This is a genomic window from Pseudomonas sp. 39004 (genome assembly GCF_028682155.1).
Lineage (GTDB): Bacteria > Pseudomonadota > Gammaproteobacteria > Pseudomonadales > Pseudomonadaceae > Aquipseudomonas > Aquipseudomonas capeferrum.
In genome coordinates this window covers 1-42,937 of sequence record NZ_JANIAG010000026.1, presented here as the reverse complement: position 1 = coordinate 42,937, position 42,937 = coordinate 1, and the positions used below count along the sequence as shown (strand labels likewise).

At 64.4% G+C, this 42,937-nt stretch carries 38 protein-coding genes and 1 pseudogene; 32 read left to right on the top strand and 7 right to left on the bottom strand.

What is annotated here, in order from left to right:
* The 3 genes and pseudogenes from NP534_RS07175 to NP534_RS07165 form a co-directional block, all read left to right on the top strand.
* A partial coding sequence (locus tag NP534_RS07175) for a class I adenylate-forming enzyme family protein (protein WP_274098279.1) occupies window positions 1–881 on the top strand: 881 nt, incomplete at its 5' end.
* An 88-nt stretch (window positions 882–969) separates the two neighbouring features.
* The gene (locus NP534_RS07170; protein WP_274098278.1) at window positions 970–2,349 is read left to right on the top strand and encodes a DUF1329 domain-containing protein; all 1,380 of its coding nucleotides are present in this window, start codon (window positions 970–972) and stop codon (window positions 2,347–2,349) included.
* Between the two features lie 49 nt (window positions 2,350–2,398).
* Window positions 2,399–2,639 (top strand): annotated as a pseudogene (locus tag NP534_RS07165) (IS5/IS1182 family transposase); the annotation flags it as partial.
* A gap of 225 nt (window positions 2,640–2,864) precedes the next feature.
* Here the strand turns inward: NP534_RS07165 and NP534_RS07160 are convergent.
* The 3 genes from NP534_RS07160 to NP534_RS07150 form a co-directional block, all read right to left on the bottom strand.
* On the bottom strand, window positions 2,865–4,994 hold the full coding sequence (locus NP534_RS07160; protein ID WP_274098277.1) for an oxidoreductase: 2,130 nt from the start codon (window positions 4,992–4,994) through the stop codon (window positions 2,865–2,867).
* Window positions 4,995–5,061: 67 nt separating this feature from the next.
* Window positions 5,062–5,892, bottom strand: a complete 831-nt coding sequence (locus NP534_RS07155) for an alpha/beta fold hydrolase (RefSeq protein ID WP_274098276.1) — start codon at window positions 5,890–5,892, stop codon at window positions 5,062–5,064.
* Window positions 5,893–5,909: 17 nt separating this feature from the next.
* A complete protein-coding gene (locus NP534_RS07150; RefSeq protein ID WP_186664340.1) occupies window positions 5,910–7,244 on the bottom strand; it encodes a spinster family MFS transporter in 1,335 nt (444 codons plus the stop codon).
* A 227-nt stretch (window positions 7,245–7,471) separates the two neighbouring features.
* Here NP534_RS07150 and NP534_RS07145 point away from each other — a divergent pair, with 227 nt between their 5' ends.
* The 29 genes from NP534_RS07145 (at window position 7,472) to NP534_RS07005 (ending at window position 39,291) form a co-directional block, all read left to right on the top strand.
* Window positions 7,472–8,206 carry an SDR family NAD(P)-dependent oxidoreductase gene (locus NP534_RS07145; RefSeq protein WP_274098275.1) on the top strand — a complete coding sequence of 245 codons (735 nt, stop codon included), beginning with the start codon at window positions 7,472–7,474 and terminating at the stop codon, window positions 8,204–8,206.
* 14 nt (window positions 8,207–8,220) lie between these two features.
* Window positions 8,221–8,994 (top strand): SDR family NAD(P)-dependent oxidoreductase, encoded by a 774-nt coding sequence (locus NP534_RS07140; protein WP_274098274.1) that lies wholly within the window; start codon window positions 8,221–8,223, stop codon window positions 8,992–8,994.
* Window positions 8,995–8,999: 5 nt separating this feature from the next.
* Window positions 9,000–9,629 carry a nuclear transport factor 2 family protein gene (locus NP534_RS07135; RefSeq protein WP_274098280.1) on the top strand — a complete coding sequence of 210 codons (630 nt, stop codon included), beginning with the start codon at window positions 9,000–9,002 and terminating at the stop codon, window positions 9,627–9,629.
* Between the two features lie 9 nt (window positions 9,630–9,638).
* On the top strand, window positions 9,639–10,700 hold the full coding sequence (locus NP534_RS07130; RefSeq protein ID WP_274098273.1) for an alkene reductase: 1,062 nt from the start codon (window positions 9,639–9,641) through the stop codon (window positions 10,698–10,700).
* 36 nt (window positions 10,701–10,736) lie between these two features.
* Window positions 10,737–12,599, top strand: coding sequence for a long-chain-acyl-CoA synthetase (locus NP534_RS07125; protein WP_274098272.1), 1,863 nt, complete (start codon window positions 10,737–10,739; stop codon window positions 12,597–12,599).
* Entirely contained in the window at window positions 12,592–13,680 is a 1,089-nt protein-coding gene (locus NP534_RS07120; protein WP_274098271.1) for an MBL fold metallo-hydrolase, read from the top strand. The genes NP534_RS07125 and NP534_RS07120 overlap by 8 nt, the downstream gene beginning before the upstream one ends.
* Window positions 13,681–13,752: 72 nt before the next feature.
* On the top strand, window positions 13,753–15,429 hold the full coding sequence (locus NP534_RS07115; RefSeq protein ID WP_434519709.1) for a DUF1302 domain-containing protein: 1,677 nt from the start codon (window positions 13,753–13,755) through the stop codon (window positions 15,427–15,429).
* 188 nt (window positions 15,430–15,617) lie between these two features.
* Complete coding sequence (locus NP534_RS07110) at window positions 15,618–16,829, top strand: thiolase family protein (RefSeq protein ID WP_274098269.1); 1,212 nt, start codon at window positions 15,618–15,620, stop codon at window positions 16,827–16,829.
* Window positions 16,830–16,834: 5 nt separating this feature from the next.
* Window positions 16,835–17,782: a bifunctional OB-fold nucleic acid binding domain-containing protein/MaoC family dehydratase gene (locus NP534_RS07105; RefSeq protein ID WP_274098268.1), complete on the top strand. Its 948-nt coding sequence runs from the start codon at window positions 16,835–16,837 to the stop codon at window positions 17,780–17,782.
* A gap of 167 nt (window positions 17,783–17,949) precedes the next feature.
* A complete protein-coding gene (locus tag NP534_RS07100) occupies window positions 17,950–18,855 on the top strand; it encodes a VOC family protein (RefSeq protein ID WP_274098267.1) in 906 nt (301 codons plus the stop codon).
* Complete coding sequence (locus NP534_RS07095; RefSeq protein WP_274098266.1) at window positions 18,852–19,727, top strand: CoA transferase subunit A; 876 nt, start codon at window positions 18,852–18,854, stop codon at window positions 19,725–19,727. The genes NP534_RS07100 and NP534_RS07095 overlap by 4 nt, the downstream gene beginning before the upstream one ends.
* An 11-nt stretch (window positions 19,728–19,738) precedes the next feature.
* Window positions 19,739–20,536: a CoA-transferase subunit beta gene (locus tag NP534_RS07090; RefSeq protein WP_274098265.1), complete on the top strand. Its 798-nt coding sequence runs from the start codon at window positions 19,739–19,741 to the stop codon at window positions 20,534–20,536.
* Window positions 20,537–20,551: 15 nt separating this feature from the next.
* Window positions 20,552–21,463 (top strand): enoyl-CoA hydratase, encoded by a 912-nt coding sequence (locus tag NP534_RS07085; RefSeq protein WP_274098264.1) that lies wholly within the window; start codon window positions 20,552–20,554, stop codon window positions 21,461–21,463.
* A complete protein-coding gene (locus NP534_RS07080) occupies window positions 21,460–22,569 on the top strand; it encodes an NAD(P)H-dependent flavin oxidoreductase (protein ID WP_274098263.1) in 1,110 nt (369 codons plus the stop codon). The genes NP534_RS07085 and NP534_RS07080 overlap by 4 nt, the downstream gene beginning before the upstream one ends.
* An 18-nt stretch (window positions 22,570–22,587) precedes the next feature.
* Window positions 22,588–23,340: an enoyl-CoA hydratase family protein gene (locus NP534_RS07075; protein WP_274098262.1), complete on the top strand. Its 753-nt coding sequence runs from the start codon at window positions 22,588–22,590 to the stop codon at window positions 23,338–23,340.
* A 9-nt stretch (window positions 23,341–23,349) separates the two neighbouring features.
* Window positions 23,350–24,510 carry an acyl-CoA dehydrogenase family protein gene (locus NP534_RS07070; protein ID WP_186664308.1) on the top strand — a complete coding sequence of 387 codons (1,161 nt, stop codon included), beginning with the start codon at window positions 23,350–23,352 and terminating at the stop codon, window positions 24,508–24,510.
* A gap of 9 nt (window positions 24,511–24,519) precedes the next feature.
* Entirely contained in the window at window positions 24,520–25,578 is a 1,059-nt protein-coding gene (locus NP534_RS07065; protein WP_274098261.1) for an acyl-CoA dehydrogenase family protein, read from the top strand.
* A gap of 3 nt (window positions 25,579–25,581) precedes the next feature.
* Entirely contained in the window at window positions 25,582–26,733 is a 1,152-nt protein-coding gene (locus NP534_RS07060; RefSeq protein WP_274098260.1) for an acetyl-CoA C-acetyltransferase, read from the top strand.
* A 32-nt stretch (window positions 26,734–26,765) separates the two neighbouring features.
* Entirely contained in the window at window positions 26,766–27,644 is an 879-nt protein-coding gene (locus tag NP534_RS07055; RefSeq protein ID WP_274098259.1) for an SDR family oxidoreductase, read from the top strand.
* 159 nt (window positions 27,645–27,803) lie between these two features.
* Window positions 27,804–28,589 carry an SDR family oxidoreductase gene (locus tag NP534_RS07050; protein ID WP_274098258.1) on the top strand — a complete coding sequence of 262 codons (786 nt, stop codon included), beginning with the start codon at window positions 27,804–27,806 and terminating at the stop codon, window positions 28,587–28,589.
* Between the two features lie 9 nt (window positions 28,590–28,598).
* On the top strand, window positions 28,599–29,069 hold the full coding sequence (locus NP534_RS07045; RefSeq protein WP_274098257.1) for a MaoC family dehydratase: 471 nt from the start codon (window positions 28,599–28,601) through the stop codon (window positions 29,067–29,069).
* An 8-nt stretch (window positions 29,070–29,077) separates the two neighbouring features.
* Window positions 29,078–30,286, top strand: a complete 1,209-nt coding sequence (locus NP534_RS07040) for an acetyl-CoA C-acyltransferase (RefSeq protein ID WP_186664295.1) — start codon at window positions 29,078–29,080, stop codon at window positions 30,284–30,286.
* Between the two features lie 209 nt (window positions 30,287–30,495).
* The gene (locus NP534_RS07035; RefSeq protein WP_258713733.1) at window positions 30,496–31,494 is read left to right on the top strand and encodes a WD40/YVTN/BNR-like repeat-containing protein; all 999 of its coding nucleotides are present in this window, start codon (window positions 30,496–30,498) and stop codon (window positions 31,492–31,494) included.
* On the top strand, window positions 31,481–33,871 hold the full coding sequence (locus tag NP534_RS07030; protein WP_274098256.1) for an efflux RND transporter permease subunit: 2,391 nt from the start codon (window positions 31,481–31,483) through the stop codon (window positions 33,869–33,871). Before NP534_RS07035 ends, NP534_RS07030 begins: the two co-directional genes overlap by 14 nt.
* Window positions 33,872–33,919: 48 nt before the next feature.
* Window positions 33,920–35,170: a helix-turn-helix transcriptional regulator gene (locus tag NP534_RS07025; RefSeq protein WP_274098255.1), complete on the top strand. Its 1,251-nt coding sequence runs from the start codon at window positions 33,920–33,922 to the stop codon at window positions 35,168–35,170.
* A gap of 133 nt (window positions 35,171–35,303) precedes the next feature.
* A complete protein-coding gene (locus tag NP534_RS07020; RefSeq protein WP_274098254.1) occupies window positions 35,304–36,068 on the top strand; it encodes an SDR family oxidoreductase in 765 nt (254 codons plus the stop codon).
* 23 nt (window positions 36,069–36,091) lie between these two features.
* A complete protein-coding gene (locus NP534_RS07015; RefSeq protein ID WP_274098253.1) occupies window positions 36,092–36,925 on the top strand; it encodes an SDR family NAD(P)-dependent oxidoreductase in 834 nt (277 codons plus the stop codon).
* Window positions 36,926–37,050: 125 nt separating this feature from the next.
* Window positions 37,051–38,088 (top strand): Rieske 2Fe-2S domain-containing protein, encoded by a 1,038-nt coding sequence (locus tag NP534_RS07010; protein ID WP_186664283.1) that lies wholly within the window; start codon window positions 37,051–37,053, stop codon window positions 38,086–38,088.
* A gap of 24 nt (window positions 38,089–38,112) precedes the next feature.
* On the top strand, window positions 38,113–39,291 hold the full coding sequence (locus tag NP534_RS07005; RefSeq protein WP_274098252.1) for an MFS transporter: 1,179 nt from the start codon (window positions 38,113–38,115) through the stop codon (window positions 39,289–39,291).
* 10 nt (window positions 39,292–39,301) lie between these two features.
* On the opposite strand, the gene NP534_RS07000 is transcribed toward NP534_RS07005, so the two are convergent.
* The 4 genes from NP534_RS07000 to NP534_RS06985 are packed head-to-tail and all read right to left on the bottom strand — an operon-like array spanning window position 39,302 to window position 42,747.
* A complete protein-coding gene (locus NP534_RS07000; RefSeq protein WP_033698495.1) occupies window positions 39,302–39,856 on the bottom strand; it encodes a PqiC family protein in 555 nt (184 codons plus the stop codon).
* Window positions 39,857–39,873: 17 nt separating this feature from the next.
* On the bottom strand, window positions 39,874–41,529 hold the full coding sequence (locus tag NP534_RS06995; protein WP_274098251.1) for a PqiB family protein: 1,656 nt from the start codon (window positions 41,527–41,529) through the stop codon (window positions 39,874–39,876).
* Entirely contained in the window at window positions 41,510–42,154 is a 645-nt protein-coding gene (locus NP534_RS06990; protein WP_274098250.1) for a paraquat-inducible protein A, read from the bottom strand. The genes NP534_RS06995 and NP534_RS06990 overlap by 20 nt, the downstream gene beginning before the upstream one ends.
* Window positions 42,151–42,747: a paraquat-inducible protein A gene (locus NP534_RS06985; protein ID WP_033700120.1), complete on the bottom strand. Its 597-nt coding sequence runs from the start codon at window positions 42,745–42,747 to the stop codon at window positions 42,151–42,153. Before NP534_RS06985 ends, NP534_RS06990 begins: the two co-directional genes overlap by 4 nt.
* Window positions 42,748–42,937 lie beyond the last annotated feature (190 nt).

The following is a 42,937-nucleotide window of genomic DNA, read 5'->3' as shown; positions in this document are numbered from 1 at the left end:
CGCAGTTCTTGTTGGCGCTGCGCAGTGGCCGGCGCTTGTTGCTGATGTACAAGTGGGACGTGGACAAAGCCTTCGATCTGATCCGCGACGAGCGTTGCACCCAGTTCAATGGCGCGCCGGTGATGATGCAGCAGTTGCTCGGCTCGCCGCGCTTTGACAGCCGTGACAGCGACAGCTTGTACGGCCTTGGCCTGGGCGGTGCGGCGGCGTCCGGCCGGCTGCTGTCGCACATCACCAAGCGCAAGCCCCTGGCCATCAGCGGCAGTGGCTACGGCCTGACCGAAAGCAATGGCATCTGCGCGGCGGTGGGCGGCGATCAGTTCGTCTACAAACCTGACTCGGTCGGCTGGCCGCTGCCGATCGTCGATGTGTGCATCGGCCCCCACCCGACGTCGCCGCTGCCGCCGGGCCAGACGGGGCTGATCTGGTTGCGCTCGCCGACCTTGATGACGGCCTACTGGCAGTTGCCGCAGACCAGCGCCGAGACGCTGCAGGACGGCTGGCTGGACACCGGCGATATTGGCCATCTGGACGAGGAGGGCTTCCTGTTCATCACCGACCGGGCCAAGGACATGATCAACCGCGCCGGCGAGATGATTTCTGCCAGTGAAGTGGAGTCCTGTATCTGCGAGATGCCTGGGGTGCTTGAAGCGGCCGCCTTTGCGGTAGCCGACGAGGCCTTGGGTGAGCGCCTGGCGCTGGTCGTGCGCAGCGAGCTGCAGCCACCGCCCTCCAGCGAGCAGGTGTGTGCTTTCATCGGCCAGCGCCTGGCAGCCTACAAAGTCCCGGCAGAGGTCCATACGGCATACACCCCGTTGCCGCGTAATGCGTCGGGCAAACTGGTCAAGGCGCAGGTCAGGCAATTAGTGGTCGGCGCGTGACTGTGTAGTCTTTCCGGACGATGTTCTCCCCAGCAGATCAGGAACAATGGAGTACCCCAGTAGTCCTGGTCTGCGAAGGAGCCACCCGATGAAAATAACAAAAGGCGTGATGTTCGTAGCTTCATTGGCCGTCAATGTCGGCCTGCAAGGCAACGCACTTGCGCAAGTTTCGCCCGAAGAAGCGGCGAAGCTCGGCAAGGAACTCACCTGTGTCGGTGCAGAAAAAGCCGGCAACGCCGAAGGTACCATCCCGCCCTACACCGGTAAGTACCTGGGAGAAGTGCCGGGCTGGAACCATGTGAAATTCTCCGGTGATCAACCGGTGGACCCCTACGCGAACGAGCAGCCGATCCTGGTGATCACGGCGCAGAACATGAGCCAGTACGAAAGCCACCTGACCGAAGGGCAGAAGGCATTGCTCAAGCGTTACCCGACGACCTACAAGATGAACATCTACCCAGGCCATCGCGACTTCCGCTACCCGGACTACGTCTGCGAGCGGGTCAAGTACAACGCCTTGAATGCCAAGCTGGTCGACGACGGCATGGGCATCGAAGGCCTCGGCCAGGTGCCGTTCCCGATCCCCAGGAACGGTCTGGAGCTGCTGTGGAATCACCAACTTCCGGCGCGTGCCTATACCGAAGAAAAGATCAGCGACCTGGCGTCGGTACTGCCCAACGGCAGCATCGGCTGGGGGCGTGCCCATGCGCGAAACATGTCGCAGGCCAACTCACCGACGGTCGAGCCCAAGACCGAGGACTCGGTCCAGGCGATGAGCTGGAACACCACCTTGAAGCCTGCCCGGGACAATGGTGTGGTAAGCATCTCGCATGAGCCCTACAACTTCCTCGCCAACCCGCGCCAGGCCTGGAGCTACAGCCCTTCGACGCGGCGCGTGCGGCAGTTGCCCGGGTACGGTTACGACCAACCGATGATCGGTACCAACGGCACCATGACCGTGGATGAAGACCGCCTGTACAACGGCTCGCCCGAACGCTACAACTGGAAGCTGATCGGCAAGCGCGAGATCTACGTACCCGCCAACGCGTACAAGCCCAACGCCGGCGATGTGAAATACGCAAGCTTGCTGACCCCTAACCACCCCAACCCGGACTACATGCGCTATGAGTTGCGTCGGGTGTGGGTGCTGGAGGCAACCTTGAAAGAAGGCTATCGCCATGTGTATGGCAAGCGCGTGCTGTTCATCGACGAGGACACCTGGAACTCGGTGCTTTCGGACAACTACGACAGCCGTGGCGCATTGTGGAAGCATGCGATGGTCAACTACTACTACCACCCGGACATGAGCGCCTGGCAAGCGGGTTCGCAGTTCTTCATGGACCTGAACTCGGGCCAGTACACCGGCTACGGCATGACCAACGAAGCGAAGAAGGGACCGGTCCTCAACGAAGCCAAGTTCACCCCCGACATGTACACCGCTGATGCGGCGCGGGCGATGGGGCGTTAACGAGGCCTGTATTGGTTACATCGGGGCCGCTTTGCGGCCCTTTCGCGTCCTGCACCTCAAGCTCAATCATCAAGGTTTGATCGACATGCAAAAACGTGATGATGGCTCAACCGCAGTACGTGTAACCCGAGCCTCCAAATTCCACATGCTCTGCGACGCCAACGGGACACCGTTGCGCTTCCTACTCTCTGGCGGTCAAGCCAGACATCAATTACGCCCAGCCGCTGCTGGACGAAGTCAGCATCCCGTCAACCCAACGTGGCCGCCCGCGCAAACGCTGTAAATGGCTGTCTTGGGTTTGGAGGTGGGGCGGAAACCGAGCGCCGCCCGCGCGGCGCTCGATCTGATAGGCGCCGAAAATGCCAAGCCAGGCACCTGGTGGCCCCGAATACAAGCTCCAGGCATTCACAACCCCCCTGAAAAAGCCGAGGACACCCTGGCCTCCATCGCCCGTGCGGCACGGGCCTCGGGCATGTAATTTTCATTGGCACTTCTGAAACACCACACTAACGAGATCAAGCTTCGCGCCCCGCCCGGTGACCCGCCGCAATCGCCCCTTCGATATAACCCAAGTTCTGACAGTCACCAATACTGACGACCTTGAAACCGGCACGGCCCAGGGCATCGCTCAAGGTGGTATCCGGCATTGCACCGCTCGCCAGTACCACTGAATCGCCGCGCACCTCGCCCGCTTCACCCTCGGCCGTTTGATAGCGCACGCGGTTGCCTTCAATCGCCGTGACGGTAATCCCCGCCAACAGTTGCCCGCCATGTTCACGAATGCCATGCAGTACCCGCCAACGGCGCACGATGGCCAGTTCCCGGCCGAGGTGGCTCGAACTTTCCAGCACGCACACCTGGCGCCCACGCTCGATGAGGAACTCCGCCAGCTCCAGCCCCACCAGCCCACCGCCGATGATAGTCACGCGCTTGCCCAGGGGCATCCAGACATGCGAAAGCTTTTGCATGGCTTCGGTGCTGTCGGTAACGCCGATCAGGCTGCCGGCCTTCATCATGGCGCGCTGGGCCAGCGACAGTTTGCGTTTGGCGATGGCCTCGGCGCGATCTCCGGTCATCAAGCGGCGCAGCTCATCGCCACTCCACACATGGTCCTGGTCGGCGCCGGGTATGTCAGGGGCTGCGCGCTGGGCGCCGGTGGCGACGATCACCTGGTCGACCGCAAGTTCACGCAGCAGCGCTGCATCCACCGCGGTGCCAAGGCGCACCTCGATGGGCAGTTGGCGGACCTGGTGCTGCAGGTTGTCGAGCAGGCGGCCGTTTTCCGGGTAGGCGAGGGCGGCAAAGAACAAGGTACCGCCGAGGCGCTCGCCACGTTCCAGCAAGGTCACTCGGTGCCCGCGCAAGGCGGCGACACGTGCGGCTTCCAGTCCGGCCGGGCCGGCGCCGACCACCGCCACGTGCTGCGCCGTGGTGGCTGGGCTGATCACCCGCTCGGCCTCGTGACCGGTTTGCGGGTTGACCGCGCACTTCACACGTTCATTGATGAAGATCTGGCTGACACACACATAGCAATAGATGCACGGGCGGACAGCCTGCAGCTGGCCAGCGGCGAGCTTGTTGGGCAACTCGGGGTCGGCCAGCAGCTTGCGGCCCATGGCGATGTAGTCGCATTGGCCGGTGGCAATGGCCTGTTCGCCGACCTCCGGCTCGATGCGCCCCACCGCGATCACCGGCACATTCACACACTGCTTGATGGCTGCTGTCCACTCCAGAAACCCCGCGGGTTTCTGCACCAGCGGCGCTTGCGTGAAGGCGACGCCACTGGTGGTGGCGGCATACGCCGACACGCTGATGGCGTCCGCCCCCGCGGCCTCGGCCAGCTTCGCCACCGCCTGCGCGTCAGCCAAGGTGATACCGCCAGGGGTGTGCATTTCTTCGGCATCCAGGCGCAGCCACACACCAAAGCCGGGCCCGACTCGGGCGCGCACGGCGGCCAGCACTTGCAGCAGCAAGCGTGCGCGGTTTTCCAACACACCGCCGTACTGGTCTTCGCGGCGGTTGTAATACGGCGACAGGAACCCGGCGAGGATGTAGTTGTGCGCGGCATGCAGCTCGACGCCATCGAAACCCGCCCGCTGTGCCCGCTCGGCTGCGGCGGCGAACCATTCGACCATCTGCGCGATGTCGTCCTGGTCCATCACGCGCATTTCGATACCGCCCTTGCGCCCGCGCACGGCGCTGACAAACGAGGCCAGCTCTTCCGGGGTCAGGGCCTGCATCATGTCGGAGCTGCTGGCAGGGGGCAGCGAAGGCACCCACAACGGCCGGCCTGCAGCCATGTCGCGTATGGCGTTCTTGCCCGCGTGCTGCAGTTGCATGGCAATTTTTGCGCCGTGCTTGTGCACGCGTTCGGCCAGGCGCTCAAGGCCTGGGATGAACGCATCGGAAGAGACGCCGACCTGGTACGGTTCGGCAGTGCCGGCCGGAAACGCGATGGCACACACGCCCATGATGAGCAAGCCCGCGCCACCGGCGGCGCGGGCTTCATAGTAGGCCTGGATGCGTTCGCCGCAGTGGCCGTCGGCCTCGGCATAGTTGGAGCCCATGGGCGCCATGATCAGGCGGTTACGCAACTGCAACGGGCCTATGCGCCCAGGTGCAAGCAAGTGGGACAAGTTTGTCATTGTTATTCAGCCCTTGGAGGTAACGAGCGTGTGCGGCAGCGACCAGGCTGTCGCTGCCGCACAGGGCTCATGCGTGGCGAAGGAAGTCCAGGCACTCGCGGTTGAACAACTCACGGTGTTCGACCTGAACCCAGTGGCCGCATCGGTTGAGCACAATAAAGCGGGCGTTGGGGGCGTTGTCGAGCACTTTCATGGCACCGCCCACCGGGTTGAAGTTGTCGTTGGTGCCCCAGAAACCGAGGATCGGCACCTGCAACTCTTCAAGGCGCTCGGTCATGTTCGGCACCATCATGGTCGAGAACAGGCAGCGCGGCTGATGCGCCGCTACCGCCACACGCTCGGCTAGCAGGCTGTCGGGCAGCTGTGAGGCATCGAACAGTTGCAGGCTCATGATCTGGCGCATTTTGTCGATGTCCAGCGGGCCTGCATTGAACAGCTCGACCATGCGCTGGATGCCGATCTTCTTGAAGTAGGTTTCACGCTCTTCGACACCGCCCGGTGCCATCAGGATCAGCTTGTCGAGCAGCGCGGGCTCGGCCAGGCCCAGGCCGATGGCAATGGCGCCGCCCAGGGAATTGCCGAGCAGGGTGCAGCGCTGGATGTCGAGGGCCTTGAGCAGGCCGGACACCGCACTGACAAAGAAGTCCAGGTCGTACTGGATGTTATCGGGTTTGTCCGAGCGCCCGAAGCCTGGCAGGTCGATGACCAGGTTGCGAAAGCCGGCGGCCACGAAGTCGGGGTAGTTGCCTTTGAAGTTGCTGTAGCCACTGGCGCCTGGCCCACTGCCGTGCAACCACAGCACCACGGGGCCACTGCCTTCGTCGAGGTAGTGCAGGCGCAGGCCGTTGTCCAGGGTGACGAAGTGGCCTACGGGCAGCGGTAGGTCTTGTTCTGACATCTTCTGTTCTCCATTCATCAGGCGGTTACTGCGGTTTCAGGGGCGGCGGGCTGGGCTGCCGATTGCACCATGCGAGCGCGGTAGCGCGGCAGGGCCATGCCCAGGAATACGGTGGAAAGCATCAGCATCGATATCGACGTCGCCAGCGCATAGCGCAAGGCTTCAGTGCCCAGGGCCGGGGCGAACCAGTCGCTGAGCACGCCGATCAGCAGCGGGCCGACGCCAACCCCGAGCAAGGTCATGGCCATGACGAATATCGACGTGGCCTGGGCCAGGCGCGCTGCCGGGAACAGGTGGGTGACCGCGCCCAGGCACGGGGTTGCCCACCAGGTGCCGAAGAAGGCAAAGCCTGCATAGAACAGGAACGCAGTAGGGACCGGCGTGTTGCCCAGGTGAAACAGAATGCCGGTAGGCCAAAGGAAATACGCCAGGCCGAACGGGATGCTGACCAGGGTGGCCAGCAACGGCACACCGATTTGCCAGCCCGCGTCGCGGCGGGCCATGCGGTCAGAGATGATGCCGCAGGCCAAGGTGCCGAAGGTGGCACCTGTGCCGCCCACCACGCCGACCAGGAACCCGGCATCCTGCAAGTTCAAACCGTGGGAGCGGATCAGAAAGCTGGGGCTCCAGGTACCGATCGCGTAACCGGCAATCGCGCTGGAAGCACCGGTCAGCAGCAGCCAGACAAACGAGGGGGTTTCCATCAGTTTGGCCACGGTGGTGGCCCAGCCTTCCTGAATCACTTCGACCTTCAGTTGCGCCTGGCTCGCGATTTTTGGCGCGCGCACCGTCAGCCACAGCAGCAGCCCGAGCAGAATGCCCGGTACGCCGATGATCAGAAACGCCGAACGCCAGCCGTAGTGCTGGGCGATCCAGCCGCCGAAACCCAGGCCGAAGATTGCCCCGAAACTGGAGCCGAGCATCAGGATGGACAGCGCGGTAGAGCGGTTTTTCGCCGGGTACAACTGCGAGATCATCGCCACCGAAGGTGCAGTGCCCCCCGCTTCGCCCACCGCTACGCCGATGCGCGCCAGTACCAGCAGCCAGAAACTGGTGGCCAGGCCGCAGGCCATGGTCATCACGCTCCAGGCGATGCAACAGGCGGCAATCACCGGTTTTGGCCCGATGCGGTCGGACAGCCGCCCCAGCGGGAACCCGAACAGGGTGTAGAACACCGCGAAGGTCACGCCCGAGAGCAGGCCGATGCCGGTATCGGAGATGCCGAATTCGGCCTTGACCGGTTCGATCAGGATCGCCATCAGCTGCCGGTCGATGTAGTTGAAGATGTAAATCACGGCCAGCACGAACAGTGCGTAGTGGCTGCGCCAGGTGACGCGGATCGATGAGTTCACAACGGATGCTCCCGGTCTTGTTCTAGTGAGCAGGAGCCTCGCACTTATTGCAGCCGCCTGCATCGTCCGTTCAGACCAGCCGCGTGCCCTGCGCTGGGCAAACGACGCTGCGTAGTCTTATCGGACGATGTTGGGGTGTTGGCCAGCGTTGATGATTTGTCCCGTGCTCGACCGCCCGGCCTACCGTGCCGGCGATCGAGGTAGCCAAGGCATGCGGGAGATCAACGATGAAGTTAGCGAACAAAGTGGCCCTGATCACCGGTGCCGGGCAAGGCATGGGCCGGGCGATCGCCCAGCGCTTTGCCCAGGCCGGCGCTTGGGTGGTGGCGGCCGACATCAACCTGCAGGCTGTCCGGCAAACGGTCGAAGGCCTGGGCGAGAACGCCCTGGCATTGGCCTGCAATGTCGCCGACAGCGCCTCGGTGGTGGCTGCCATGGCGGCAATCGAAGCGCGCTTCGGGCGGCTGGACATTCTGGTCAACAACGCCGGTGTGGGCTCGGTCGACACCCTGGTCGACACCCCGGATGAGCATTGGCAGCGGGTCATCGGCGTCAATCTCACGGGCACCTTCTTGTGCAGCCGCGAAGGCGTGCGCCTGATGCACAAGCACGCCACCCAGGGCGCGCTGATCAATATTTCCAGTACGGCGGCCATGACCGGTGAAGGCCCGGGCCATTACTGCGCGGCCAAAGCCGGTGTGATGGGGCTGACCCGCAGCATGGCGCGGGAGCTGGCGGCCAGTGGCATTCGCGTCAACACCTTGGTCCCTGGGCCTACCAACACGCCAATGATGGCCGACATCCCCGAGCAGTGGCTGCAGGACATGCTCAAGGCCATCCCCCTCGGACGCATGGGCGAGACCGATGAAATTGCCCGGGCGGCGGTGTTTCTGGCCAGCGCGGACGCCAGCTTCATTACCGGTCAGAACCTCGCCGTCAACGGCGGCATGGCCTTCATTTGAACCGGGAGCAGAGCATGAGCAGACGACTGCAAGGCAAGGTGGCATTCATTACCGGCGCGGGTTCAGGGATCGGTGCTGCCACCGCCACGCGCATGGCTGAGGAAGGCGCCAAGGTAGTGCTGTGCGGGCGCACCCTGGCGCCCCTGGAAGCGGTGGCCAGTGCCATTCGCGAGGCCGGCGGCCAGGCCGAATCGGCTGTGGCCGACGTCAGCGATGAACAGGCCTTTGTCGGCGCCATCGAGGCCGCTGCCAAGCGCCATGGGCGCCTGGACATTCTGGTCAACAATGCCATGGCCTACACCTGGGGCCCGATCGAGGCCACCACCCGCGCTGACTGGCACGCCAACTTCAGCACCACGGTCGACGGCACGTTCTGGGGCACGCGCACGGCAATGGCGCTGATGAAGGCTCACAGCGGCGGGGCGATCGTCAATATCGCGTCGATCTGTGGCCTGTTCGGCACCCCCGGCATGGCCGGTTACTCCGCCGCCAAGGCCGCCGTGATCAACTTCAGCCGCGCGGCCGCCAGTGAGGGCGCCAGCCACGGTGTGCGGTGCAACGTGGTGGTGCCAGGGGTGATCGACACCCCGGCGACGGCGGGCATGCTGGCGGATGCACGCGCACGCGCCAACACCGAGAAGCTGATCCCCCTGCGTCGGGTGGGCCTGCCCCTCGAGGTGGCCAACGCGATCGTCTTTCTGGTCAGTGACGAAGCGTCCTATATCACCGGCGCCTGCCTGCCGGTGGATGGCGGACGCAGCTCGGAACTCTACACGGTGCTGGAGTGATGAGTATGGAGCCGAACCTGTTGTTGGCGCGCATCGAGCGCCTCGAGTCGATCGAAGAGATCCGCCAGCTGGCCGCCAAGTACTCGCTGTCGCTGGACATGCGCGACCTCGACGCACACGTCAACCTGTTTGCCGAAGACATCCGCGTGGGCCGCGAAAAGGTCGGGCGTGCGCACCTCAAGGCCTGGGTCGACGCCACCCTGCGTGACCAGTTCAGCGGCACCTCGCACCACCTGGGCCAGCACCTGATCGAGCTGCTCGACGCCGACCACGCGGTGGGCGTGGTGTATTCCAAGAACGAGCACGAGACCGGCCCGGAGTGGGTCACCATGCAGATGCTCTATTGGGATGACTACGAGCGCATCGAGGGCCGCTGGTACTTCCGCCGCCGCCTGCCGTGCTACTGGTACGCCAGCGACCTGAACAAACCGCCGATCGGCGAGCGCAAGATGCGCTGGCCAGGGCGTGAGCCCTATGCCGGCACCTTCCATGACCTGTTCCCGTCCTGGGCCGAGTTCTGGGCGCATCGCCCCGACAAGGTACAGCTGCCGGACGTGGCCGCTGCGGCCCCGCTGGAACACTTTCTGGCCACCCTGCGACGCGGCGCCTCGGCGCCGAAAATTCGCGTGCGCTGAGGACCTCCGATGAGTCTTTTATTCGAACCGGTGCGCCTCGGTGAGCTGGCGCTGGCCAACCGTATCGTCATGGCCCCGATGACCCGCAGCCGTGCCACCGACCAGGCGGTACCCACGGCCGAAATGGTCGACTACTACCGCCAGCGTGCCAGTGCCGGGTTGATCATTGCCGAAGGCACCGCGCCGTCTGCCGATGGCCTGGGTTATTGCCGCACACCGGCGATCTACAACAGCGCGCAGATTGCCGGCTGGCGCAAGGTGACCAGCGCCGTGCGCGAGGCGGGCGGGCAGATGGTGTTGCAGTTGATGCATGTAGGCCGCGCGGCCAGCTGGCTGAACAAACCGGACGGGGCGCGCACCCTGGCGCCATCGGCGATACGCGCACGGACCCAGCTGTTCAGCGACAGTGCCGGCCTGGTTGACACCGATGAGCCGCAGGCCATGACCCTGGAAGACATCGCCCAGGTGATCGAGCACTACCGCCGTGCGGCGCTGGATGCCCGTGAAGCGGGGTTCGAAGGGGTCGAACTGCATTGTACCAGCGGCTACCTGCCCATGCAGTTCATGGCCTCGGGCAGCAATCAACGCACCGACGGCTATGGCGGCTCGGTCGAAAACCGCATGCGCTTCCCGGTCGAGCTGCTCAAGGCCATGAGCGCGGCCATCGGTGCCGGGCGTGTGGGTGTGCGCCTGTGCCCGGGCAACCCCTACAACGACATCAGCGATGCCGACCCGGCCGCTACCGCTGCCGCCTTGTGCCGGGCCGTCGACCCTTTGCGGCTGGCCTACCTGCACATCATGCGCTCGCCCCTGGCCGAGCTGGACGCCTTCGCCCTGGCGCGGCGCCACAGCCGCAGCGGGCTGATTCTCAATGATGGTTTCGACGGCCCCTCGGCGGCGGCTGCCTTGGAGGCAGGGCAGGGCGTGGCGGTGTCGTTTGCCCGGCACTTCATCGGCAACCCAGACCTGGTGGCACGCCTGCGCGCAGGCCTGCCGCTGGCGGGCTTCGACCGCAAGACACTTTATACGAAAGGCGCGCGAGGCTATTCGGACTATCCGAATCACGCCTGAGCACCTGCATGAACAGCCGGTATTTCGGAGGTAGGGATGAACAATTTCAATAACGCCAGCCTACGGTCCAGTGTCGAGTTCGGCCCCGTGCCGCGCGAGCAGACGCAGGCCATCCTTGATCGCCGGGCCGAGGCCAGCGCACGGATCAAACCGGCCGACCGCTACACCTTGGCCGACCGGGTGGAGGAGCAGGCGCTGCGTCATGCGGACCGGCCCTTCATTATCTATGGCGAACAGCGCCTGAGTTACGCCCAGGTCAACGCCGAGGCCGACCGTATGGCCCATGTGTTCCACGCCCGCGGCCTGCGCCCTGGTGATGTGTGTGCGTTGGCCATGGAGAACCGCCCGGCGTTTTTCTGCTGCTGGTTCGCCCTGGCCAAGCTGGGGGTGGTGGTGGGGTTCGTCAATACCCAGGTCAGCGGCCCGCCGCTGGTGCACGCGCTGCAAGCCATTGCGGCCAAGGCGGCGATCGTCGGCGAGGAGGTGCTCGGCAACTTTGTCGCCACCGAAGGCTTGCCGACGCTTCCCCTGTGGTTGGCAGCAGACAGCGAACGGCCCTGGGCCGGGGCATTGCCGGGCAACCTCGATACGGGCTTGGGCCAGGCCTTGGCCAACGCTCCGGCCACGCCGTTCCCGCGTGACCTGCGCGCCAACCTGCCGGCAGAAACGCCCAGCTTGCTGATCTTCACCTCGGGCACTACCGGCTTGCCGAAGGCGGCGCGTTACAGCCACATGCGCTGGATGTCGACGGGCGACATCATGGAAATCACCCTGCAAACCACGGCGCACGACGTGTTCTATTGCTGCCTGCCGCTGTACCACGGTGCGGCCGCCACCTCGGTGACCTCCACGGCGCTGAAGACGGGCGCGGCAATCGTTGTGCGGCGCAGGTTCAGCGTGCGCGAGTTCTGGAAGGACGTGCGCGAGCACCAGATCAGCGTGTTCCAGTACATCGGTGAAATCTGCCGCTACCTGCTCAACCAGCCTGAGGTGGTGGGCGACCGCGAGCATGGCCTGCGCTGCATGCTGGGGGCAGGGCTTTCACGCGACACCTGGCAACACTGGGTGCAGCGCTTTGGTGATATCCAGGTGTTCGAGGGCTGGGGCTCGACCGAGTCCAATGCCAACCTGGTCAACGTCGACAACTACCTGGGTGCCTGTGGCCGGGTACCGTTCTGGGACAAGAGCAACCTGCGCCTGGTGCGCTATGACGTGGAAACCGACAGCCACCCACGGGACGAACAGGGTTTCTACCAGCTGTGCGAGGTGGGCGAAGTCGGCGAGGCCCTGGGCTTCATCATCGACCACCCGGAAATCGGTGGCGGTCGTTTCGAGGGCTATACCTCGGCCGAGGCGACGGCCAGCAAGATCCGTCGCAACGTGTTCGCCGAGGGTGATGCCTACTGGAGCTCGGGGGACCTGCTGCGCTATGACGAAGACGGCTACTTTTATTTCGTCGACCGTGTGGGCGACACCTTCCGCTGGAAGAGCGAGAACGTCTCGACCCAGGAGGTCGCTGCCGCTCTGGGCGATTTCCCCGGCCTTGAACTGATCAATATCTATGGTGTGCGCGTGCCTGGCCAAGAGGGGCGGGCGGGCATGGCCGCCGTACTGATGCAGCCTGGGCAGAGCTTTGACCCGGCCGCGTTCTATGCCTTGACCGAACAGCGCCTGCCGCGCTATGCCGCGCCGGTGTTCGTGCGGGTGTCGGCCGCCGCCGACCTGACCAGCACCTTCAAGTTGCGCAAGGTCGACTTGCAGCGCCAGGGCTATGCGCCCTCGGCGTTCAGCGACCCGTTGTTTATCCGCGACGACAGCAGCCGCAGCTACGTGCCCTACAGCAGCGATGTACTGGCCAGCCTCGGCCTGGCTGCCTTCGCCGGTGATGCCCGTGAGTAGCCTCGACGCGCACGGCCACGAATGGCGTGCAGGGCTGCGCTTTCCGTGGCCCACGCCGCCCGCCAACGGTGAAGTGCAAGCCGTCGCGGAAGGCATGCTATGGCTGCGCATGCCACTGCCGTTCGGGCTCGACCACATCAACCTGTACCTGCTCAAGCATGCACAAGGCTGGGTCGCGGTGGATACCGGGCTGAACAACAGGCAAACCCGCGACGCCTGGGAGCGGGTGTTCGAGCAGGTGCTGGGCGGGCTGCCATTGCTGGCGGTGATCTGCACGCACTTTCACTCCGACCATGTCGGTGTGCTCGGTTGGCTGACCGAACGCTTTCGCTGCCCGGTGTTCATGAGCGCCAGTGAGTACCAGGCCATGCACCAGCTCGGTGCCAACAACGACCCCAGCAGCAGTTGGGCCTTTCGTGAGCATTACCGCAGGGCGGGCTTGAGCACCGAGCAGACCGAAGCGCTGTTCCCGTTGCTGAACTCGGCGCATTTTCGCCCGCAAGTGCCCACCAGTTTTCACCGCTTGAGCGAAGGCAGCGAACTGAACATTGGCGGGCGCCGCTGGCAGGTGCGCATTGGCCGTGGCCATTCGCCAGAGCATGCCTGCCTGTACTGCGCCGAAGACCAGTTGCTGATTGCCGGGGACCAGGTGCTGCCGCGTATCACGTCGAGTGTCTGCGTGCAGGTGACCGAACCGGACGCCAACCCGCTGCGCGAATGGCTCGACTCCATCGAAGGGTTGCGCGGCGTACCGGATGACGTGCTGGTACTGCCGGCGCACGAGCGGCCCTTCTTCAATCTGCACCTGCGCCTTGACCAATTGCGTGACCACCACCTGGTGCATCTGCAGCAACTGCTGGACGCCTGCACGGCGCCGCGCAGCGCAGCGCAGCTGATGGCGGTGCTGTTCCCCAAGGTGAACGGGCAATTCGATGAACTGATGGCCCTGGGCGAGACCCTGGCGCACCTCAATTACCTGATTGCCCAGGGGCAATTGGGGCGTGAAGAAATCGACGGGGTGTTCCGTTACGGGCGCACACCGGTGGGTGCCGTTGCTCGGCCTGTGCTGGGGCAGCTCTGAGCAGCGGGTGAACGAGACGTGGTGTTGTTGCACTCAAGCGCGGCCAATGGGCCGTAAAACGGGAGAGGCATGGTGACGAATAAAAACAACAAGAAAGGTGCTGGCCCACGCGTTCCGGGCGTCGCGTTGTCGGGGCTGGTGGTGGCCATGGGGCTGGTGGCGACGCCAACCTGGGCGGGCGAAACCATCGAGTTCGACAACGGTGCGACGCTGGACTGGACCGTGACCACCAGCTATGGCCTGGGGGTGCGTCTGGCCAGCCCGGACAAGGACCTGTTGACGCTGAACGCCGACGACGGCGACCGCAACTTCGACAAGGGCAGCCTGGTCACCAACCGCATTGGCGCCCTGGCCGAGATGATCCTGCGCAAGGACAACTACGGTGCGGTGCTGCGCGCCAGTACCTTCTATGACGATGTGTACCACCGCAGCAACGACAACGATTCGCCGGGCACGGTGAACAAGGACGGTGACTTCAACGAGTTCACCAGCGACACCAAGTATTACAGCGGCGGGCGTAGCAAATTCCTCGATGCGTATGTGTTCGGTGGCTGGCGTTTCGCCAATGACTCGATGCTCGATGTGAAGGCGGGCCGGCATGTCGAGTCCTGGGGCGAAAGCTTGTTCTACCCAGGGGTGAGCGGTGTGCAGAGCCCGTCCGATGCGGTCAAGGCGGCGCAACCGGGCGTCGAAGTCAAGGAAGTGCTGTTGCCGGTCGGGCAGGTCTCGGCCTCTTATCGCCTCAACCCGCAACTGAGCTTTGGTGCCTATGTGCAGTACGAGTGGCTGGGCACAGAGCTGCCACCGGTGGGTAGCTACCTGTCCACCAGCGATGTGGTCGGGCCGGGGCGCGAGTTTATCCTGGGGGCCGATGGCTCGCGGATCAACTACCGGGGTACCGATGAGCCGCGTGACAGCGGGCAGTGGGGCGTGCAGGTGCGGTTTCGCCCCGTGCAGGCATTGGAGCTGTCGCTGTTCCATGTCAACTACCACGACAAGAACCCAGCGACTGCCTTGGTGGGCTATCGCGTCAACCCGGCCGGGCCTGGCGTGTTCTTCGGTAGCCCGGACGGGTATCGGATCACCTATTTCGAGGACATCAAGCTGACCGGTGTCAGTGCGTCGACCAAGATCGGCGAGACCCAGGTGGGGGCCGAGTGGTCGTACCGCGACGGTGCGCCGGTGATGGTCAACACTGGGCTGGGGCCTACCCCGGCACGTGGCAAGGGCCAGCAGATGCAGCTTTCGGCCATCCGCATCCTCGGCGACCGGCCGTGGGCCAGCCAGACGTCGCTCACTGCCGAGATCGTCCATGTACGGGTCGACAGCGTCGATGAGGCGTCTGCGGCGCCGAACCTGCTGGGCTTGGGCAACAGCTTGATCCCCTCCATGCGCCCGTTGGTGCAGCCGTCGGACGACTACACCTACAAGACTGCATCGGGCTGGCGTAGCAAGACGGCCAGCGCTTATACCGTGGGTGCATCGTTCAGTTACCCGGGCGTGTTCGAAGGGTGGGACCTGGAGGTGCCGGTGAACTTCTCCAACGTGTTCAGTGGCGCCACGCCGATGGCAGGCACCATTTCTGGGCTGCAGGGGGATCGTCGGTTGAGTGTGGGGACGACCTTCAAGTACCTGGGCAACCTGGAAGTCGCGCTGCGTGTGACCAGCTACCTGGGGGATGCCGACCCGGTCAAGCGCTTACTGGCGGACCGTGATTATGGGTCGTTTTCGGTGAAGTACAGCTTCTGAGGTGCTTGGCTTTGGGGGGGCGGCGCTCGATCTCACAGGCGCTGAAAATGCATTGCGAACCCCTGTTAGCCCCCCCCACCATGTCCAACCTCCCCCTAATCAAAACGGACGATTACCCGCTCCCCCCAACTGTGTCATCGTCACCCCACAACAAAAACCTGATTCACAAGCCTTCGAGCGAGGGATACATGGGTCTGAAAGGTCATGCGGCGATTGTAGGCGCCGCCCAGTACAAACCAGAAAAATACGCCACCGCGCCGAGAATGTTCCACCTCGAGCAAGTCGCCGATCTTGCCGCGCAAGCGTTGCAAGACGCGGGCCTTCGCGCCGAAGACCTCGACGGCCTGGTGATCAATGGCCCGCATTTCCACGAGGCGTCGGTATTCGTGCCGGCCATGGCCGCCGAGTACCTGGGCCTGAGCGTGAACTTCGCCGAAGTGGTCGACCTCGGCGGTTGCACCTCCGTGGGCATGGTATGGCGCGCCGCTGCCGCCATCGAGCTTGGCTTATGCCAGGCGGTACTGTGCGTACTGCCCGCACGGCTGGCGCCGATGGGGCCGGACGAAGACCCCGGCGCCATGGCCCGCGCCATGCGCTACGGCGGGCACAGCACGGCGTTTGGCGCCCCCGAGGCGGAATTCGACCTGCCCTACGGCCACATGGGCCAGAACACCGGCTATGCGATGATCGCCCAGCGCTACGCCGCGCAGTACGGCTATGACCCGCAGGCGCTGGCCAAGATCGCGGTCGACCAACGCACCAATGCCCTGGCCAACCCCCAGGCGATGTTCCACGGCCAGCCCTTGAGCATCGAACAGGTGCTGGCCAGCAAGCGCGTGGCCGACCCGCTGCACATTCTGGAAATCGTCATGCCGGTGGCCGGTGGCGCAGCGCTGATCGTCGCCTCCAAGGAAGTGGCCGCCAGGGCGCGCAAACGGCCGGCGTTCATTACCGGTTTTGGTGAACACCTGGCGTTCAAGTCGCCTTCCTATGCCAAGGACATGCTCGACACCCCGATTGGCCCCGCGTCACGTCGGGCGTTCGACATGGCCGGGCTCAAGCCTGGCGATGTGCATGCAGCGCAAATCTACGACTGCTACACCATCACCGCCTTGCTGACCCTGGAAGATGCCGGGTTCTGTGCCAAGGGCGAGGGCATGCGCTTTGTCCGTGAACATGACCTCACCTGGCGCGGCGACTTCCCGATGAACACCCACGGTGGCCAGCTCAGCTTCGGCCAGGCGGGGGCAGCGGGGGGCATGTCGCAGGTGATCGAGGCGCTGACGCAGATCAGTGGCGAGGCCGGCGAGCGGCAGCTCAAGCGCTGCGACAGCGTGTATGTCTCCGGTACCGGTGGGGTGATGAGCGAGCAGGCCGCGTTGATTCTTCAGGGAGCATGACCAGCATGTCGAACAATAAGCCAATGCCGGTGCCAACCGAGATTTCCGCACCGTTCTGGGAGGGCCTGAAGGCACAGCGGCTGTTGATCCAGCAGTGCACTGCCTGCGACCACTGGGTGTTCTACCCACGCCGTCATTGCCCACGCTGCCTGGCCCATGCCCTGAGCTGGCGTGAGGTCAGCGGTGGCGCCAGCCTGTACAGCTTTACCGTGGCGCGGATTGCCACCTTGCCGGACTTCGTCGATGAGATGCCGCAGATGCTGGCGGTGGTCGAGCTGGATGAAGGGGTGCGGATCAACACCACGCTGGTGGGGCTGGACGAGCAGGCGATCAAGGTCGGCATGCGCCTCAAGCCCGTGTTTGCCGAAGTCGATGCCCAAGGCTCGCGCTTGCTGCGTTTCACCGGCCTGGGCAACGACCCATTGCCGCTGCAACGTTGGGCAGGCGCCCAGCAGGTGCACGCCGAAGCCACCCCCGAAGCGCCCCCCGTGCGCAAAGTGGCCATGGACGATGAGCCGGCACTGCAAAGCCTGGTCAGCGAAACCTTCACCGGCTGGAGCAACGAGATCGTTGTCGACCAGGCGTTGATCGACGCGTTCGCCAGCCTCTCGGGTGATGACTACTGGATTCACACCGACCCGCAGCGCGCCCGCAAGGAGAGCCCGTTTGGCGGCACCATTGCCCACGGTGCGCTGGTGCAGGTGTTGCAGTCCCGGCTGAAATTGCCGTTGGGCTTCGAGATCACCGGCTTCAGCACCCTGGTCAACTACGGCTCCGACCGCCTGCGTTTCCCGGCACCGGTACCGGCAGGCTCGCGGATACACGCGCGGGCCAGGGTCAAGCAGGTGGCGCAGGGCAAGCGTGGCATGCAACTGACCCTGGAGGTGAACACCCATGTTGTCGGCAGCGAGCGCCCTTCGGTCATCAATGACCTGGTGATCCTGTACTTGTAATCGCCGGCAATGACGGCACGGGGGCGCGCTGCGCCCCTTTTGCTTTTGCCCGCTGCCGGTTTGTTTTCCCACTCCGATCAGTTGCTTAGTCTCAACGGACGATGAGGCAATGGCTTGCCCTCAGCACAATGGACTTCATCAAAGGTCCAGTCGTTGGGGAGCAAGGCATGATGGATATCCGAGGTCTGAGCTACTTCGTCGCTCAAATCGAAAACCTCAGTCAATGGCAACGTTATGCCGAAGACGTGCTGGGCATGATGGTCACGCCAGCACCCGGCGGCGGTCTGTACGTGAAAATGGACGAGCGGCCCTTTCGCATGTTGATCGTCGAAGGCGCCGAGGCGGGCTACCTGGCCTCCGGTTGGGAGCTGGCCAGCGAACGCGCGTTCAACGCTGCGCTGCGCTCGCTGGACGAGGCAGGCGTGCGCTGGGAAGCCGGCAGCGCCGCCGAGCTTGAGCAGCGTGGCGTGCAAGCCCTGGCGTGCGTGGTCGACCCGTCCGGTAACCGCCACGAACTGAGCTGGGGCCACCGCTCCGATTGCCTGCCGTTCGTTTCGCCACAAGGAGTGCCGTGCTTTCTCACCGGCAACATGGGCCTGGGCCACACCGTGCTGCCTGCCCCGGACTTCGACGCCACCGTGGCCTTTGCCAAGGACGTGCTCGGCTTCGAGCTGTCGGACATCTTCAACTTCCGTCCGGACCCGGCGGCAGCACCCATCCGCATCCACTTCCTGCACTGCCAGAACAGCCGCCATCACTCCTTGGCACTGGCCGAGTTCGCCGTGCCTTCGGGGTGTGTGCACGTGATGGTGGAAGTCGACTCGATGACCGAGGTCGGCCGCGCCCATGACCGGCGCCAGGCCCACCAGGTGCCATTGTCGGCCACCCTCGGCCAGCACCTGAATGACCGCATGACCTCGTTCTACATGAAAACCCCGTCCGGCTTCGACCTGGAGTACGGCTACGGCGGCCTGCAAGTGGACTGGGCCGAGCACTCGGCCTTCGAATTCACCCGCGTGAGCGTGTGGGGGCACGATTTTTCGGTCGGCCAACAGCAAGGAGATACGCAATGAACAAGCAAATGACAGCGGCCGATGCGGTGGCTCAACTGCGCGATGGCATGACGATCGGTTTCGGCGGCTGGGGCCCGCGGCGCAAGCCCATGGCCATTGTGCGCGAGATCCTGCGCTCTGCGGTCAAGGACCTGACCGTGGTGGCTTACGGTGGCCCCGAGGTGGGCATGCTGTGCGCGGCAGGCAAGGTCAAGAAGCTGGTGTTCGGCTTTGCCACGCTCGATGCCATCCCGCTGGAGCCTTACTACCGCAAGGCGCGTGAAGCTGGCGGGCTGGAGCTGCTGGAGGTCGATGAGGGCATGTTCCAGTGGGGCCTGCGTGCCGCAGCCATGCGCCTGCCGTTCCTGCCCACACGCTGCGGCCTGGCCACGGACGTGACAACGCACAACCCTGCACTGAAAACCATTCAGTCACCCTATGCCGACGGTGAAGTGCTGCTGGCCATGCCGGCGCTGAACCTGGATGTGGCCTTTGTCCACGTCAATGTCGCCGACCGCTTGGGCAACACCCTCCTGACCGGCCCGGACCCGTACTTCGATCACCTGTTTGCCCGTGCCGCGCAACAGTGCTTCGTGTCCTGCGAACAGCTGCACGAGCGCCTGGAGCTGACAGCCGAACAAGCACGCGGCAACACCTTCGAGCGTTACCTGGTCAGCGGTGTGATTCACGCGCCGTTCGGCGCCCACCCGACCTGCTGCCAGCCCGAGTACGGCTGGGACCTCAACCACCTCAAGCAGTATGCAGCCAGTGCCGCAGAGGCGGGGGGCTGGCAGGCCTATGTCGACGCGTTCGTGGTTCCGGGCGAGTCGGCTTATCACGACAAGAATGGCGGTGCCGCACGCATGGGCGCCTTGCCCCTGCCGGTGTTCTGAGGAGTATGAACATGAAGAACCCCTGTGATTTCACCCTCGCCGAACTGTTGATCGTCGCCGCCAGCGAGGCCTGGCGCGACAACGGCGAATGGTTGGCCTCGGGCCTGGGCGTGGTGCCGCGCCTGGGCGCGAGCCTGGCCAAGCTCAGCCACAGCCCGCAACTGCTGATGACCGACAGTGAGGCCTTCCTGGTGGAAGAGCCGATCCCGCTGGGGCCGCGCGGTGACTACGTGCCGAAGTACTCCGGCTACCTGAGTTTCGAGCGCGTGTTCGAGTGCGTCTGGGGCGGGCGCCGCCACGCCATGATCGGCCCGACCCAGATCGACCGGTGGGGCCAGAGCAACTTGTCCTGCGTGGGCGACTATCACCAGCCCAAGGCGGCCATGCTCGGCGTGCGTGGCCTGCCTGGCAACAGCATCAACCACATCAACTCGTTCTTCGTGCCTAACCATAACACCCGCGTATTCGTCAGCGGCGAGGTGGACATGGTGTCTGGCGTCGGCTTCAAGGCCGAGCGCTGGCCGCAGGGCGTGCGCCGTGACCTGATGGATATCCGCCGCATCATCACCGACCTGTGCGTGATGGACTTCGAAGGGCCGGAACGCGCGGTGCAGGTGCGCACCTTGCACCCTGGGGTGAGCTTTGAAGAGGTGCAGGAAAAGACCGGTTTCCCGCTGCTCAAGTCGCCAGCGCTGATGGAAACCGCACCACCGACGCCTGAGCAACTGGCCCTGATCCGTCGGCTTGACCCCCACGATTACCGCAGCGCGGCGATCAAGGGCAATCCGCCTGGCATCCGTCAGGTGTAGGGGAGGGAGGTGAGCATGAGCAGCCCTGACAGTGAATTCGTCCAGCGTGAAGACCACGCGGTCTATGAAACGCAAGAACCGGTGCTGTACAGCGTGGCCGACGGCATTGCCACGCTGACCCTGAACCGGCCAGCCTTCAATAACGCGCAAAACTCGCAGATGACCTACGCGCTGGATGCGGCGCTGCGCCAGGCCGTCGACGATGACGGCGTCAAGGTCATCGTGCTGCGCGGGTCGGGCAAGCACTTTTCCGCGGGCCATGACATCGGTACGCCCGGGCGTGATATCAACCGACCGTTCGAGCGCGCCCACCTGTGGTGGGACCACACCAACAAGCCGGGCGGCGAGCAGCTGTATGCACGTGAGCAGGAGGTGTACCTGGGCATGTGCCGCCGCTGGCGCGAACTGCCCAAACCGACCATCGCGATGGTGCACGGCGCCTGCGTGGCGGGCGGGCTGATGCTGGCCTGGGTGTGCGATTTGATCGTCGCCAGCGACGATGCCTTCTTCCAGGACCCGGTGGTGCGCATGGGCATCCCGGGGGTCGAGTATTTCGCCCACCCCTATGAGCTGAACCCGCGCATCGCCAAGGAGTTTCTGTTTACCGGCGACCGCATGGGCGCCGAGCGCGCCTACCAGATGGGCATGGTCAACCGGGTGCTGCCGCGCGCAGAGCTGGAGCAGGGCACCTACGCGCTGGCGGCAAACATTGCCCGTCAGCCGCGCATGGGGCTGGCCTTGACCAAGCAGGCGATCAACCACGTCGAAGACCTGCAGGGCAAGCGTACGGCGATGGATGCCGCGTTTGCCTGGCACCACTTTGCCCATGCCCACAATGAACTGCTCAGTGGCGACAAGCTGGGCGGCTTCGATGCCAAGGCCATGGCCCAGGCCAACAAGCAGGCTGCCAGTGGAGAGCAGGCATGAGCCGCTGGATGAACACGCCACTGACCGACGCGTTGGGCTGTCGTTACCCGATTGTGCAAACCGCCATGGGCTGGGTGGCCGATGCCAACCTGGTGATTGCCACGACCAAGGCCGGCGGCTTTGGTTTTCTGGCCGGGGCCACCATCGCCGCGCACGCCCTGGAGGGCGAGATCAACAAGGTGATTGCCGCCACCGGTAGTCGCAACTTTGGCCTGAACTTCCACATGTTCCAGGAAAACGCCGCGCAGTGCGTCGACCTGGCCATCCGCCACCGCCTGCGTGCCGTGAGCTATGGCCGTGGGCCAGACCAGCAGACCATCGCCCGCTTCAAGGCTGCCGGCGTGCTGTGCATCCCCACCGTGGGGGCACTCAAGCACGCGATCAAGGCTGTGGCGCTGGGCGCAGACATGGTCACCATCCAGGGCGGCGAGGGCGGCGGCCACACCGGGGGCGTGCCCAGTTCGATCCTGCTGCCGCAGGTATTGAACGCCGTGACGGTGCCGGTCATTGCCGCCGGGGGGTATTCCACCGGCCGTGGCCTGGCCGGTGCCCTGGCGGCAGGCGCCGTGGGCATTGCCATGGGCACGCGGTTCTTGATGAGCCGAGACTCACCGACGCCCTCGACCACCCTGGTGCACTACCTCAACGTCAACGACCCGCAGCGGGTGCGGGTGACCACCGCCGTCGATGGCATGCGCCACCGCATGATCGACAACCCGTACATCAACCGACTGGAACAGGCCGGGCCGCTTGGGCGCTTGGGCATTGCCCTGCGCAGTGCCTGGAAGTGGAAGCAACACACCGGCATGAGCCTGGCGCACCTGGTTGCGGTGCTGCGCCAGGCACTGGCAGAGGACCCTGGCGCGGTCTCGCAGGCGGTGATGGCGGCGAACCAGCCGGTGCTGCTGCAGCGCTCGATGATCGATGGCGTGCCGGACGAGGGCATTTTGCCCAGTGGCCAGGTGGCGGCGGCGATTGGCGAACTGAAAAGCTGCCAGCAGTTGATCGACGAGATCGTCCAGGAAGCCGAGCAGTGCCTGGAGGCGTTGCTGGCCCGCCATCGCGACCAGGACCTGCCTGAGCCGTTAATTGAATTGCCCCGCTGAGCCTTGGAGAGAACCATCGTGAATCAAGCATTTACTACACAAATCGAGGCGGGCATTGCTGAGCTGGTGCTCGCCAAACCGCCGGTCAACGCCCTCGACAGCCAGGAGTGGTTTGACCTGGCGCAGCACGTCGAGGCACTGGGCAACGACCCGCAGGTGCGGGTGATCGTCATCCGTGCCGAGGGCCGCGGCTTTTGCGCAGGCGTCGACATCAAGGAGCTGGATGCCCACCCCGAGCGGATCGTGGCGGTGAACGCCGGTAACTACGCCGCGTTCAAGGCGGTGCATCGCACGCCGGTGCCGGTCATCGTCGCCGTGCATGGTTTTGTGCTGGGTGGCGGCATTGGCATCACCGGGGCGGCCGATATTGTCGTCGCCTCCGAGTGCGCCAGCTTTGCCTTGCCTGAAGTGGACCGCGGCGCCATGGGCGGCGGTGCGCACCTGCAGCGGTTGTTCCCGGTGCAGAAGGTGCGCTACCTGTTTTTCACCGGCGACAAGATCAGCGCGGGCGAGGCGGCGCAGTACGGCTTTATCGAGCGTGTGGTGCCGCGCGAGCAACTGCGCGAAACCGCCCTGGAAATCGCCGCCAAGATAGCCGCCAAGAGCCCGGCGATGATCCGTATTGCCAAGGAAGCCCTCAACGGCATCGAAGACGGCAACCTGGAAGACAAGTACCGCTGGGAGCAGGGCTTCACCCTTCAGGCCTACACCAGCCCGGATTCCGCCGAAACCCGCCGCGCCTTCGTCGAAAAACGCGACGCGAAGTTCTGAGAGAGCGCCATGGAACTAGCCTATACCGCAAAGCAGAAGGCCTTCCGCCAGGAAGTCCGTGAATGGCTGGCCGCAAACCTGCCGACCAGCCCCCTGGGCAGCTACGACACCCGTGAGGGCTTCGAGCAGCACCGCGCCTGGGAGGCCAAGCTGTTCGAGCATCGCCTGTCGATGGTCATGTGGCCCAAGCACTTGGGCGGGCGGGGATGTGACCTGATCGAGTGGCTGATTTTCGAGGAAGAGTACTACGGCGCCGATGCGCCGATGCGCGTCAACCAGAACGGCCAGTTGATGCTCGGCCCGACCCTGATGGAGTTTGGCACCGAGGCGCAGAAGCAACGGTTCTTGCCGCGCATGGCCTCCAGCGTCGACATGTGGGCGCAGGGCTGGTCAGAGCCCAATGCCGGCTCGGACATGGCGGCGATTACCAGCAAGGCCATTCGCGACGGTGACCACTACGTGCTCAATGGGCAGAAGACCTGGTCCAGCCGGGCGCTGTTCGCCGACTGGCTGTTTGGCCTGTTCCGCAGCGATCCGCACTCCAGCCGGCACCATGGCCTGTCGTTCATCACCGTACCGCTCGACTCACCGGGCGTGACCATTCGCCCGATCAAGGCCCTCAACGGCAAGAACACCTTCGCCGAAGTGTTCTTCGACGACGTGCGGGTGCCGGTGGAAAACTGCATCGGTGAAGAAGGCCAGGGCTGGCAGGTGGCAATGGCCACCGCCGGCTTCGAGCGTGGCTTGCTGTTGCGCTCGCCGGCGCGGTTCCAGGCCACGGCGCGCAAGTTGGTGCAGCTGTACCACGCTAACCGGGAAAGCGCAGACCGTGACCCGAGCATCCGCGAGGCGGTGGTCGAGGCTTGGCTGGGCGCCGAAGGCTATGCGTTGTCCTCCTACCACACGGTGGGCCGCTTGAGCCGTGGCGCGCAGATCGGTGCCGAATCGAGCATCAACAAGATCGTCTGGTCCGAACTCGACCTGAAGATGCATGACACCGCCATGCGCATCCTCGGCGCCCACGGCGAGTTGTTGAGCAGCGCCCCGCAAGCGGTCGCGGGAGCCTGGCTCGAAGGCTTCCTGTTTGCCCAGGCCGGGCCGATCTATGCCGGTACCAACGAAATCCAGCGCAACATCATCGCCGAGCGGATGCTCGGCCTGCCGAAATAGGAGCCGGCCATGGACTTTACCTTTACCGATGATCAGCTCACGTTTCGTGAGGCCATCAGCCGTTTTCTGATGACCGAAGCCGCGCCGGAGATGCTCCGCGAAATCTGGGAAACCGACGTGGGCCGTTCTGCCGACCTGCGCGGCAAGATCGCCGAACAGGGCTTGACCGCCTTGTCGGTGCCCGAACAGTTCGGCGGCCTGGGCATGGACGATGTCGCCTGGTCGTTGATGACCCAGGAACTGGGGTATTACGCCATCCCCGATTCACTGGCCGATACCGCCTATGTGGTCACCGGCCTGCTCAACGGCCTGCCCGCCGAGCACCCAGTGAAAGCCAGCCTGTTGCCGCGCATCGCCGAGGGCAGTGTGCGCATGGCCATCGGGCACCCGATCAACCCCTTGGTGCCCGATGCGCCCGTGGCCGAGTGGCTGATACTTGCCCACGGCGATGAGGTGCATGCGGTGCCGCGTGCGCAGGTCGATGTGCAAGCCAACGCCAGCATCGATGCCTCGCGCCGGCTCGGAAAGGTCAGCTGGCAGCCAAGCCCCGATACGCTGTTGATCGGGGGGGAGCAAGGCCGCGCGTTGTGGGCCGAAACCTTGAACCGCGGCGCTTTGTCGGTTGCCGGCCAGTTGCTTGGCCTGGCCCAGCGCATCCTTGACTTGTCGGTGGACTACGTGGCCCAGCGCAAGCAGTTCGGCAAGCCGATCGGCAGCTTCCAGGCGGTCAAGCATCACCTGGCCGATATCGCCAGCAAGATCGAGTTCGCCAAGCCCGCGCTTTATCGCGCCGCCTACGCATTGGCCCACGGCGAGCGGGGCGCCGATGTATATGTCTCGCAAGCCAAGCTGGCCTGTTGTGATGCCAGTTGGCTGGCGGCGCGCCATGGCATCCAGGTGCATGGCGCGATGGGTTACACCTGGGAAGTGGACCTGCAGATGTTCATGAAGCGTGTCTGGTCGCTTGACCCGTCATGGGGTGACCGCGCCACCCACAAGGCCCGCGTAGCCGCCTATGTACTCAGCGATCAGGCCCGGCTTGGGCCGGGCGCCACCTTCGAGGAATGAACCATGCCCCAAGCCTATATTGTCGATGCCCTGCGCAGCCCGACCGGCAAGCGCAAGGGCAGCCTCGCCGATGTGCATGCCATCGACCTGGGCGCCCATGTGCTGCAGGCTTTGGTCGAGCGCAATGCGATACCGGCCGAGGAGTATGACGATGTGATCTTCGGCTGCGTCGATGCCATCGGCTCGCAAGCCGGTGACATCGCCCGCACCAGTTGGCTGGCCGCCGGCCTGCCGCTGAATGTGCCGGGTACCACGGTCGACCGCCAGTGTGGTTCGTCTCAGCAGGCGCTGCACTTTGCCGCCCAGGCAGTGATGAGTGGCACCCAGGATGTGGTGGCGGTGGGTGGGGTGCAGACCATGACCCAGATCCCGATTTCGTCGGCCATGCTGGCCGGCCAACCCTTGGGTTTCAGTGACCCGTTTTCGGGCAGCAAGGGCTGGCAGGCGCGTTTCGGCAGCCAGCCGGTCAACCAGTTCTACGCCGCGCAACGGATTGCCGATCACTGGCAGCTCAGCCGCACCGACATGGAAGTGTTCGCCCTGGAAAGCCACCGGCGTGCGCTGGCAGCAGCCGATGCCGGCTATTTCACCCGCGAGATCGTGGCTTGCCAAGGCCTGGCACACGACGAAACCCCACGTGTCAGCAGCCTGGAAAAGATGGCCAGCCTTGAGCCGGTTAGCCCGGAATACCCCTCGATCACGGCGGCCGTGTCCAGCCAGACCTGCGATGCCTCGGCGGCCTTGCTGGTGGTGTCAGAGGCCGCGCTCAAGCGCTACAACCTGACGCCCAGGGCGCGTATTCATCACTTGTCGGTACTGGGCGATGACCCGATCTGGCACCTCACCGCGCCAATTGCCGCGACCCGCGCGGCGTTGAAGAAGGCCGGCATGCGCATGGCCGACATCGACCTGGTGGAGATCAACGAAGCGTTCGCGTCGGTGGTCATGGCCTGGGCCAAGGAGCTCGACTACGACCCGGCCCGCACCAACCTCCACGGCGGCGCCATCGCCCTTGGCCACCCGCTGGGCGCCACCGGGGCACGCTTGATGACCACCTTGCTGCATGCGCTGGAGCGCACGGGCGGGCGCTATGGCCTGCAAACCATGTGCGAAGGCGGCGGCCAGGCCAACGTCAGCATCATCGAACGGCTCTGAAGCCGCCAACACTCAGCAACAGGAGCACTCCCATGGCAATCTGTGAAGGCCGTACCGTGATTATCACCGGCGCCGGTGGCGGGCTGGGCCGCGCCTATGCGTTGGCGTTCGCCGCCGAGGGCGCCAATGTCGTGGTCAACGACATCCGCCGCGAGGCGGCCGAGGCGGTGGTGGACGAGATATACACGCGGGGCGGCCAGGCCATCGCCAACGACGACGATATCACCACCCTGAGTAGCGCGCAGCACATCGTCGACGCCGCGCTGACGGCGTTTGGCGAGGTGCATGTGCTGGTCAACAATGCCGGCATCCTGCGTGACCGCATGTTCATCAGCCTCTCGGAAGAAGACTGGGACCTGGTGATGCGCGTGCACCTCAAGGGGCATTACTGCCTGGCCAATATTCTCGGGCGGCGCTGGCGTGACCTGGCCAAGGCCGGTACACCGGTACCGGCGCGGATCATCAACACCAGCTCCGGCGCGGGCTTGCAAGGCTCGATCGGGCAGTCCAACTATGCCGCCGCCAAAGGCGGCATCGCCTCACTGACGCTGGTACAGGCCGCCGAGCTTGGGCGCTATGGCGTCACTGCCAACGCCCTGGCCCCGGCGGCGCGCACGTCGATGACTGAAAGTGCCATGCCTGACATGGTCAAAAAGCCCGACGACGACAGCTTCGATGCCTGGGCGGCCGAGAACGTCGCACCCTTGGTGGTGTGGCTGGGCAGTGCTGAATCCGGGCATGTCAGCGGTCAGCTGTTCGAGAGCCAGGGCGGGCGGATTTCCCTGGGTGTTGGGTGGCGAACCGGGGTGACCCGCGACAAGGGCGCGCGCTGGCAGGTCGGCGAGGTGGGCGAAGTGGTTGCCGCCATCTTGCACGAAGCGCCCAAGGCGCAGAAGGTCTGGGGCGCCTGAAGCCCCAAAGGTGCAGGCGTGGGGCAACCCCGCGCCTGTGTGCGTCAGCCCGCTGCAAAACCCAGCCCGCAATGCCTTCCCCGTCCGTTTTGACGATGTGCCCGATGGGCTCGGGCTTTATACCTGTCGGCAACCTGTATTCCGTTAGAGGTAGTCATCGTGAAGCAAGCCCCTCCCTATGTACCCGGCCATCAGCTGTTGGCCGGTAAATCCGTACTCATCACTGCTGCGGCAGGTGCCGGTATCGGCTATGCCGCTGCCAGGCGCTGCGCCGAAGAAGGCTGCCGGGCGTTGATGATTTCCGATGTGCACCCCCGCCGGCTGGAGCAGGCGGTCGAGCAGCTGAAAGCCGAAACCGGGCTGCAGGCGGTGTATGGCCAGCTGTGCAACGTCACCGTCGAGGACGAGGTGCAAGCCCTGGTCAGTGCCGCCGAACAGGCCCTGGGCGGGGTCGATGTGCTGATCAACAACGCAGGCCTGGGTGGGCAGAAGCGCGTCACTGCCATGAGCGATGAGGAATGGCTGCGGGTGCTCGACGTGACCCTGACCGGCACCTTCCGCATGACCCGCGCGATGTTGCCGCACATGGAACGGCGCGGTACTGGCGCCATCGTCAACAACGCCTCGGTGCTCGGTTGGCGTGCACAGAAGGAGCAGGCCCATTACGCCGCCGCCAAGGCCGGGGTCATGGCGCTGACCCGCTGCAGCGCCCTGGAGGCCGCAGAGTACGGCGTGCGCATCAATGCCGTGGCACCGTCGATTGCCTTGCATGCGTTTCTGAAGAAGGCCGCCAGCGAAGCATTGCTGGCCACGCTGGCCGATCGCGAAGCCTTCGGCCGCGCCGCCGAGGTGTGGGAGGTGGCCAATGTGATGGTGTTCCTGGCCAGCGATTACGCCTCGTACATGGTCGGCGAAGTGCTGTCGGTCAGTTCACAACAGGCGTGAGGGCAAGCCATGAGCACACGATTCAGCAATGCCACGCAGCTGCTGGCGGCCCAGGGCCTGAACCTGGGCGTGACCGACTGGCTGGAGGTTACCCAGGCGCGGGTCAACCTGTTTGCCGAGGCCACCGGCGATCAGCAATGGATACACGTCGACCCCGAGCGCGCCGCCAGCGGCCCGTTCGGCGGTTGCATCGCCCACGGCTACCTGACCCTGGCCCTGGCCAACCTGTTCATGCCGCAACTGATGGCCATCGACAACCTGGCCATGGGGGTGAACTACGGCACCGACCGCGTGCGTTTCCCGGCAGTGGTGAAGGTGGGTGCGCGGGTACGCGGCCAGGGCCAGGTCGTCAGTGCCGAAAGGGTCGGTACGGCAGTGCAGGTGGTGGTGCGTATCAGTATCGAGATCGAGGGCACCGAGCGCCCCGGCTGCGTGGTCGACACCATCAGCCGCTACACCTTCAACCCCACGAGTGAGTGAGCCTGAACATGAGCATGAATGACGTAGTGATCGTTGCAACTGCGCGTACCGCATTGACCAAGTCCTTCCGTGGCGCGTTCAACGACACCGAAGCGCCGGTACTGGGTGGCCATGTAGTACGTGCGGTGGTCGAGCGCGCCGGCATCGAACCGGGGGCGGTCGATGACGTGATCATGGGGGCGGCCGTGCAGCAAGGTACCCAGGGTTACAACATCGGCAGGCTGTGCGCCTACACCGGCGGCCTGCCTGACAGCGTGCCCGGCATGGCCCTGGACCGCATGTGCGCGTCTGGGCTGATGAGTATCGGCGTGGCGGCGAAGAACATCATCGCCGGTGAAATGAGCATTGTCGTGGCCGGTGGCGTCGAGTCGTTGTCGCTGACCCAGAACAAGCACAAGAACACCTATCGCAACCAGTCCGAGGCGGTGCTGGCCTGCATGCCCAGCGCCTACATCCCGATGATCGAAACCGCCGAAATCGTCGCACGCCGCTACGGCATCAGCCGCGCCGCCCAGGATGACTATGCACTGCAAAGCCAGCAGCGCACGGCTGCGGCGCAGCGTGATGGCCTGTTCGTGGATGAAATCGTGCCCCTGCAGGCGCACAAGCTGCGCTTCGACAAGGAGGGCCAGCCAGACGGCCACGAGCAGGTGCTGGCCGATCGCGACGAGTGCAACCGCCCCTCGACCCGGGCCGAAGACCTGGCGGCATTGAAGCCGGTGTGGAAGAACGGCCAGTGGGTAGCGCAAGGCGAGTTCATCACCGCCGGCAACGCCTCGCAGTTCTCCGACGGCGCTTCGGCCAGTTTGCTGATGAGCCGCGCCCAGGCCGCTGAGCATGGCCTGCAGCCTCTGGGCATCTACCGAGGTATCGCGGTGGCCGGTTGCGCCCCAGAGGAGATGGGCATCGGGCCCGTGCTGGCGGTACCCAAGTTGCTCAAGCGCTTTGGCCTGTCGGCCGCCGATATCGGCTTGTGGGAGATCAACGAAGCCTTCGCTTGCCAGGTGCTGCATTGCCGCGACGCCTTGGGGATTGACCCGCAACGCCTGAACGTCAACGGCGGCGCCATCGCCATTGGCCACCCGTTCGGCATGTCGGGTGCGCGCATGGTCGGCCATGCCCTGCTTGAAGGGCGCCGCCGAGGCGTGCGCTACGTGGTGGTGGCGATGTGCATCGGCGGCGGCATGGGGGCGGCGGGGCTGTTCGAGGTCTGCTGACCAGGCTCTGCTAACCAGGGCTTGCCTGCTTGGCGCCGGCTTAGGCCATTTGGACGATGTACCGGCAGCCAAGCAGACGGACTATCTACACACCTCAGTCACGACCCGTTGCGCGCACTGCACCTCGGGGCGCTGATTCACTATTACAAGAAGAGGGTGGGCCGTATGGATAATGTCGAGCGCCTGGATGTTGCTGCAAGGAGTCGCCCATGCGCCAGCTGATTGCCTATCTGGTGTGCATCACGGTCGCCGGGGTGGTTGCCTTGGCGTTCACGCCTCGCCAGCCCGTGAGTATCGCCGACACCCAGCTCGACACTGGCCGCATGCAGGTCAACGGGCTGCTCAACCTCGGCAAGCGCCAGGTCGCGGTCGGCGAGCGCGGCACCATTCTCATCAGCGATGACCGCGGCCACAGCTGGCAGCAGGCCACTGTTGAACCGCAGCGGCATATCTCCCTGACCGCCCTGGCAGCGCTGAACACCGAGCAACTGATCGCGGTTGGCCAGGACGGCTTGATCCTGCGCTCGCAGGACGCCGGCAGCAGCTGGCACGAGGTGCATATCGAGGCCGATGCCGGCGAGCCCTTGCTCGGTGTGTGGGCCGCTGGCGGCCAGCAGGTCTTCGCCTTCGGCAGTTATGGCAAGTTCTATCGCTCTGATGACGCGGGCCTCAGCTGGCAGGCGCTGGCGCTGCCGGTCGACCGCGCGCACCTCAATGCCATGGATGGCGGCCCGGACGGGCGGCGCATGCTGGTGGGCGAGCAGGGCCTGGTGATGCTCAGCGTCGATAACGGCCTGCACTGGCAGCAGCTGCCTGCCTTCTACAGCGGCTCACTGTTTGGCGTGGTGCGCCTGAGCGCCGAACGCTGGGTGGCCTATGGCATGCGTGGCAATGTCTTTGTCACCGACAACTTCGGCCAGTCGTGGCAGGCCCTCAAGGTGGGCAGTAACCAACCGCTGTACGGCCATGTGCTGCTGCCCGACAACGCAGGTGTGCTGATTGTCGGTGCGGGCAGCTCGATGGTACGGCTGGATGGGGAGGGCCGATTGCTCGGTATTCATCGTCAACCCGGTCTGGGGACGTTGACCTCGGCCATTGTCATGGGGGCTGACCAGGTGCTGGTGGCCGGTGAGCGTGGTGTATTCCAGGGAAACGGTAACAGCGTTGCCGCCCTTGGCAAGCGGGGGGCTGTACATGAAGCGCGTTGATTCCTGGGTTGAACGCAAGGTCGAGCGTTGCGCCGACTTGCTGCTGGCTCGCCGTAAACTGCTGTTGACCTTGTTCATGCTGCTGACCCTGGGGTTGGGCTACAGCGCCACGCACACCCAACTCGACCCTGGGTTCAACAAGCAGATCCCGGTGCGCCACGCGTACATGCTCAATTTCCTCACGTTCAGCCAGTACTTCACCGGCGCAAACCGCTTTCTGGTGAGTGTGAAGTGGAAAGGCGAAGGTGACATCTACAACCCGCAGTTTCTGGAGACGCTGCGCAAGGTCACCGATGATGTGTTCTTCATCAATGGCGTCAGCCGGGCGAGCGTGACCTCGCTGTTCACCGCCAATGTGCGTTACATCGAGATTACCGAAGAAGGCTTTTTTGGCGATGTGGTGGTGCCGCCGCGCTTCACCGGCACCCCGCAAGACCTGGCCCAGGTGCGTAGCAATGCGGCGCGTTCCGGGCAAGTGGGCCGCCTGGTGGCCAATGACCTGAAATCGGCCATGGTGCGTGCCGACCTGCAGGACATCGACCCGCAAACGGGGAAAGCGGTCAACTACGTTGAAGTGGCCGAGCGCCTGGAAGCCATTCGCGCCAAGTACGCCAGCGACCAGGTCGAGATCAACATCGTCGGTTTCGCCAAGCTGGTGGGCGATGTGGTCGAGGGGTTGATGACGGTCATCGGCTTCTTTGCCGTCGCCTTCCTGATCACCGGGGCGTTGCTGTGGCTGTACTCGCGCTCGCTGCGCCTGACCGTGGTGGCCTTGCTGGTGGCGCTGCTGCCGGTGGTGTGGCTGTTGGGCTTGCTACCGCTCATGGGCCTGGGCATTGACCCGATGTCGATCCTGGTGCCGTTTCTGATTTTCTCCATTGGCGTCTCCCATGCGGTGCAGATGACCAACGCCTGGAAGCAGGAAGTACTGGCCGGGAAGGACTCGCTGCAGGCGGCGCGGTCGGCCTTCTGCAAGATCTTCATCCCCGGTTCGCTGGCGTTGTTGATGAATGCGCTGGGTTTTGCCGTGATCATGCTGATCGATATCCCCATCGTGCATGAGCTGGGGGTGACAGCCTGTATTGGTGTGATGCTGATGATCATCACCAACAAGTTGATGCTGCCGATCATCATTTCGCACCTGCGCCTGGAACCGGCGGTGTTGCGCAAGGGGCAGGTTCAGCAACACGGCAGGCACCCGCTGTGGTGGCGGCTGTCGGCGCTGGCCGAGCCACGCCCGGCGCTGGCGGTGCTGGTGCTCAGCGTGATGCTGCTGAGTGTTGCGGTGGTCAAGGCGCGGCAGCTGGAGGTGGGCGACATCGGCGCCGGGGCGCCGGAACTGCGTGCCGAATCGCGCTACAACCAGGACAACGCGAACATCATCAGCAGTTACTCCATCGGTCTGGATGTATTGGCCGTGTTCGTTCAGGCCCAAGGTGTGGAAGAGGCCTGCCTGTCGCCGACGGTGATGCGCGCGGTCGAAGCGTTCGACTTCCAGATGCGCAGCGTCACCGGGGTGCAGTCGGTGCAGAGCGTGGCAGGGTTTGGCAAGACCGTGATTGCCGGCAACAACGAAGGCAACCCGCGCTGGGCGGCCATTCCGGGCTCGGCCCGTGGCCTTAGCCAAGGTGCGCGGGCTTATGTACCCGAAGACGGCTTGGTGACCGATGGCTGCCAGCACATGCAGATTCTGGTGTTTCTCACCGACCACGATGGCGCCACCGTGGCCCATGTGGTCAAGGAGGCCCAGCGCATCATTGCGCAGGTGCAGGTGCCGCAGATCACGTTCCTGCTGGGCGGGGGCAACGTCGGCGTCATGGCGGCGTCCAACGATGCCGTCAAACATGCCGAAGTGGTGATGCTGGTGGCGCTGTTCGGCTCGGTCTGGCTGTTCTGCTGGCTGACCTTCGGCTCACTGCGGGCGGTGCTGTGCATTCTGGTGCCGCTGGCGATCGTGGCAGTGCTGTGCAATGCGTTGATGGCCATGCTCGGTATCGGCCTGAAGGTGGCGACGTTGCCAGTGATGGCGCTGGGGGTCGGGGTTGGGGTGGACTATGGCATCTACCTTTATGAGCGCATTCAGCACGAAATGGCTGCCGGTGCCGACCTGCGCCAGGCGTTTTACCAAGCCATGTGCCAACGCGGCACAGCGGCGGTGTTCACGGCCCTGACCATGGCCATCGGCGTGTGCACCTGGGCGTTCGCACCGCTGAAGTTTCAGGCCGATATGGGGGTCTTGCTTTCATTCATGTTCTTGGTCAATGTGCTGGGGGCGATTTTCCTGCTGCCGGCATTGGCCGCCTGGTTCAATCAGGGTAAACCCCTCGTGCTGGCCAAGCCTGGCCGCACACCGCATGCGCAAGTGTTCGAATCATAACAATAAAAACGGGCACGGCCTGGGCTGTGCCCTGCGAGGAGACGGGCGATGGAAAATGCCAGCTTGAGCGTTCAAGCCTTGGCCGAAATGGGCCTGGAGCTTGATGAGTACGATCGGCTGATTGGCGAGTTTTACGACGGTGCGCTAGACCAGAAGCTGATGGCCAAGTCCTTGCGGCACATCCGCGGTCTGTTCCAGGCCAACTATGTGACCTTGATCTTGCGCGTGCCCGAGCAGCCCGACATGGGCTTGATGATTGTGGTGGGCGACATCGAAGGCGAAGGCGAGGTCAGTTACTGGGCCTACCCGCAAGCGGTCACGCCTTTCAGCAACCAGCCGCTGGACCGTGTGTTCACCGTCGAAGACCTGATGACCGAGGCCGAGTGGACGGGGTCGGCCTACTTCAAGACCTACTGCATCAGCCAGGACATCTACCATGTCATGGGCGCCGACATCTCCACGCCCGATGGCGGCAAACTGCGCTTTCGCATCACCCGGCCGAAAAGCGCGCCGAAATTTTCCGCGGCCGAACGCACCCTCTGCGAGATGTTCCTGCCGCACCTTCGGCGGGCCATGCACGTGCACAACCTGCTCGACCGCAGCGAGTCCATCAGTGAGCTGTACTCCCAGGCGATCAGCCGCTTGTCGGTGGCCACCATCGTGCTTGACCAGACGGGCAGCGTGTTGCGCCTGAACCCTGTGGCCCGGGAGCTGCTTGAGCGCGCCGACGGCCTGAAACTGGTCGGCGGGCGCCTGGAAGCGACCTACCCCAGCGATAACCGCGAATTGCAGCGCCTGGTGCGCAGTGCCTTTGCGCGCGACATGGGCAATGAAAAGGTCAGTGCCGCTGCCGAGGCCATGTCGGTGGCCAGGCCGTCCGGCAACGTCAACCTTGGCGTGGTGGTCGAGGCCATTCCGACCCAGGACTGGGCAGAGGGTAAAACCAAACCGGTGGTGGTCGTGTATATCCGTGATGCGGTGGGCCGCTCCATGGCCAACGAGACCGTGACCAAACAGTTGTTCAACCTGACCCGCGCCGAAACCGCGCTGGCCATGGAGTTGGCCAACGGCCTGTCGCTTGAAGAAGCGGCCGAAGTGTTGAACGTGCGCCGCAACACCGCCCGCGCCCACTTGCGTTCGATATTTTCCAAGACCGGCGTACGCCGCCAGACGGAGTTGGTGCGCATCATCCTCAACAGCGTGGTTGCCCTGGGAAAGCCCAAGGCAGCCCTGCTGGCACCCGATAAGCTCGAAGCACCTGCCTTGAAGCTGGCAGCGCCGCTGCGCAACAGCGCCTGACCCTCACCGGTCACCACACGAACGCCCCGCGCCTGCCTGCCAGGCCGGGGCGTTTTAGTCCGTGCGGACGATGTTGGCGGGTGGCTGCGCCACCAATACTAGCCCGCACCGTTATTTAACGAGGAACGACGTTATGCCAGTTACAGCCGTCAGCGGTTCTGCTTCAGGGATCGGCGCCGCCGTGTGCCAGTTGCTGCGTGCCGCAGGCCATCGGGTGATCGGCATCGACCGGGCGAATGCCGAGGTGCTTGCCGACCTGTCCAGCGCCGCCGGGCGCCAGGCCGCCATCGCTGCAGTGCTCGAACAGGGTGAGGGTGTGCTCGACGGCCTGGTCTGCTGCGCCGGGGTGGGCTCCAGCGCGTTGTCCGATACCATCGTGTCGGTGAACTACTTTGGCGTCACCGAGCTGCTCGATGGCTTGGCCGATGCCTTGGCCAAAGGCCAGGCGCCGGCAGCGGTGGTCATCGCCTCGATTGCGGCAACCCATGTTAACCCCGACCAGCAGCCGATGGTTGCCGCCATGCTCGCGGGCAACGAAGCCCTCGCCCTGGAACAGGCCAATGCGCTTGAGCAGTCGCACGTGGCCTACGCCTGCTCCAAATATGCCGTGACCGCCAACGCGCGCGGCAAGGCGGTGGACTGGGCCCGGCAGGGTATCCGCTTGAATGTGGTGGCGCCGGGTGCAGTCGAGACCCCCTTGCACCAGGCAGCGCTCAATGACCCACGTTTCGCCAAGGCGGTACGCGAGTTCGTCGCGCCGCTGGGGCGCTCGGCCCACCCGGAGGAAGTCGCCCAGGTGGTGGTGTTTCTGCAGTCGGCGCAGGCGAGTTTCGTGCACGGCAGCGTGGTATTCGTCGATGGCGGAATGGATGCCAGGGTTCGCCCGGCACGCTTCTGACTTTTATCCCAGGGAGAGCACGCATGACCAAGGTGGCATTCATTACCGGCGCCAGCCGCGGTATCGGGCGCGAAACGGCATTGGCCTTTGCCCGGGCGGGGTTCGATGTGGCCATCAGTGCCCGCACGGTGGAAGAGGGCACCCACCTGGAGCACCGCTTGCATGATGCGCAAGGCAAGCCCTTGCCCGGCAGCCTCAACGACACCGCGGCAGCCATTCGTGCACTGGGGCGCCAGGCGTTGGTGGTGCCCATGGACTTGCTCGACAGCAAATCGGTATTGCAGGCCAGCCAGGCGGTATTGTCGGCCTATGGCCGGATCGATGTGCTGGTCAATAACGCCATCTATCAAGGCAATGACCTGAACGGGGCGTACATGAGCCTGCAGGCGCACACCCTGGACCGCGTGTACAGAGCCTATGTATTGGCACCGATGCTGCTGACCCAGTCGGTACTCAAGGCGATGCTTGCCCAAGGCGCCGGGGTGGTGATCAACGTCACCTCGGGCGCTGGCGAAAGCGACCCCCCGATGGCGGCGGCGGACGGGGGCTGGGGCTATGCGTATGGAGCCGGCAAGGCGGCAGTCTCCAGGGCCAGCGGGGTCATCGCCGCCGAGTTGGGCGGGCAGGGGGTTCGCGCGTTCACGCTCAACCCCGGTGTAGTCACCACCGATGCGCTCAAGGCCACGCTGGGCGAGCGCGGCGTGCTGGCCATGCGCAGCGGCACGGCACCGCCGCAGGTGCCGGCCCAGGTAATGGTATGGCTGGCCACTGCGGAGCAGGCCGCACGCTTCCAACGGCGCACGATTGCCGCGCAACCCTTTGCCCTGGAGCACGGTATCGTCGACGACTGGCGCTGAGACAAAGCCTGCGAAGTGGTTTGTGTGGGGGCTATCTAGTCCATGCGGAGGATGAGCCTCGGCGCCTGCTCGGTGAAGATTGGCCGGGCAAGTTACCGGGGATTTCCACACGAGGAACAATAACAATGACCAAGCTCGCAGCAATCAATGTCGACAGTGTTCTGGCCCCTCGCTTTGGCCGAGGCTGGCATTGCCTGGGTGAAGCGGCCGATTACCGTGACGGCCAGTTGCATACCCTGAATATCTTCGGCACGCGCTTGCTGGCCTTCGCCACCTCCGCGGGCCAGATCAGCGTGATTGATGCGCACTGCCCGCACATGGGCGCCGACCTTTCGCGCGGCACGCTGGAGAACGATCGGGTGGTCTGCCCCTTCCACCACTGGCAGTACGATGCGACCGGCAAATGCGTGGAAATTCCTTACTGCAAGCGCATACCGCCCAAGGCCAAGACCCGCAGCTGGCTGACCTGTGAAGAAAACAACCTGTTGTTCGTCTGGAACAACCCGGAGGGCAACGCCCCGGCCGCCGACGTGGTGATCCCGCACCTGCCGGAGCAAGACAGCGACGCCTGGCTGCACGACTGGCACATGGACAAGCTGATTATCGAGACCAACCCGCGGGAGCTGGTCGACAACCTGGCAGACGCCCAGCACTTCGGCCCGGTCCACGGCACGCCGACCAAGTACTTTGCCAACGTGTTCGAAGGCCATATTGCCCAGCAGATTTTCCATGGCGATTCCGAGCGCCTGGGTGGCGACCTGGTGGCGGAGTCGGCCTACTACGGCCCGGCGACCCACTTTACCCGCATGCGCGCGGTGTTCGAGGGCATGGAGATCCATTCGATCCTGCTCAACTGCCATGTACCGATCAACGCCAACAGCTTCGAGCTGCGCTTTGGTTGCATGGTGAAAAAGATCGATGGCTGGAGCGAAGAGCAGAACCGCGCCCTGGCTCAAGACTATGTGATGCGCAACCGCGAGTCGTTCTACCAGGACGTGGACATCTGGGCGCACAAGGTCCGGGTCAACAACCCGGTCCTGGCGCAAGGCGATGGCCCGGTCTATCAGCTGCGTGAATGGTATGAGCAGTTCTTCATGGACGAAGCCTGCGTGCCCCCTGCCATGGCCGAGCGGCGCGAAATCATCACCGTCGGCCAGCGCTGATACCCAGACGAGCAGGAGTGCGCAATGAACATGAATGGCCGTAAAACGCTGTCGATCATGCTGGCCGCCAGTTTCGCTTCGACGATTGGAGGGCTGCCGTTCAACACCTTGCCTATCCTGCTCGGCTCGATGGTCGACAGCCTTGGCTTCAATGCCGGGCAGATCGGCATGCTGGGGGCGGTGTGTTTTGCCGGCTATCTGCTGGGCACCGTGGTGGCTGTGGCGTTGATCGACCGCATGAACTGGCGTGGGCTGACGCTGGGCTGTGCCCTCGGCGCTGCGGCGGCGTACTGGATGTCGTCCTGGCTGCCCGCCGCGGCGCAGTTGCCGGTGTGGGCGTTGATCGGTTTCTTTGCGGCGCTGATGACCTGCCTCGGCATGCGCATCATGGGGCAGATGGCCAACAAGGAGCGTGCCCTGGGTATGCGCCTGGGGATCGAGCTGGCGGTGGTGGCGGCCGTGTTGTTCGCCTTGCCGCCGTTGGTGATTGCGCACTTTCACTACGCCGGCGCAGCGCTGATGCTGGCCGTGATGATTCTGCTGTTAAGTTGCAGCGCCCTGGCCTTGCCCAGGCGCGAGGACTTCGTCGGTGAGGGTGGCCCGGCCCACCACGGGTCGCTGCTTTCACGCTTCAGCTGCCCACCCGCCGCCTATGCCGCGCTGGCATGCTTTTTTCTGTTTGGTGCCGGGCAGATCGGGTTGTGGGCGTTTCTGGAGCGTTTGGGGCATGCCCTGGCCCTGCAGCCGACTGAACTGGGGGTCGTTTTCGCCGTGTTGAAGCTGTTGGGCGGCGCGGCGGCCCTCGCATTGGCTTTGGTCGGTGACCGCCTGGGTGTGCGCTTGCCGCATGGGGTGGTTCTGGCCGTTCTGGGCTCCGGGCTGTTGCTGCTGGCCAATGCCGAGGGCTTTCTGGGCTATGCCCTGGGCGCCTGGATCTGGGAGGTGGGGTTCACCTGGGGCTGCGTGTATCTGACTGCGGCCATCGCGCGTCTGGACAGCAGTGGCCGGTCGATCATGCTGATTCCGGGGGCGTTTGCCCTGAGCTCCATGGCAGGGCCGGCGTTGGCCGGGCAACTGGTCAGCGGGGGGTACAGTGCGCTGTTGTGGGTGGCCGCCAGCTGTGCGGTGCTTCCTGTGCTGGTGTTCTCCTGCCTGCTGGCGCGGCCCTCAGCGCAGACGGCGGCGCTAGGGGCGGCACGGTAAATTCGCAGCTTCAACCATTGGCAGGGCAAGTGCCGCTCGACGACGCGGCGGCCTGGCTGATCAGGGCCGCCAGACGCTTGACGTTGGCTTGCTGGGCAATCACCACGTCATCGATGCTGCTGCCAGCGGCGGTCTGCAAGGTGCTGCGGCAGGTCAGCTGGGTATTGGCTTCGCGGGCGCGCAAGCGCCACCTGGCGTCCAGCAGTGCGTACTGCCCCGGCAGTGAATCGAAACGTTGCACATCCACGCGCAGGGACAGCTTGCGAGCGGGGCGAGTATTGCTCAGTTGGTCGACCAACGCGCTGCGCAGCTCATCCACCAGCGTGGCGCCCCACCACTGCGTCTCGAGAATCGCCAGGCTGCTGTCGCCCTGGCGGATGACCAGTTGTGGCCGGTCGACCTGTGGCGGAACGCTGACACTTTCGATCAGGATCTCGTCCGCGGCGTTGTGCGACGTGGGTGCCGGCTGCGCCGGCGTGAGGGTATGGAACTGGATCGGGTCGCTGCGGCAAGCGCCCAGGGCCAATAGCGCGACCAGCAGGGTAATCCTTGGCAGCTGGGTCATGTTCAACACTCCTGTGGTCATTTGCGGGGCGGCCCTTGCAAGTCCATCGGCCCCGCGTTGTCCGGGCGGCCACGGATCAGCGACTCGGGGTTGCGGCCCAGGTAGTCGGCAAGCTCGCGCAGGGAGCGCGACATGCGCCCCAGCTCGTCGAGCGTCTGGGTCAGCTGTTCACGCTGTGGCGAGTCTTCGGCCAGGGTCGAATTGGCCGACTTCAGGGTATTGCTGACCTCTGCCAGGGTGTTCTGCACCCCTGGCAAGGTCCGTGCGTTGAACTGGGTCAGGCCCTTGCGCAGCTCTACCAGGTTGGCATCGAGGTTACCGGCAATACGCTCCAGCGGCAGCCGGTTGAGCTTGTCGACCATGGTCTGCAACTGCTCCTGAAGCAGCTCCAGGCTGCCTGGAATGGTCGGGATGACCACCGGGCGGGCCGTCGGGTCGAAGGCCACCTTCTCGGCTTTGGGGAAGAAGTCCAGGGCGATGTACAGTTGGCCGGTGAGCAGGTTGCCACTGCGCGCCTGGGCACGCAGGCCGTTGTCGATAAAGGTGCCGATCAGCTTGGCGGCGGAGGCTTCGTCATTGGGGTCGTGCTGCAACACCTTGAGCATCTTCTCGTGCGCCCGGCCCAAGCGTTGCGGGTAGATGACGATGCCGACATTGACCGGGAAACTGCGTTTGACTTCATCGAAGTCCAGGTTCACCGCGACCACTCGGCCAATCTCCACGCCCAGGAACTCGACCGGCGCACCGACCTTGAGGCCGCGCATCGCCTGGTCGAAGCGTAGCGCCAGGTACTGCGCCTTGCCGGCGGGCGGGGCCAATGCACCGGCCTGGTCGGCGAACAGTTCAAAGCGCTGGTTCTCGCTGGCGGCCGTGTCGTTCGGGTTGTAATCCGGCGCGCGGAAGGCGATGCCGCCGACCAGGATCGACGACAACGACTCGGTTTTCAGCGCAAAACCATTGGCGCCGACCTCCACATCAATGCCGCTGGCGTTCCAGAAACGTGTGTTGGCGCTCACGAAGGCGTCGTTGGGTGCATGGATGAAGATCTCCACGTCCACCCCTTTACCTTCCTGGTCGAGGGCGTAGGCGACCACCTGGCCGACCGGGATCTTGCGGTAATACACGGGCGAACCGATGTCCAGCGAGCCCAGGTCCTGGGTGTGCAGGGTGAAGTGCTTGCCGGGCTCGCCGTAGGTGATGGCCGGCGGGTTCTCCAAGCCGATGAAGTGCTTCACGCGGGTGCTCGACTGGCCGATGTCGGCGCCGATGTAATCGCCCGAAAGCAGGGTGTCGATGCCCGACACGCCACCGGCGCCGATGCGTGGGCGGACTACCCAGAACTTCGAGTCCTCGCGGGTGAAGCTCTCGGCCTGCTTGTCGAGCTTGACGGTGGCGTTGACGTTTTTCTGGTCGTCACTCAGGGCCACTTCGGTGACGTGACCGATCACCACGTTACGGTAACGTACCTCGGTCTTGTTGGCCGCCAGCCCCGCGCCGGTCTTGAAGGTGAGGGTGATGGTCGGGCCTTCCTGCATCAGGTTGTGCACGACCAGGGAAAGCCCGACCAGCACGGCCACGATGGGCACGATCCACACCAAGGAAAAGCCGAAGCGCCGAGTCTTGACCGGTGCAGGGCCGGGAGTGGGCGCGTGGTCATTGCTGGATGGGGTCATCCATGAGCTCCTTGTCAGGTGGCGTGTCCCAGATCAGGCGGGGGTCGAAACTCATTGCTGAGAGCATGGTGAACACCACCACCAGGCCAAAGAACAGGATGCCCGGACGCGGCTCGATGTCACCCAGCGCTTGAAACTTCACCAGCGCCGCGACCAGCGCTACCACCAGCACATCGAGCATCGACCAATAGCCGATCAGTTCAACGAAACGGTAGAGCTTCGAGCGCTGCTGTTGCGCCCAGGTACTGCCGCGCTGGACGGTGATCAAGAGCATCGACAGGGCCACGAACTTCACCCCGGGCACAGCGATGCTGGCGATGAAGATGATCAGCGCAATGTCCCAGGCGCCGTGCTCCCAGAACTCCAGCACACCGCTCATGATGGTGCTGTCGGCGCCGCTGCCGAGCATCATGGTGTTCATCACCGGCAGCACGTTCGCCGGTACATAGAAGGCCAGGGCGGCCAGCAGGTAAGCCCAGGTGCGGCCCAGGGAATTGGTCTTGCGCCGATGCAAAGGGGCGTCGCAGCGCGGGCACTGGTGCGGTTCGTCGTGCATGTCGCAGGCCAGGCCACAGCTGTGGCACAGGCACAGGTCAAGCTCGCTGGCGGTTGGCGGCCGGCTCATGGCATGTCCCACAAGTCACGAATATCGCGCCCGGCGATACGGATCATCAACAGGCTCAACACGGCCAGTGCGAGCAGGCCGATACCCGGCAGCACATCGAGCATACCGGCGAGTTTGAACACCGCCACCATCGCCCCCAGCAGGCACACTTCGAGCATGCTCCAGGGGCGCAAGGTCTCCAGCCAGCGCATGCACAGCTTGAACGCGGGCGAGCGGCGGGCGGTGAGGGCAAAGCCCAGTACCCAGATGAGCAACAGCAGCTGGAAGGCGGGGGCGATGATGATCGAAATGGCCGCGACCATGGCCATGAAGGTAATCGGCCCCTGGCTCAATGCCAGCACCGAGTCCCATAACGTGGCACTGTTTTTAAGCCCCTGCAGGCTGATGCTCATCACCGGGTAGAAGTTGGCAAACAACCACAGCACCGCAGCGGTGAAGCTTAATGCCAGGCGTTGTTCCACCGTCAAGCCGTTGTGCCGCTGCAGCACACCGCCGCAGCGCGTGCACACGGTTTTCTGATGCTTGGCGAGCAATGCCTTCTGATAAACGCAATCGCAGTGCTCGCAGATGATCAATTGCTCGGGTGTGGACATCATGATGCTCTGATCAACCGGCAGTGAGGCCTTTCTGAATATAGAAGCGCTCTGGCATTAGGCAAATGGCAGGGGCACGAAACACCGGTTGTTCCCTGGCTGGGAAGGGGGGTTACGCCCTTGGTGCCTGAAGATACCGATAGGTTTGCGGTGGGGGCGGTGTTGATCTGGTAGAGGTCGGCTTGGGGTC

Excerpts from the sequence above, each read along its gene's own strand:
- NP534_RS07170 (WP_274098278.1), top strand. The coding sequence starts at position 970 with ATGAAAATAACAAAAGGCGTGATGTTCGTAGCTTCATTGGCCGTCAAT.
- NP534_RS07160 (WP_274098277.1), bottom strand. The coding sequence starts at position 4,994 with ATGACAAACTTGTCCCACTTGCTTGCACCTGGGCGCATAGGCCCGTTG.
- NP534_RS07155 (WP_274098276.1), bottom strand. The coding sequence starts at position 5,892 with ATGTCAGAACAAGACCTACCGCTGCCCGTAGGCCACTTCGTCACCCTG.
- NP534_RS07145 (WP_274098275.1), top strand. The coding sequence starts at position 7,472 with ATGAAGTTAGCGAACAAAGTGGCCCTGATCACCGGTGCCGGGCAAGGC.
- NP534_RS07140 (WP_274098274.1), top strand. The coding sequence starts at position 8,221 with ATGAGCAGACGACTGCAAGGCAAGGTGGCATTCATTACCGGCGCGGGT.
- NP534_RS07135 (WP_274098280.1), top strand. The coding sequence starts at position 9,000 with ATGGAGCCGAACCTGTTGTTGGCGCGCATCGAGCGCCTCGAGTCGATC.
- NP534_RS07130 (WP_274098273.1), top strand. The coding sequence starts at position 9,639 with ATGAGTCTTTTATTCGAACCGGTGCGCCTCGGTGAGCTGGCGCTGGCC.
- NP534_RS07125 (WP_274098272.1), top strand. The coding sequence starts at position 10,737 with ATGAACAATTTCAATAACGCCAGCCTACGGTCCAGTGTCGAGTTCGGC.
- NP534_RS07110 (WP_274098269.1), top strand. The coding sequence starts at position 15,618 with ATGGGTCTGAAAGGTCATGCGGCGATTGTAGGCGCCGCCCAGTACAAA.
- NP534_RS07105 (WP_274098268.1), top strand. The coding sequence starts at position 16,835 with ATGTCGAACAATAAGCCAATGCCGGTGCCAACCGAGATTTCCGCACCG.
- NP534_RS07100 (WP_274098267.1), top strand. The coding sequence starts at position 17,950 with ATGATGGATATCCGAGGTCTGAGCTACTTCGTCGCTCAAATCGAAAAC.
- NP534_RS07095 (WP_274098266.1), top strand. The coding sequence starts at position 18,852 with ATGAACAAGCAAATGACAGCGGCCGATGCGGTGGCTCAACTGCGCGAT.
- NP534_RS07090 (WP_274098265.1), top strand. The coding sequence starts at position 19,739 with ATGAAGAACCCCTGTGATTTCACCCTCGCCGAACTGTTGATCGTCGCC.
- NP534_RS07085 (WP_274098264.1), top strand. The coding sequence starts at position 20,552 with ATGAGCAGCCCTGACAGTGAATTCGTCCAGCGTGAAGACCACGCGGTC.
- NP534_RS07080 (WP_274098263.1), top strand. The coding sequence starts at position 21,460 with ATGAGCCGCTGGATGAACACGCCACTGACCGACGCGTTGGGCTGTCGT.
- NP534_RS07070 (WP_186664308.1), top strand. The coding sequence starts at position 23,350 with ATGGAACTAGCCTATACCGCAAAGCAGAAGGCCTTCCGCCAGGAAGTC.
- NP534_RS07065 (WP_274098261.1), top strand. The coding sequence starts at position 24,520 with ATGGACTTTACCTTTACCGATGATCAGCTCACGTTTCGTGAGGCCATC.
- NP534_RS07060 (WP_274098260.1), top strand. The coding sequence starts at position 25,582 with ATGCCCCAAGCCTATATTGTCGATGCCCTGCGCAGCCCGACCGGCAAG.
- NP534_RS07055 (WP_274098259.1), top strand. The coding sequence starts at position 26,766 with ATGGCAATCTGTGAAGGCCGTACCGTGATTATCACCGGCGCCGGTGGC.
- NP534_RS07045 (WP_274098257.1), top strand. The coding sequence starts at position 28,599 with ATGAGCACACGATTCAGCAATGCCACGCAGCTGCTGGCGGCCCAGGGC.
- NP534_RS07040 (WP_186664295.1), top strand. The coding sequence starts at position 29,078 with ATGAGCATGAATGACGTAGTGATCGTTGCAACTGCGCGTACCGCATTG.
- NP534_RS07035 (WP_258713733.1), top strand. The coding sequence starts at position 30,496 with ATGCGCCAGCTGATTGCCTATCTGGTGTGCATCACGGTCGCCGGGGTG.
- NP534_RS07030 (WP_274098256.1), top strand. The coding sequence starts at position 31,481 with ATGAAGCGCGTTGATTCCTGGGTTGAACGCAAGGTCGAGCGTTGCGCC.
- NP534_RS07025 (WP_274098255.1), top strand. The coding sequence starts at position 33,920 with ATGGAAAATGCCAGCTTGAGCGTTCAAGCCTTGGCCGAAATGGGCCTG.
- NP534_RS07020 (WP_274098254.1), top strand. The coding sequence starts at position 35,304 with ATGCCAGTTACAGCCGTCAGCGGTTCTGCTTCAGGGATCGGCGCCGCC.
- NP534_RS07015 (WP_274098253.1), top strand. The coding sequence starts at position 36,092 with ATGACCAAGGTGGCATTCATTACCGGCGCCAGCCGCGGTATCGGGCGC.
- NP534_RS07010 (WP_186664283.1), top strand. The coding sequence starts at position 37,051 with ATGACCAAGCTCGCAGCAATCAATGTCGACAGTGTTCTGGCCCCTCGC.
- NP534_RS07005 (WP_274098252.1), top strand. The coding sequence starts at position 38,113 with ATGAACATGAATGGCCGTAAAACGCTGTCGATCATGCTGGCCGCCAGT.
- NP534_RS07000 (WP_033698495.1), bottom strand. The coding sequence starts at position 39,856 with ATGACCCAGCTGCCAAGGATTACCCTGCTGGTCGCGCTATTGGCCCTG.
- NP534_RS06995 (WP_274098251.1), bottom strand. The coding sequence starts at position 41,529 with ATGACCCCATCCAGCAATGACCACGCGCCCACTCCCGGCCCTGCACCG.
- NP534_RS06990 (WP_274098250.1), bottom strand. The coding sequence starts at position 42,154 with ATGAGCCGGCCGCCAACCGCCAGCGAGCTTGACCTGTGCCTGTGCCAC.
- NP534_RS06985 (WP_033700120.1), bottom strand. The coding sequence starts at position 42,747 with ATGTCCACACCCGAGCAATTGATCATCTGCGAGCACTGCGATTGCGTT.